At 63.2% G+C, this 45,539-nt stretch carries 38 protein-coding genes and 2 pseudogenes (1 of these 40 cut by a window edge); 24 read left to right on the forward strand and 16 right to left on the reverse strand.

The window, feature by feature from the left end; all coding sequences use genetic code 11:
* From NKG99_RS17860 to amrB, 5 genes are all read left to right on the forward strand, one after another.
* On the forward strand, positions 1–1,207 hold the 3' portion of the coding sequence (locus NKG99_RS17860) for a caspase family protein (RefSeq protein ID WP_352869980.1). The gene continues 998 nt to the left of window position 1, outside the view; the window shows 1,207 of its 2,205 coding nt (coding positions 999–2,205); the start codon falls outside the window, past its left edge; its stop codon occupies positions 1,205–1,207.
* A gap of 104 nt (positions 1,208–1,311) precedes the next feature.
* On the forward strand, positions 1,312–1,713 hold the full coding sequence (locus NKG99_RS17865) for a hypothetical protein (RefSeq protein ID WP_352869982.1): 402 nt from the start codon (positions 1,312–1,314) through the stop codon (positions 1,711–1,713).
* Positions 1,710–2,411 (forward strand): DUF4760 domain-containing protein, encoded by a 702-nt coding sequence (locus NKG99_RS17870; protein ID WP_352869984.1) that lies wholly within the window; start codon positions 1,710–1,712, stop codon positions 2,409–2,411. The genes NKG99_RS17865 and NKG99_RS17870 overlap by 4 nt, the downstream gene beginning before the upstream one ends.
* Before the next feature lie 2 nt (positions 2,412–2,413).
* Positions 2,414–5,440: a hypothetical protein gene (locus NKG99_RS17875; protein WP_352869986.1), complete on the forward strand. Its 3,027-nt coding sequence runs from the start codon at positions 2,414–2,416 to the stop codon at positions 5,438–5,440.
* A 155-nt stretch (positions 5,441–5,595) separates the two neighbouring features.
* A complete protein-coding gene (amrB, locus tag NKG99_RS17880) occupies positions 5,596–7,308 on the forward strand; it encodes an AmmeMemoRadiSam system protein B (protein WP_352869988.1) in 1,713 nt (570 codons plus the stop codon).
* Here the strand turns inward: amrB and NKG99_RS17885 are convergent, their stop codons facing one another.
* Positions 7,309–9,123: an MORN repeat-containing protein gene (locus tag NKG99_RS17885; RefSeq protein WP_352869990.1), complete on the reverse strand. Its 1,815-nt coding sequence runs from the start codon at positions 9,121–9,123 to the stop codon at positions 7,309–7,311.
* 168 nt (positions 9,124–9,291) lie between these two features.
* Positions 9,292–10,386, reverse strand: a complete 1,095-nt coding sequence (locus NKG99_RS17890) for a trypsin-like serine peptidase (RefSeq protein ID WP_352869991.1) — start codon at positions 10,384–10,386, stop codon at positions 9,292–9,294.
* A 347-nt stretch (positions 10,387–10,733) separates the two neighbouring features.
* Here NKG99_RS17890 and NKG99_RS17895 point away from each other — a divergent pair, with 347 nt between their 5' ends.
* The gene (locus NKG99_RS17895; protein WP_352869992.1) at positions 10,734–11,831 is read left to right on the forward strand and encodes a S1 family serine peptidase; all 1,098 of its coding nucleotides are present in this window, start codon (positions 10,734–10,736) and stop codon (positions 11,829–11,831) included.
* A gap of 76 nt (positions 11,832–11,907) precedes the next feature.
* Here the strand turns inward: NKG99_RS17895 and mgrA are convergent, their stop codons facing one another.
* The 7 genes from mgrA to NKG99_RS17930 all read right to left on the reverse strand — a co-directional run bounded on the left by mgrA (position 11,908) and on the right by NKG99_RS17930 (position 19,260).
* Entirely contained in the window at positions 11,908–12,954 is a 1,047-nt protein-coding gene (gene mgrA, locus NKG99_RS17900) for an L-glyceraldehyde 3-phosphate reductase (protein WP_352869994.1), read from the reverse strand.
* Between the two features lie 113 nt (positions 12,955–13,067).
* A complete protein-coding gene (locus NKG99_RS17905; protein WP_352869996.1) occupies positions 13,068–14,210 on the reverse strand; it encodes a Gfo/Idh/MocA family protein in 1,143 nt (380 codons plus the stop codon).
* An 11-nt stretch (positions 14,211–14,221) separates the two neighbouring features.
* Entirely contained in the window at positions 14,222–14,968 is a 747-nt protein-coding gene (locus NKG99_RS17910) for a sugar phosphate isomerase/epimerase family protein (RefSeq protein ID WP_352869998.1), read from the reverse strand.
* Between the two features lie 52 nt (positions 14,969–15,020).
* The gene (locus NKG99_RS17915) at positions 15,021–16,124 is read right to left on the reverse strand and encodes an ABC transporter ATP-binding protein (protein WP_352981542.1); all 1,104 of its coding nucleotides are present in this window, start codon (positions 16,122–16,124) and stop codon (positions 15,021–15,023) included.
* The gene (locus NKG99_RS17920) at positions 16,121–17,056 is read right to left on the reverse strand and encodes a carbohydrate ABC transporter permease (RefSeq protein WP_352870046.1); all 936 of its coding nucleotides are present in this window, start codon (positions 17,054–17,056) and stop codon (positions 16,121–16,123) included. The genes NKG99_RS17915 and NKG99_RS17920 overlap by 4 nt, the downstream gene beginning before the upstream one ends.
* A 2-nt stretch (positions 17,057–17,058) precedes the next feature.
* Positions 17,059–17,946, reverse strand: coding sequence for a carbohydrate ABC transporter permease (locus NKG99_RS17925; RefSeq protein ID WP_352870002.1), 888 nt, complete (start codon positions 17,944–17,946; stop codon positions 17,059–17,061).
* A 75-nt stretch (positions 17,947–18,021) separates the two neighbouring features.
* Entirely contained in the window at positions 18,022–19,260 is a 1,239-nt protein-coding gene (locus NKG99_RS17930) for an ABC transporter substrate-binding protein (protein ID WP_352870004.1), read from the reverse strand.
* Positions 19,261–19,665: 405 nt separating this feature from the next.
* Here NKG99_RS17930 and NKG99_RS17935 point away from each other — a divergent pair, with 405 nt between their 5' ends.
* Positions 19,666–20,721, forward strand: a complete 1,056-nt coding sequence (locus NKG99_RS17935) for a LacI family transcriptional regulator (RefSeq protein WP_352870006.1) — start codon at positions 19,666–19,668, stop codon at positions 20,719–20,721.
* A 22-nt stretch (positions 20,722–20,743) separates the two neighbouring features.
* Here NKG99_RS17935 and gnd read toward each other — a convergent pair whose 3' ends face one another.
* The 6 genes and pseudogenes from gnd to NKG99_RS17965 all read right to left on the reverse strand — a co-directional run bounded on the left by gnd (position 20,744) and on the right by NKG99_RS17965 (position 26,585).
* Positions 20,744–22,171 (reverse strand): NADP-dependent phosphogluconate dehydrogenase, encoded by a 1,428-nt coding sequence (gene gnd, locus NKG99_RS17940; protein WP_352870007.1) that lies wholly within the window; start codon positions 22,169–22,171, stop codon positions 20,744–20,746.
* A 148-nt stretch (positions 22,172–22,319) separates the two neighbouring features.
* Positions 22,320–23,957 (reverse strand): copper resistance CopC/CopD family protein, encoded by a 1,638-nt coding sequence (locus NKG99_RS17945; RefSeq protein WP_352870009.1) that lies wholly within the window; start codon positions 23,955–23,957, stop codon positions 22,320–22,322.
* 53 nt (positions 23,958–24,010) lie between these two features.
* Positions 24,011–24,535, reverse strand: a pseudogene (locus tag NKG99_RS17950) (YcnI family copper-binding membrane protein).
* Between the two features lie 36 nt (positions 24,536–24,571).
* Positions 24,572–25,111, reverse strand: coding sequence for a copper chaperone PCu(A)C (locus NKG99_RS17955; protein ID WP_352870011.1), 540 nt, complete (start codon positions 25,109–25,111; stop codon positions 24,572–24,574).
* Between the two features lie 98 nt (positions 25,112–25,209).
* A complete protein-coding gene (locus NKG99_RS17960; RefSeq protein WP_352870013.1) occupies positions 25,210–25,566 on the reverse strand; it encodes a DUF2946 family protein in 357 nt (118 codons plus the stop codon).
* Positions 25,567–25,682: 116 nt separating this feature from the next.
* Positions 25,683–26,585 (reverse strand): GntR family transcriptional regulator, encoded by a 903-nt coding sequence (locus NKG99_RS17965; RefSeq protein WP_352870015.1) that lies wholly within the window; start codon positions 26,583–26,585, stop codon positions 25,683–25,685.
* Between the two features lie 228 nt (positions 26,586–26,813).
* Here NKG99_RS17965 and NKG99_RS17970 point away from each other — a divergent pair, with 228 nt between their 5' ends.
* The 6 genes from NKG99_RS17970 to NKG99_RS17995 all read left to right on the forward strand — a co-directional run bounded on the left by NKG99_RS17970 (position 26,814) and on the right by NKG99_RS17995 (position 34,476).
* Positions 26,814–28,319 carry a UxaA family hydrolase gene (locus NKG99_RS17970; RefSeq protein WP_352870016.1) on the forward strand — a complete coding sequence of 502 codons (1,506 nt, stop codon included), beginning with the start codon at positions 26,814–26,816 and terminating at the stop codon, positions 28,317–28,319.
* A gap of 62 nt (positions 28,320–28,381) precedes the next feature.
* Complete coding sequence (locus tag NKG99_RS17975; protein ID WP_352870018.1) at positions 28,382–29,380, forward strand: aldo/keto reductase; 999 nt, start codon at positions 28,382–28,384, stop codon at positions 29,378–29,380.
* Positions 29,381–29,706: 326 nt separating this feature from the next.
* The gene (locus NKG99_RS17980; protein ID WP_352870020.1) at positions 29,707–30,699 is read left to right on the forward strand and encodes an ABC transporter substrate-binding protein; all 993 of its coding nucleotides are present in this window, start codon (positions 29,707–29,709) and stop codon (positions 30,697–30,699) included.
* A gap of 169 nt (positions 30,700–30,868) precedes the next feature.
* A complete protein-coding gene (locus NKG99_RS17985; RefSeq protein WP_352870022.1) occupies positions 30,869–32,422 on the forward strand; it encodes a sugar ABC transporter ATP-binding protein in 1,554 nt (517 codons plus the stop codon).
* Complete coding sequence (locus NKG99_RS17990; RefSeq protein ID WP_352870024.1) at positions 32,419–33,384, forward strand: ABC transporter permease; 966 nt, start codon at positions 32,419–32,421, stop codon at positions 33,382–33,384. Before NKG99_RS17985 ends, NKG99_RS17990 begins: the two co-directional genes overlap by 4 nt.
* Before the next feature lie 72 nt (positions 33,385–33,456).
* Positions 33,457–34,476: a zinc-binding alcohol dehydrogenase family protein gene (locus NKG99_RS17995; protein ID WP_352870026.1), complete on the forward strand. Its 1,020-nt coding sequence runs from the start codon at positions 33,457–33,459 to the stop codon at positions 34,474–34,476.
* A gap of 155 nt (positions 34,477–34,631) precedes the next feature.
* Here the strand turns inward: NKG99_RS17995 and phnF are convergent, their stop codons facing one another.
* Positions 34,632–35,381 (reverse strand): phosphonate metabolism transcriptional regulator PhnF, encoded by a 750-nt coding sequence (phnF, locus tag NKG99_RS18000; protein ID WP_352870047.1) that lies wholly within the window; start codon positions 35,379–35,381, stop codon positions 34,632–34,634.
* Between the two features lie 120 nt (positions 35,382–35,501).
* Here phnF and phnG point away from each other — a divergent pair, with 120 nt between their 5' ends.
* The 11 genes and pseudogenes from phnG (at position 35,502) to phnE (NKG99_RS18055) (ending at position 45,291) form a co-directional block, all read left to right on the forward strand.
* Complete coding sequence (phnG, locus tag NKG99_RS18005; protein ID WP_352870028.1) at positions 35,502–35,963, forward strand: phosphonate C-P lyase system protein PhnG; 462 nt, start codon at positions 35,502–35,504, stop codon at positions 35,961–35,963.
* Positions 35,963–36,574 carry a phosphonate C-P lyase system protein PhnH gene (phnH, locus tag NKG99_RS18010; protein WP_352870030.1) on the forward strand — a complete coding sequence of 204 codons (612 nt, stop codon included), beginning with the start codon at positions 35,963–35,965 and terminating at the stop codon, positions 36,572–36,574. Before phnG ends, phnH begins: the two co-directional genes overlap by 1 nt.
* A gap of 1 nt (position 36,575) precedes the next feature.
* Positions 36,576–37,688 carry a carbon-phosphorus lyase complex subunit gene (locus NKG99_RS18015; protein ID WP_352870032.1) on the forward strand — a complete coding sequence of 371 codons (1,113 nt, stop codon included), beginning with the start codon at positions 36,576–36,578 and terminating at the stop codon, positions 37,686–37,688.
* Complete coding sequence (locus tag NKG99_RS18020) at positions 37,685–38,596, forward strand: alpha-D-ribose 1-methylphosphonate 5-phosphate C-P-lyase PhnJ (protein ID WP_352870034.1); 912 nt, start codon at positions 37,685–37,687, stop codon at positions 38,594–38,596. Before NKG99_RS18015 ends, NKG99_RS18020 begins: the two co-directional genes overlap by 4 nt.
* Complete coding sequence (phnK, locus tag NKG99_RS18025; RefSeq protein ID WP_352870035.1) at positions 38,593–39,369, forward strand: phosphonate C-P lyase system protein PhnK; 777 nt, start codon at positions 38,593–38,595, stop codon at positions 39,367–39,369. Before NKG99_RS18020 ends, phnK begins: the two co-directional genes overlap by 4 nt.
* Positions 39,370–39,372: 3 nt before the next feature.
* A complete protein-coding gene (phnL, locus tag NKG99_RS18030) occupies positions 39,373–40,080 on the forward strand; it encodes a phosphonate C-P lyase system protein PhnL (RefSeq protein ID WP_352870037.1) in 708 nt (235 codons plus the stop codon).
* Positions 40,077–40,694, forward strand: a pseudogene (locus tag NKG99_RS18035) (DapH/DapD/GlmU-related protein). The gene phnL and the pseudogene NKG99_RS18035 overlap by 4 nt, the downstream one beginning before the upstream one ends.
* A 275-nt stretch (positions 40,695–40,969) precedes the next feature.
* Positions 40,970–41,827: a phosphonate ABC transporter ATP-binding protein gene (gene phnC / locus NKG99_RS18040; RefSeq protein ID WP_352870039.1), complete on the forward strand. Its 858-nt coding sequence runs from the start codon at positions 40,970–40,972 to the stop codon at positions 41,825–41,827.
* A 172-nt stretch (positions 41,828–41,999) separates the two neighbouring features.
* Positions 42,000–42,908 carry a phosphonate ABC transporter substrate-binding protein gene (gene phnD, locus NKG99_RS18045; protein ID WP_352870041.1) on the forward strand — a complete coding sequence of 303 codons (909 nt, stop codon included), beginning with the start codon at positions 42,000–42,002 and terminating at the stop codon, positions 42,906–42,908.
* 58 nt (positions 42,909–42,966) lie between these two features.
* On the forward strand, positions 42,967–43,923 hold the full coding sequence (gene phnE, locus NKG99_RS18050) for a phosphonate ABC transporter, permease protein PhnE (RefSeq protein WP_352870042.1): 957 nt from the start codon (positions 42,967–42,969) through the stop codon (positions 43,921–43,923).
* Complete coding sequence (gene phnE / locus NKG99_RS18055; RefSeq protein ID WP_352870043.1) at positions 43,924–45,291, forward strand: phosphonate ABC transporter, permease protein PhnE; 1,368 nt, start codon at positions 43,924–43,926, stop codon at positions 45,289–45,291.
* The last annotated feature ends 248 nt before the right edge of the window (positions 45,292–45,539 follow it).

Genomic DNA, 45,539 nt, shown 5'->3' on the forward strand with positions numbered 1-45,539 from the left:
GTTCGAGGGCGAACTGGATGCCCGTGTGTTCGGCACCGACAAGACAGACGCGGTCATGCAGTGGCCCGTCGTCATCAAGGACGGCGAAGCGACGATCGGTGCCGGTCTGCTGCACCGCCTCACTCCCGGCAGCAAGCTCGCCATCCTGCCTTCGGCGCTATCGCCGCTTTCCGACGCGGTCGGATTTTTGGAAGTGCAGTCGGCAAGGAACCTGGAAAGCCGCGTCAAGCCGGTCGAGTTCGACAAGAAGCAGGCACTCAAAGTAGCCGACATTCCGGCCAATGCCTATGCGCGGGTGGCGGAGATCGCCGTCGACTACAAGCTCATCGTTGCGCGGCCGGCCGCCGCCAAGGGATTTGAGAAGGAAACCGCTCTGGTTAATTCGGTTCTCGATGAACTGGCGACGGCCAAGGAGACCGGCTTCAACATCGAGCTGGTCGAGCCCGGCAAGAGCGCTGAGCTCCGCTTCGCGGTGATGCACGAGAATGCCATTGCCGGCGCGGCCGAGGATGCGACCGACAAGCCGGCGCTATGGTTCCTGCCGGCATCGGGCGACGTGACCCTGAAGGACCGCAGCAGGCCGCCTCTGATCATCATCCACATGGATGACCGGCACAAACTGGTCGATGCAACGACCAGGAACCTGCGCACCATCTTCCGCGCCACCGGGCTTTCGCGGCTGGCGGCGGCCTCCGACTACAAGCCCGAGGACGTCGACGTCCAGTTCCAGGTCAAACGCAGTGACAAGGACGGCCTCGAACCCTTGCAGGCTTCCGTGGTGCCGCGCGTTTCACCGGGCGACGAGGTGCATGTCCTGGCCAAGAACGGTTCGGACCTTCTGGTAGACATCAACGTGCTCTATGTCGGCAGCGACTATTCGATCACCCACATCGTTGCCGAGCGCCTCGCCCCTCAGGCCACGCTGGAGGAGGGGCTGCTGGCCTTCACCGACACCAGCTTCGGCATGGAAAGGATGATCGCGGTTCTGACCGAGGCGCCGCCCGAGAGCGAGAAGCAGGACCTGAGTTTCCTGGCGCAGGACGGCGTTGCCTCGGCGACACGCGGTGTGGGCTCCGCCAGCTTCTCCGACATGCTGACCGATCTCGGCATGGCGACGGCAACCCGCTCGGTGATGCGGCTTGCCGACAAAAGTGGGCCGAAGGGCGCGGTGTTGATCTTCCCGATGGAGACGGTGCCGCGCGCCTGAGCGGATACCGGCGCCAAAGCCTCACGCCTCTGTTGCGCCGGCTCTTGCGCGATCGGCGCGATAGGAGAACATTCCCGGCCGCGGCCTTGGCGCATGACGGCCGGATGAAACTGATAGGATCGACTGTGAAGAACTCTGTGTTTTCCTGGCGTGGAACGGTGGCCGGCTTTGCCGGCGGCCTGTTGCTGATCGCCAATGCTTCGGCGGACGAGGCCTGCGGCCTGTGCGTCAAGCAGATCGTCACCAATTCGGAGCTGGCGACGTGTTTTCTCGATCAGTATGACCAGATCGCCAAAAGCGCCGCCGGTGCCATTGTCGTCGATCTCAGCAACTGCGCCTCGCGCGGTGTCGTCGAAGCTTTGCCCTCACCGAACAAGGGAGCGGTGGAGCCCGACTTGCAGTTCATGATTTCGCGCCTGCAGCTGGAATGCCTGAAAACGAAGCTGGAGGCGCCAGGCATCGTGCTGGATCCCTCCGCCACCATCGAACTGGACAGCTGCGGATGAAGAAACCGGCGGGCAACACCAGGCAAACAGCAGCGCCCGCAAAGGCGCCGCCCGCGAAACCGCCTCTGCCGGAAACCACAGAAGGTTTCCCGTGGCCGAGCAGCCATGAGATCAAGAAGGAGAGCAACCCCTTCACCGACCGCGACTGGCGCATGCTGGCCTATGCCTGGTCGGGCATGGCGGTGCGTCTCGCCATCATCTTCACCTTGATGTTCTCGGTCTATCAGTTCCTGGCCAACCAGGAGCAGAAGCGCGTCGAGCAGACCATGTCGCTGGTCGAACTTTGGGAAAACAAGGACTACCAGCAGGCGCAGCGCGCCCTGAAAGATCGTCTGACGGCCCTCAACGCCAAATATGACAATCTGCTCAGCGCCAATCCCTCGCCTACCGAGGAGCAGGTGTTCCGGCAGCGGATCGGCATCGAGGCCATGACCGCCGGTGGTGGCGACATGCCGCTCGCCGATTTCAACGAGAATTTCGACCGGATCGTCTATTTTCTCAATCGCCTGTCCTTCTGCGTCGATGGCGACCTGTGTTCGCGCAAAGTCACCGATGCCTATTTCCACGACTACGCCGTGTCCTTCTGGAGTTATTTTGCCGGCTACATAGACAAGCAGCGCAAGGCGGGTTCACCCACTTTCGCCTCGGCGATCGAGACCTATGTGCGCAATGCGCCGCCTGCGGCCGAAGCCAAATAGCAATGGGAAAATCCAGTCTCCGTATCATGCGCGCCTGCCGCTGGCTGGCTCTGGGCGGAGCATTGATCGGGACTTCGGTTGCCCGTGCTGAGGACGCACTGGATTTCCACCTCGACCTGGACACTGGCGGCCATAGTGCACAGGTCACCGATCTCGCCTTCACACCCGATGGCGAAGACATCGTCTCGGCATCGAACGACAAGACCATCCGCATCTGGGACTGGCAGAGCGGGGCGACGCTGCGCACCATCCGCGGCTATCTCGGCAATGGCAGCGACGGCAAGATCTTCGCGGTCTCGATCTCGCCCGACGGCAAGACGATCGCCGCCGGCGGCTATTTCGGCGCCAGTCTTGGCGACAAGCCGCCCTATGGCGACATCAGGCTGTTCGACTTTGCCACCGGCAAGATCAGGGCTGTGCTCAAGGCCGCCGATTACGCGACCTACGATCTGGCCTTCTCTCCCGATGGCAAGACACTGGCTGCCGGTGGCGCCGACGGCGTCGTCTATCTCTGGCGGCTGGACGACAAATCCGCGATCGGCTGGACACTAGACAAGAAGCTCGACGCCGATTCCTGGCACATCGACAAGCTCGCCTTCGCCGCCGGTGGCACCCGTCTGGCCGCGACGACCACCGACAACGGTATCCGGCTGTGGGACGTCGTGAAGGGGGAGGAGATCGCCTTGCCTGACGAAGCCGAGCCGCTGCGGGACATCAGTGTCATCGCACTGGCCGTGTCGCAGGACGGCAGCCTGTTTGCCACCGGCAGCAAGGACGGGCAGGTGCAGCTCTGGCGCGCGGCCGACGGCACACTGGCACGCGCCATGCCGACGCAGGACTTCCTCATCGGCTCGCTGACCTTTGCCAAGGATGCGCGGCTCATCGCCTCCTGCGGCTACCGCTGCGCCGACATGCACCGCTCCATCGTCTGGAACACCGACACCGGCGAAAAGACGCTCGACTACACCGGCCATGATGGCACGGTCCATGCCAGCACTGCCAGTGCCGGTGGCGCGCTGGTGGCGACCGCCGGCGGCACGCGCAACGCCATCGAGGTCTGGGACCCCGCGACCGGCGAACGCAAGGCGCTGCTGCAGGGCGCGGGCGAACCCGTGACCGCCGTCGGTATCGATGCGGCGAACGAGGTCATCGCCTGGGGCAACGCGAATCCTTGCCCCGAGCGCGTCTCCTGCCCTGAAGAACAAGGCGTGTTGGATAATAGTTTGGACCTGCCCACCGCCGGGCGTTTCTTCGAGGGCCCGCAACCGCTGATCGAGCCGAGCTCGTTCGCCCGTGCCGCGCTGGCCGATGGCCAGTGGTCGCTGCACGCCGCGCCTGGAGGCAAGGACGCACAGGAAAATGCCGTGCTGGAGATCGCCAATGGCGGCAAAATGGTAGGCGGCATCGAGAACGATGCCACCAACGGTTTTGTCCATTCAGCCTACACACTGATCGACAAGGGCCTTGGCCTGATCACCGGCGGCAATGATGGCACGCTGATCGAATACAGAACCGCGACCGCGAAAGTGTCGGGCGAATTCACCGGTCATGCCGGGGAGATCAACGCCATGGTCGCCTCGGAGGAGGCCGGCCTGCTGGTCACCGGCAGTGCCGACCAGACGCTGAAACTGTGGAACCTGAAGACGCACGAGCTGATCGTGTCGATGTTCTTTGCCGGCTCGCAATGGATCGTCTGGATGCCGCAGGGCTACTATTATTCCTCCGACGACGGCGACAAGCTGATCGGCTGGCAGGTCAACGAGGGCCGCGACCATGAAGGTCGCTTTATCCGCGCCGGCCAGTTGAAGAAATATCTCTGGAGCCCGGAAATGGTTCGCCGGGCAATCATCCTGCGCAGCGCCAAACAGGCGGTCGAGGAGATGCGGCCCGGCGTCGACAACGAGTTGCAGAAGCTTTTGCAGCGCAAGCCGCCGGAGTTCGGCATCCGCGTCGCCGAAGACCAGAGCAAGGTCCGCGACGGTTATGTCGCCGTCGAGATATCAGGCGCCAAGGAAGCCGGAACGGATGTCGCCGGCTTTTCGATCCTGTCGAACAGCCGCAATGTCGGCGATGTCACGGCCCACTCGGTGGACGGCGACAGCACCATAGTGGAGATACCGGTCGAGAATGGCGAGAACACCATCCGCGTCACCGGCACCAACGAATATGGTTATCTGACCGAGCGCAGCGTGACGGCGCTGGCGAGAAAGACCGAGAAGGCCGAGGCCAAGGGCAAGCTCTATGTCGCGGTCATTGGCGTCGACAAATATCCGTTCCTGACCGACGCCTGTTCGGGCCGCGCCTGCGACCTTCGCTACCCCGTCGATGACGCCACCGAGTTCCTTAAGGTGATCTCGCAGAAATCGGCACCGCTGTTCTCGTCGATGGAGACGCTGGTGCTGGTCAACCGCGAAGCGCTCGACGAGAGCCCCGACAAGGCCAAGCAAACCTACGCCGTCGCCAGCGCCGACACAATCTTGGAGCCCGACTCCGACACGATCGACGACCAGCTCGCCGATTTCCTCGACAGGCCGGTCGAGCGCGACACCACCATCATCTTCGTCGCGGGCCACGGCATCAATATCGACGAGGACTATTATTTCATCCCGACCGACGGCCGCAAACAGGATGCCGAACGCTGGAAACGCTCTTCGCTTGTCGACTGGTCGGACATCCAGAAATCGGTCGAGCGTGCCAAGGGCATGCGCTTCATGCTGCTCGACACCTGCCATGCCGCCAATGCCTTCAACCCGCGCCTGGAAAAGGACGCGCAGGACGCGCGCATCGTCGTGTTCTCGGCCACCGCCGCCAACAACACCGCCGCCGAACTGCCCGAACTCGGCCACGGCGTCTTCACCTATTCGATCCTCGAAGGCCTGCGCGGCAAAGCCAGGACGTCGGACGGCGGCGTGACACTGTTCGGCCTTGCCGACTATATTTCGCGCGAAGTGGTGCGGCTGACGTCGTCGAAGCAGAAGCCGTTCTACTATGTCGGCGGCGTGGAAAACATCGTGCTCGCCGAGCCATGAGGAAGCGAGGTTCGCGCCCAGGCACCCCCCTCTGTCCTGCCGGACATCTCCCCCGCAAGGGGGGAGATCGGCTGTCATGGCTGCTTACGCTCATCTGCAGGGCTGCAAGAAAACTCGCGAGGCAGAAGCTGCCAATCTCCCCCCTTGCGGGGGAGATGTCCGGTAGGACAGAGGGGGGTGCCTGGGCGCAGACCAGCATCCTGCTGATCTTCGCCATCACTCTCCTGCCCCTCCCCACCTTCGCCGCCCCCATAGTCTGCCCGCCCGGCACCGACAACTTCCCGCCCTTCTACGACGACGCCACTTTGTTCAAGGATGCCATCGCCAACGTTGCCGATGTCCCACCATCCAACCAGCGGCTGACCGGCATCACCGTGCCACATCATCTGCTGGCGGCCGACCTGGTGGCGCTGGGGTTCCGGGCGGCGTCCGGTTTCCGCTACAAACGGATCATCATCCTGTCGCCGGACCATTTTCACAAGACGCACAAGCTCTACGCCACCACGCTGCGCGGCTTCGACACCGTGCTTGGCCCGATCGCGGCCGACACCGATGCCGTACGCCGTCTCGAGACGAACGGCGATATGGTCGAGGAGTCGTGCCTGTTCGACAAGGAGCATGGCGTGCGCGCCATGCTGCCGTTCCTGCATCACTATTTCCCGGAGGCGAGAATCGTGCCCGTGGCAATGTCGGTGAAGGCACGCCGCGGCGACTGGGACCGGCTGGCCGAGGCGCTGAAGCCGATCGTCGACCAGGACACGCTGATCGTCGAATCCACCGACTTCTCGCACTATCTGCCGCAGCACGACGCGCTACGATTCGACCAGCAGTCGCTGAACATGCTGGCCGCCGGGTCGCTCGACGGCATAGCAGCACTTCACCAGCCCGATCATGCCGATTCCGTCGGCGCGCTCTATATTCAGACGAGGCTGCAGCGCGAGCTGTTCGGCGCCCAACCGCTGGTCGTCGCCAACGAAAACTCGCAGGAACACACGTCGGACTATGTCGAGCGGACCACCAGCTATGTCGTTGCGCTGTTCGGCGCCTTCGGCCCCGGCTTCAACAACCCGGCACGGCCAAAGGACAGGATCTATTACCTCGCCGGCGACGTGAATTTCGGCCGCGCCATGAAGAAGATCCTTGTTCGTGACGGCGTTGCCGACCGGATCGTCGGCAGCGTTCTGGCCCTGACCGGATCGCGGCCGCTGATCATCAACCTCGAAGGCGTCATCCTGCCCAACGTGCCGGAAGCGATCGACGACATGACGCTGGCGATGCCGGAGGATCTAGGGGTCGACATGCTGAAGAGGCTGCATGTCGCCGGCGTCGGCCTCGCCAACAATCACGCCTATGATCTCGGCCCGTCAGGCTACGCCGAGACGCTGCGCGCCCTGGATGACGCCGGCATCCCGCATTTCGGCCAGGGCGAGACGCTGGCGCTTGCCGATCTCGACCTTGTCGGCCTGACCGACATCGACACCAACGGTTCGAAGAACACCGACCTGCTCATCCCTGCCCTGCTCGACCGGCTGCTGCACGAGGATGCCGGGCGGCCAGTGGTCGCCTTCGTCCACTGGGGCCGCGAATACAAGACAGCACCATCGGCGCGGGAAGACATGCTTGCCGACCAGATGCGCCTGCGCGGTGTCTCGGCCATCGTCGGCGGTCACCCACATGTATCGAGTGAGGCGATCGTCCCGCTTGCCGGCGGCGATGTGGCGGAGGTCTATTCGCTCGGCAATTTCCTGTTCGATCAGAGCGCCGAGCGCTCGTCCGGTTCTTTGCTGGAACTGCGCGTCTTCGCCCAGGGCACGATCTTCACCCGGCTCATCCCGCTGCCCAACTATTTCGAGATGGGCCGCAAATAGCTAACCGCAGCCGACCATATCGCGCGGCAGATAGCATGCCGCCGGCTCGGTCTTGGTCTCGAACAGCGACTGTTTCGGCCGGAAATAGAAGAAGGTTACCGGCTTGCTCTCGCGCACGCTGCCGTCGGCGAAGTGCGCGGCGATGCTGAAACTATGGATCGACGACATCGACGACCACATCTTCAGCCGCGCCGTGTAGGCGCTGATCTTCTTGTTGCCGCGCACCGGCATGGCAATGGTGTAGTCATGCTTGCCGATCGGGAACTCGATGTTCTGGTAGCGCATCGCTTCCGGCGTGCCGCCGCCGCCATCGCCGCATTCGGCCATCGCTTCCGGCGTCTCCAGGACCGCCATGGTGATGGAGGTGCGGAACGGCTCGCTCTGCTGGTAGAGATGACCCTCGTCATCCGACCAGGAATAGTCGAACTTGCCGATCGCATTCAGCGTCATCGCCTGTTGCATGGTGCCGAGATAATCGGCGACCTCGCCGAACTTGATCTTGTTGGTCAGCTGGCTGCGGCAGACATTGAGACCGTCCACCGAGGGACAGGGAAAGCGCCCCGTCTCCAGGCTGGCCGTATCGACGCCGGCTTCCGAGAGCACGCTCTTGACCGACACGTCGACGCCGTCGCCGAAACTGCCGACGTCCTTTGTGAACCTGCGGCTGGGATCACCGGTCGGATTGCCTTCATCATCGACCGCGGTGAACTGGATCGAGATCTTCATGTCCTTGGCGTCGCCCCAGCCATTGTTGACGATCGAGAAATCCGGCCTGAAGCCGACGCAGCCGAAATGCTCCGATATCGACAGCATCGGCTTGCGATAGGCATCGCTGGCGGCGACCTTCATCTCCAGGCTGTCGAGCTTGACCTTGGACTGGTCCGACGTCTTGAGCTCTACTTCGGCAAAGGCCGGCGAGTCCTCCCAGTCCATGCCTTCATAGACATTGCCGGTGGCGACCTGGCCGGTGCCGTTCCAGCTGTCATTGTACTGATCGGACTGCGGATAGATCGCGATGTCTTCGTCGCGCACCAGATGCTGATACTGCATGTCGGACTGCTGGGTCATGCGCTGGTCGACCGCGACGCCGATCTCGATCTTGTCGGCGTCACCACCGCCGGTCTGTGCCTTGATGAGCCCACCGACCCTGGCATCGGCCAGCACGTCGGGGCGCGAGCCGCCGACCTCCTCGCCCATCGCCCATTGCGACGTGTAGACCGTGCCGCCGGCCAGCCGCGTGCGGCCCTTGCCGTTCTTCAACCCGTCGACGAATGAGCCGGCAAAAATCTCCCCGGTCTTTGACAGCAGCCGCCCCTCGCCATTCGGCACGCCGGCAACGAACCGACCCTCGTAGCGGTTGCCGTCGGCGTCGACATGGATGCCCTTTCCGCTGAGTTCTCCGGCAAGCCAATGCCCGTCGAAAACCTCGCCCGAACGCAGCTCGAGCCGGCCTTGCCCGTCGGGGCGGCCTTCCCTGATGTCACCGAAATAGCTGGAATAGATGGTTTTGGGATCATAGCTTGCCGAGCCGCGCACCCGCCACGCCAGCCTGCCCTTGCCGTTGATGGTGCCGTCTTCGCCAATCGTCCGGTCAGGCGCCTGGCCCGCCGCCGGCTCCCACACGAAGTCGAGGCCCTTTTCCGGATGGAAGTCCCACACCCGGACCGTCCTGCGCAGCACCGAGCGGGTGTCTGCCCGGTAGAGGATCTGCACCCGTTCCGCCCAGGCACCATCAGTGGGTGCGGCGGCCGTATCGGCGAAGGCCGGCGAAAACATCAGCGCGGCCAGCATCGATGCGGCCGCGATCCCGAACATTGCCCCTGCCCGCGCCATCCCAAAACCCCTTTGGATGCCCAACCCCTTGGCCGTTCAAGCGTAGTCGGCGAGTCGGCCTCGTGCAAGAGAAGCAGCACTGCAAGCATCGGTACGAAAAAGGCGGCGGGATTGCCCGCCGCCTTCGTCTTCGCCGCGAATACGCAGCGATTATTTATACAGGCTGTTGATCCACTGGACGTTGGCAGCGTTCAAGCGCACGGCGGTGTTCGCGTCGGGGCTTTCCGCCACGTTGACGCCGGTGATGATGCGCTGCTTGGAGTTGTTGTCATAGGCATAGACCGAGCTGCCGCTCGATCCCGGGAACGTATCGCAGTCATACTGGAAATATTCCGGGGCGATGTTCTCGGCGTGCACTTCGCAGTTTGCCTTCCACATCGTGCCCATCGGCTTGTCACCGGGATAGCCGACGAGGTTGGCGGTGAAGTCGCCGAGATCGTCATAGTTGGCGTAGCCCAACCAGCCGAGGTTGGTGCCGACGTCCTGCTTCAGCGTGACGATGCCGAGATCCCACAGGAGGACCGAACCATAATAGCCCTGGTAGTTGTCGATGAAGCCTTGCAGCACATAGGCGCTTTCAAAGGTGAAGGCGCCGAACGGTGCGTCATCGGCGGTGCTGCCATTGAGACCCGGCACGAACAGATAGTCGGAGAGCCAGTCCTTGTCCTCATGGCTGTAGAGGCAGTGCGCCGCGGTGAGCACCGTGCGCGGACCGATCAGCGTTGCCGAACAGCTGCCAAAGCTGCCCGTCTTCGCCGACTTGGCTTCGAGATAGCCTATTGCAGAGAACGGATAGGTCTTGGTGTTCTTGACCTGCTCGCGATCGTCGGCGCCGAAAACCTGGCGGCCGGCTTCGCCTTCGCCGAGGTCCGGATCCTCGGTCTTCCGCTCAGCCCCGTCTTTTCCATTGGCCGGAGCATTCAGTTCCTTGATGATAAGGTCCCGCAGCGCTTCGCTGGGCTCGATCTTGATTTCCTTGCCATCGGCGGACCGTCCGACGATGCCGTAGGATTTGACAGCCGTTGCCTCGTCGGCAAGCGGCGCGGCGCGGCTGTCTTCGTCGGTTAGCTTCGGCGGCGCGATTGGCTTTGCCCGCCCTGGCTTGTAGTCGCCTGCAGTCACGTCCCGCATGCTTTCGCCATTGCCGGGACTGGCGGAGCCAGGGTCGGCGGCGAAAACCGGGACCGCCCACATTGCAGTGGAAAGCAATGCGGACGCAATAAGTGCGTTTGTCAGTTTTATCATGGTGAGACTCTCCCAAAAGTCAGCAAGGACTGGATCAAGATATAGAAATATTGTCGAGATCGTGGTGAAGCCGAAAAATGAGTTTGGTTACCGGCGCCTGAACCTGCTCATCACCCCATACGGTCTATCGAAGGCCCCGCCAAAGACACCCGCACACATATATTGCCTAAATTAATACAACATTGGAATGACAAATCGCTTTCACGTAGCCCGTGGGGGGCTATAGGGTTTTGATTGGGTTCCGCGCGGGAACGCGATCCGCGAAGCAACGCCTGCTTGCCGGGACTGTTTCGTTGACCACGCACCGGGGCTGGCTCGTTCGGGAACGTTTCTCAGGAGGATTTCAGGTGCATATCATCCATCGGTTCAAGCCGATCGTCGCCGCGTCGTTGCTCGGCATCGCTGCCGCGCTTGCGGCCGCCAACTCCACCCATGCGGACGAAGCTGCCGCCAAGCCCGAAGCGGCGGTTTCGCCGATGAAGCGGGTGACCGATGCAAGAGCGAAGGCCGCCACGGAGAACCCCGACGGCGCCGACCGCGTCTATGGCGGCAACCAGGCCGAAAAGGGCGCCTATCCGTTCCAGGTGGCGCTGCTCACCACCGACAGGCTGGACGAGAACCCGGCCTCGCAGGCCAATGCCCAATTCTGCGGCGGCAGCCTGATCGCACCGCAATGGGTGCTGACGGCGGCACACTGTCTCAACGACGAGGGCCGGCCGATTTCGCCCGGCAGCGTCACCGTGCTGACCGGCGCCACCGACCTCAGCGAGGGTAAACGCCACAAGGTGGTGGAGGTTATCGTCAACGAAGGCTACAGCGAGCAGACCCTCGACAACGACCTCGGCCTGCTCCGGCTTGCCGAACCGGCCGATGCGCCGACCATCAAGGTCACCCATGACTCAACGCCCGATACCGGCAAGACGACGGTCACCGGTTGGGGCAAGATGCAGGATGGCACCTTCCCGACGACGCTGATGGTTGCCGACCTCGACCTGGAGCCGAACACTGCCTGCAACAGCGGCATCAAGGCCATCTATGCGCATGACCTGAAGGCAGCACTTGGCGATTTGTCCCGCCGTATGCGCTATTCGGAAAAAGGCATCGACGCGGCCGCCAATGCGATTGCCGCCGACATGGCCGATCCGCTGACCGGCAACATGATCTGCGCCGGCACCACCAGCGGCGTGCGCGATGCCTGCAACGGCGACAGCGGCGGCCCCCTGTTCATGACCGGCACCGGCGGCCCGGTCCAGGTCGGCGTCGTCAGCTGGGGCGAAGGCCCGGCGGACGGCAGTGCGGCCTGCGGCCACAAGGACGCTTATGGCATCTACACCCGGCTGGCCAATTACACCGGCTGGATCGAGGCGAAGATGAAAACTTCCGCTCCGGCGCCTGCAAAACCTAAGGCGGGACTGGGCACGGCTCAGAAGCCGAAGACGCCCTGAAAACGGCTACCTCGCCTTCACATGAAAAACGGCGGGAGTTCCCGCCGTTTTTGTTTTGCCGGCTTATCGAGCGGGCCTATTTCCTCGGCGGACCTTTGCGCTCGGCCGAAGCCGCCCACAGATTGATGTCGGACTCGCGCGCATAGGTATCGATCTCGGCGAGTTCGGCATCGCTGAAGTCGAGCACCTTAAGTGCGCCGACACAGTCCTCAACCTGCTCCGGCCGGCTGGCGCCGATCAGCGCCGATGTCACTTTGCCCTTGCGCAACACCCAGGCCAGCGCCATCTGCGCCAGCGTCTGCCCGCGCTTGCCGGCGATGGCGTCGAGCGCTTTGATATTGGCGATGGTCTTGTCGTTGATGAAGGCAGTCTTCAGCGACTTGCCCTGGGAAGCGCGGCTGCCGTCGGGGATGCCGCCGAGATACTTGTCGGTCAGCATGCCTTGCGCCAGCGGCGAGAACACGATGGAGCCAACGCCGAGCCCTTCGAGCGTGTCGAGCAGGCCGTCTTCCTCCACCCAGCGATTCAGCATCGAATAGCTCGGCTGGTGGATGACGCAAGGCGTGCCAAGCTGCTTCAAGATATCGGCGGCCTCGCGCGTGCGCTGCGAATTGTAGGACGAGACACCGGCATAGAGCGCCTTGCCCGAGCGCACGGCATGGTCGAGCGCGCCCATCGTTTCTTCCAGCGGCGTATCGGGGTCGAAGCGATGCGAATAGAAGATGTCGACATAATCGAGCCCCATCCGCTTCAGGCTCTGGTCGAGGCTGGCCAGCACATATTTGCGCCCGCCCCATTCGCCGTAAGGGCCGGCCCACATCTCGTAGCCGGCCTTGGTCGAGATGATCAGCTCGTCGCGGTAAGCGGCGAAGTCGGTGCGCAGTATCTCGCCGAAAGCGGTCTCGGCCGAGCCGGGCGGCGGGCCGTAATTGTTAGCCAGGTCGAAATGCGTGATGCCGAGGTCGAAGGCCTTGCGCGCGATCGCCTGCTTCGTCCGGTGCGGCGTGTCATTGCCGAAATTGTGCCATAGCCCCAGCGAGATCGCCGGCAGCTTCAGGCCGGAACGGCCACAGCGATTGTAGATCATTTTTTCATAGCGGTTTTCGGCGGGCGTGTAGGGCATGGGGAAATCCTCAATGGAAGCGAGCCAGGCATCGCGGCATCGCGGCGAGTCGGCTGTGCCCCCCACCCTTACCCTCTCCCCGTCGCAACGGGGAGAGGGTCGAGGTATGCTGCCTATTTCTTCTTCGCCAGAAGCTCCTTGGCTTGCTTGACGCCAAGTGCCGCCGGCCGCTGGCATGTCGTCTGCATGGCGACGAATTTGCCGGTCTCGCCGGAACGCAGCAGGCCGGTCATGACGTCGACGGCATGCAGTGCCAGTTCCATCGAGCAGCGATGCGGCCGGCCTTCCGCGATCGCCACCGCCATGTCGGCGAGGCCTGATGTGCGGTAATTGGCCATCATCCCTTGCGAATGCATTTCATTGGGAACACCGAACGGATGCCGCCATTTCGGCAGCTTCTTGACCGGCTTGGCCGAGTCCGTGAAGCGCACGTCGCCCCCGAAGAAATTCGGATCAGGCACGAACACCGTACCCGCCTCACCATAGAGCTCCATCGGCGCATGGCCGTGGGCCCAGACGTCCCAGCTGGTGTTGAGCGTCACCACGGCACCGTTCTCGAACTCCAGCAGGCCGTGGATGGTCGTCGGCGTATTGACCGGAATCTTTTCGCCAGCGCGCGGCTTTGAACTGATCGTGCGTTCCTTGGCCGGCGTCGTCGCGAAGGCAGCAACCTGTTTTACCGGTCCGATCAGCTGGATCAGATTGGTGATGTAATACGGTCCGATGTCGAGCACCGGACCCGCGCCTGGCTGGAAGAAAAAGTCGGGATTGGGGTGCCAGTGCTCCATGCCATGGCCCATGACGTGGCAGGTGCCGCTCGTGATCTTGCCCAGCTTGCCGGTATCGATCAGGTCGCGGACCAGCTGATGCGCACCGCCCAGGAACGTGTCGGGAGCCGAGCCGATGCGCAGGCCTTTCACCTCGGCGCGTTTCTTCAGGTCGAGCCCTTCCTTGACCGACAGCACGAAAGGCTTTTCCGAATAGACGTGCTTGCCGGCGTCGAGAATCTGCTTCGACACCTCGTAGTGCACCGCCGGAATGGTCAGGTTGACGATGATGTCGATGTCGTCGGCCTTCAGCAGCCCGTCGACGGTCTCGGCGCGCAGCTTGAACTCCTTCGCCCGCGCCTTGGCAGCCTCCATGTTGATGTCGGCGCATGCACGCATCTCGATGCCGCGAAACAGCGGCGCCAGTGAAAAATATGCCTTCGAGATGTTACCGCAGCCGATGACGCCGATCCCAAGTTTCTTTGCCATGCTGATTGCTCCTAATAGGTCTTGACGGCTGCGATGGAGCGGCGGGCGAAGCGCTCGATGTCGTTGGGGTTGTCCTGTTCCATGACGTAGTATTGGGCAGCACTCTTGGCGCGCAGCACCTTTATCAGGCCGGCCCAGTCGATGGTGCCATGGCCGACATCCGACCAGCCATCCTCATCCAGCCCCTCGCCCGGCTTGGCCATGTCCTTGACATGGACGGCGCTGATGCGCTTGCCGTGCTTCTCGATCCAGGGCAGCGGATCATCGCCGCCGCGCACCACCCAGGCGACGTCAATCTCCCAGCCGATATCAGGCGCGGAGGACAGGATGTGATCCTGCGGCACTGAGCCGTCGGCGAGCTTCTTGAACTCGAAATCATGGTTGTGCCAGGCAAAGCCGTAGCCGGCCCTCTTCGCAGCGTCGCCGACCTTGGCCAGCCGCTCGCCGAAGCCGCGCCAGCCGGCCGCATCGGATGGCCGCTGGTCGGGCATCAGGAAAGGACAGATGAGCAGCGTGATGCCGAGTGCGTCGGCGGTTCTGCGCACGCCGTCGAAATCGTTCTCGAGCGCGTCGATCGAGAAATGTCCCGTCGGCATGGCGAGCCCGTTCTTGTCGAGCTCAGCGCGAAAGGCCTTGGGATCATCATAGACGCCACCAAAACCTTCGACTTGGGTGTAGCCGAGCTTGCCGAGCGTGGCGAGCACGCCTTCCCAGGGCTGGAAATTGCGGGCGCTGTAAAGTTGGAATGACCAGTTCATCGTCTCTGTCCGTTTTGCTTGGGATTGTCGCTAGAAGGATGGTTGTCGAGAGCTAGATGCGGTTGCCGGTTGCGGCGTCGAAAAGCGAAGCGCGCATCGGATCGAAGCCGACCGTCACCGCCTCATCGTTGTTAGGCGTGCGTTCCGAGGTCACCCGGACGCTGAAATTCTGATGGGCAAGCTTCAGCCAGACCAGCGTGTCGGAGCCCATCGGTTCGACCACCTCGACATTGGCGGCGGTCGAGAACGGCCAGCCCGTGCCGCTGTTCAGGCTGACATGCTCGGGCCTGATACCGAATACGGCGGGGCCGACGGTTGGAGGACCGGCAAAGTCATAAGTGCCAAGTGGAATCTCGAGTGAGTCGGCCACGAACCGCCAACCGCCGTCAGCGTTTTCAAGGCGGCCGTCGATGAAATTCATCGCGGGCGAGCCGAGGAAGCCGGCGACGAAGCGGTTGACCGGCCTGTTGTAGATGGTCTGCGGCGCATCGAGCTGCTGGATGACACCGCCCTTCATCACCGCGATACGATCGGCCAGCGTCATCGCCTCGATCTGGTCGTGGGTGACGTAGATCATGGTGTTCTGCAACTTGCGATGCAGCAGCTTGATCTCGACGCGCAGCTCGGCGCGCAGCTTGGCATCGAGATTGGACAGCGGCTCGTCGAACAGGAAAACATCGACATCGCGCACCAGCGCCCGTCCGATCGCCACGCGCTGGCGCTGGCCGCCGGAGAGCGCCGCCGGCTTGCGCTGCAGCAGCGGCTCGATCTGCAGGATTTCGGCCGCCCGTGCAATGCGCTTGGCGATCTCGTCTTTCGGCGTGCCGGCGACACGCAGGCCGAAGGACAGGTTCTTCTCCACTGTCATCTGCGGGTAGAGCGCATAGGACTGGAAGACCATGCCGATGCCGCGGTCCTTGGGCTCCTCCCAGGTGACGTTCTTGCCCTTGATGAAGATGCGCCCTTCGGAAACGTCGAGCAGGCCGGCAATGCAGTTGAGCAAGGTCGACTTGCCGCAGCCGGACGGCCCGAGCAGCACGATGAACTCGCCCTCGGCAACATCGAGATTGAGCGTCTCCAAGACGGTCACCACACCGAAATTGAGCGACAGGTCCTGGATAGAAACGCTGGTGCCGTTGGCTGTCATCGCCGTCATCCCTTCACCGCGCCGGCGGCGATGCCCCGCACGAAAAGCTTGCCGGAAATGAAGTAGACGACGAGAGGCACAAGCCCGGTAAGAATGGTGGCGGCCATGTTGACATTGTACTCCTTCACGCCTTGCACCGAGTTGACGATGTTGTTGAGCTGCACCGTCATCGGATAGGTATCGGGGCGGGTGTAGACGACGCCAAACAGGAAGTCGTTCCAGATGCCGGTCACCTGCAGGATGATGGCCACGACGAAGATCGGCAGCGACATCGGCAGCATGATCCGCAGGAAGATGCCCCAGAAGCCTGCGCCGTCGACGCGCGCCGCCCTGAACAGCTCTTCCGGCATCGAGGCAAAATAATTGCGGAATAGCAGCGTCAGGATCGGCATGCCGAAAATGGAATGGACGATCACCAGCCCGCTGAGACTCCCATAAAGGCCGATCTCGCGCAGGATGATGACGATCGGATAGATCATCACCTGGTAAGGAATGAAGGCGCCGACGATCAGGATGACGAAAAACGTGTCAGCGCCCTTGAAGCGCCAGTTGGCCAGCGCGTAACCGTTCACCGAGGCGATGGCGATCGACAGCAGCACCGACGGCACGGTGATGCGCACCGAATTCCAGAAGCCGCGCGAAAGCCCGTCGCAGTTGAGGCCGGTGCAGGCGGTCGCCCACGCCTTGACCCAGGGCTCGAAGGTGATCTCGAGTGGCGGCGAAAAGATGTTGCCGAGCCGGATCTCCGGCATGCCCTTGAGCGAGGTGACGACCATCACATAGAGCGGCAACAGGTAGTAGGCCGCCATGACAAACAAAGTGCCGTAGAGGAAGATGTTACGGCGCGAAATCATGCGGCGGGGCTTCGGGCCGTAGGGGCCGATAGTGTCCTGGCGCGCGCCGGCGGCAACGCTTGTTTCAGCGGCGGTGGTGTTTGCCATGTTCATTTGCGCCGCCCAAATTCGAGATAGGCCCAAGGCACGATGACGATCACCACCGAAAGCAACATCATGGTCGAGGCGGCAAAACCCTGGCCGAGGTTCTGGGCGAAGAACATATAGTCATACACGTACTTGGCGGGCACTTCGGAGGCGATGCCCGGGCCGCCGCTGGTCTGGGCCACGACGAGGTCATAGACCTTCACGATGCCGGAGGCGATGATGACGAGCGTGGTGATGAAGACCGGCCGCATCATCGGGATGACGATGAACAGATAGGTTTTCCACATCGGTATCCCATCCACCCGCGCGGCTTTCCAGATGTCCTCGTCGATGCCACGCAGTCCGGCCAGCATCAGGCACATGATGAGCCCGGTGCCTTGCCACAGTGCCGCGATCGATATGCCGTAGATGACGATGCTGGAATTGTAGAGCGGGTCGAAGCTGAAGCTCTCCCAGCCAAGCCCCCGCACCACATGCTGGATGCCGAAGTCGGGGTTGAGCAGCCACTGCCAGACAAGGCCGGTGACGATGAACGAGAGCGCGAAGGGATAGAGGAAGATGGTCCGGAACGTGTCCTCGAAGCGTATCTTCTGGTCGAGAAGCGCGGCAAGGAGGAAGCCGATTACTAGCGAGAACACCAGTGAGATCGCGCCGTAGATCAACAGATTCTCGATCGAGATCAGCCAGCGCGGCGTCGCCCACAGCCGGTAATATTGGTCAAGCCCGACGAAATGCAGCCGCGGCAAGAGCTTCGAATTGGTGAAGGAGTAGAGCACCGTCCAAACGGTGCCGCCGACGAAAACCACCATCGCGGTTAGGATCATCGGGATCGAGGCGATCTTCGCATTAAGGTTGCGGAACAGCGGGTTGGGGCGTTCGCTTTTGCTCATCTCGTCAGCCGGCTGGGTAAGGACGGTCCGCTCCCGGCCCGGCGGGGCCGGGAGCGAGGTGAGTAGACTCCAACGTCAGTCCGCCGAAGCGATGAGGGCGGCGAAGCGTTTCTGCGCCTCTTCCACGGTCAGGTCCGGCTTGGCGAAAAATTCGGCGAAGAGATCTTCCTTCTGCTTCTGGGTGTCTTGTGAAAGCAGCTGGTCCGTCCATGGGATGACGGCGCCCTTGGCGAGGATTGCGAGGCCTTTCTTCATGCAGTCGTTCGCCGCATTGAGATCGACATCGCCGCGCACCGGCAGCGAACCCTTCTTGAGATTGAAGGCAACCTGCGTCTTGGGATCGAGCAGCGTTTCGGCCAGCACCTCCTGCGCCTTGGACTTGTCGGCATCCTTCAGCAGCGGGAAGTAGAACGCGTCGCCGCCTGTGGCGATGACTTCATTCAGCCCCAAGCCTGGCAGGCACGTATAGTCCTTGCCTGCGGTCTTGCCGGCAACCTGGAACTCACCTTGTGCCCAGTCGCCCATGATCTGGCCGCCGGCCTTGCCGGTGATGACGAGGTTAGTCGCCTGGTTCCAGTCCTGCACATTGGTGTTCTTCGCCATCTTGCGGGCGTCGTCCGCAGCCTTGAAGACCTTGGCTACTTCGGGCCCGGCGGCAAATGTCGCGTCCTTGTCCTTGTAGACCTTGAGGAAGGTGTCCGTGCCACCGACCGCTGCCAGGAGCACGTCGAAGGCGCCGGAGGACTGCCAGGCCTGTCCGCCGACGGCGAGCGGGATGATGCCGGCCTTTTCCAGCGCGGGTGCTGCCGCGACGAATTCATTCCAGTCCTTCGGCAATGGCACACCGGCCTTCTCGAAGGCCTCGTTCGATAGCCACAGCCACTGCCAGGAGTGGATGTTGACCGGCACGCAATAAATCTTGCCGTCGATGGTGCAGCTGTCGAGCAGGCTTTTCGGCCGCACGACTTCCGTCCACTTGCCCTTGGTGGCGACATCGGTGAGGTCGCGCATCAGGCCGGCCTGCACCAACTCTTCCGCCTGCCGGCCATGATTGAACTGGGTGGCCCCCATCGGATCGCCGCCGGTGATGCGGCTGATCATGATCGGCCGCGCCGTGCCGCCGGAGCCGGCGATGGCGCCGTCGACCCAGTGATTGCCGGTAGCGTCGAAAGCCTTCGCGAACTCGGCAACCGCTGCTGCCTCACCGCCTGACGTCCACCAATGGGTGACTTCCAGGTCCGTCGCGGCCGCCGGACCGGCGAACTGCAGTGCGGCTGTCGCGGCCAGCGCAGCGGTCAAAAGTTTATAGCGCATTTCGGTTCCTCCCAGAATCTGAAACGTTACAGATTTTCGATACGGGAATTGCGCGGACTGCGCAACCCCATGAACGAAGCGCGTTCGAGATTTTTTCGAGCTGCGAACAAATTCGTATGAACAGCCGCCCTTATGTGCACTGCAACATCGTCGCTGCAGTGCAAAACACCGAAATGGCGCGTGAAAGCCGACAAAAGGCGATGGCAAGGGCGATTTCTTATTGAATCCCAATGGGTTTCGCAAAAGACCCGTCCACCTCGCCACGAGCGGCCGGCATCTCGACATTGGCAATCTGTAACGTTTCAGTATATTGAGGCTTCGTCGGGCTGGAACGCATATCGGTATGGCAATGGCGGCGATTGCCGACCCGGCCTGCGGCTGCTATGCGCCTGACGGGCGGGACGAATGGACAGACGGCGTACGGAAAAGAACGAGGAAGCGTCGGCGCAGGGGCGACCGACGCTGAAGACGCTTGCCTTCATGACTGGCCTCGGCGTCACCACGGTTTCGCGTGCCCTGAAGGATGCCCCGGAAATCGGCGCCGAAACCAGGCGCCGTGTCCAGCTCGTCGCCAAGCAGATCGGCTACCGGCCGAACCGCGCCGGCGTGCGCCTGCGCACCGGCAGGACCAATGTCATCAGCCTCGTGCTCAATACCGATCGCGAGATCATGAGCTTCGTCTCCGACATCATCTACGGCGTTTCGGAAGTGCTCGCCGAAACGCCCTATCACCTGATCGTCACGCCCTATTCCCGGTCGCAGGATCCGATGGAGCCGATCCGCTATCTGGTCGAGACCGGCTCGGCCGACGGCGTCATCATCTCACGCACCCAGCCCAACGATCCGCGCGCCCGCTATATGCTGGAGCACGGCATGCCCTTTGCTACGCATGGCCGCACCGACATGGGCCTTGTCCACCCCTACCATGACTTCGACAACCATGCGTTCGCGAGTGCAGCCGTGCGCCGGTTGGCGAGCATGGGCCGACGCAGGCTGGCACTTCTGTCGCCGCCGCCCGGGCTGACCTACTACAGCCATACGCTGAACGGTTTTGCCGATGCGCTGAGCGAGGTCGGCGCGAGCGAAATCCCGTTCAACACCGTTTCCATCGATCATACGATCGAGCAGATCAGGATGAGGACGGCTCAGGTGATGCGCCGTGATGTCAGGCCGGACGGCTTCGTCAGCAGCGCCGCCGCGGCGACGCTGGCCATCGTCGCCGGCATCGAGGATGCCGGTCTCAAGCTCGGCCGCGATGTCGATGTCGTATCGAAGCAGTCGTCGGACCTGCTGCACCTGTTCCGAAGGGAGTTGCTGGTCGTCAACGAGAATTTCCGGCTGGCTGGCTCCGAGCTTGCCCGCTCGGTGCTCGGCTTGATTGGCGGCGCCGCACCAGGCTCTTTGCAGAGCCTTGTCGTCGCCGGCGACGTCCAGGCGTTCAGCCCGCCAGTGCTCGTCTAGATGGCTTATTGAACCGGCCTTGCTAGCCAGCCGCTCCGCTGCCCCACGGCCCGTGGAACGCGCCCGCATCGTCGATGCGTTCAAAACCATGCGCGCCGAAGAAGTCGCGCTGCGCCTGGATCAGGTTCGAGGTGCCGCGGCCTTGGCGGTAGCTGTCGAAATAGGCGAGCGCCGAAGACAGCGCCGGCACCGGCGACCCGGCTTCCGATGCCCTTGCCACGATGCGCCGCAGCGACGGGTGTGCCTCCTGCATCAACGAGATAAAGGCCGGCGCCATCAGAAGATTGGTCGAGGCGCCGCCCTTGCTGAAGGCTTCCGCCATGGTGTCGAGCATCTGCGAGCGGATGATGCAGCCGGCGCGCCAGATCCGGGCGATGGTCGGCATCGGCAGGTTCCAGTTGAACTCCTTGGAGGCGCCGCTCATCACCGCAAAACCTTGGGCGTAGGCGGCGATCTTGCCGGCGAACAGCGCCAACTCCAAATCTTTCAGAAAGGTGTCTTTGTCACCGGAAATCTTTGTCACGCCGGCGTTGCCATAGGCCTTTTCCGCCGCCAGCCGCTCGTCCTTGATCGACGACAGAACGCGCGCGGCCACCGCCGCCTCGATCGCCGTCGCCGGAATGCCGAGTTGCTGGGCTTCGATGACCGACCATTTGCCGGTGCCCTTCTGGCCGGCGCGGTCGAGGATGATGTCTACCACCGGCTTGCCGGTCTTCGGATCGTCGGCGGCCAGCACCTTGGCGGTGATCTCGATCAGGTAAGAGTTGAGCCGGCCCTTGTTCCAGTTGGAAAACACCGTACCGATGTCCTTCGGCCCCATACCGAGGCCGTCGCGCAGGATGCCATAGATTTCGGCGATCATCTGCATGTCGGCATATTCGATGCCGTTATGGATGGTCTTGACGAAATGGCCAGCGCCGTCGGTGCCGAGCCACGCCGCGCAGGGTTCGTCCTTGAACTTGGCGGAAATAGCGGTCAGCACCTTCTCGACGCGCTTCCAGGAGTCCTCCGTGCCGCCGACCATGATCGACGGTCCGTGGCGCGCACCCTCCTCGCCGCCGGACACGCCCATGCCGATGAAGGTGAGACCCGAGCCGGAAAGCTCGGAGAAGCGCCGCATCGTGTCGCGGAAATTAGCGTTGCCGGCGTCGATGACGATGTCGTTGGCCGACAGCACGCCGCGCAAGGCGGCGATCTGTTCGTCGACCGGCTTGCCGGCCAGCACCATGATGATGATCGGACGCGGAGGACGGATGGCGGCGGCAAGCTCTTCCAGGCTGAAGCAAGGCACGACCATATCCCTGAGCGCGCCGGCATTTTCGACGAAAGCGTCAGTGCGCGCTTTGGTGCGGTTGAAGACGGCGATGCGATGCCCGTGCTCGGCGATGTTGAGCGCCAGGCTGGAGCCCATCGTGCCAAGGCCGATCAGGCCGATTTCGGCTTTTTCCATCGTTTCTTCCCTGCTTTCGGATCGTTTGTTGAGACCGCGATTTGCGGGCGATGATTGACGGGCCTTGACGCCTGCGTCAACCGCCTCGCCGAATTGTGTTACCCGGATTGTCGGCCGTGCCCGTGTCGAGCTACCTGGCAGTCCAGCATTACGGTCTGATGTCGACAGGTGCCTCGATCTTCACCATCTCGAAGTCCGAGACCAGGATGTCGATGCGCACCGTCCACCGGCCGGGAACCGGGATGACGAGGTTGTCGACACGCCAGCTGCCGTCGCCAGGCTTGGTCGCCGCACGCTTCAGCGGCTCAATGCCGGAATCGGGCTTCGACAGCACCAACGTCACCTCCTTGGCGTCGAGCGGTCCGAAATCGCCGGTCATGATGATCATCGAGGCGGTAACCGGCCCGGCATGGCCGGGCGTGATGCTGAGATCGGCCATCGCTTGCAGTGCATGGACGTGGACCGAGGCCGGTTGCGCCGCGGCGATCGCCAGGGCTCGTGGCGGCGGCGTGAAGCGCCAGCCCGCGGCAACGCCGAAGATCGCCAGCACGATCACCAGTTCGACGCCGATCGAGCGGGAGAGCCTGCGTCGCACTTCCGTTGCTCCGGCCTCGGCCGACGCTGTGAGTTTCCATCGGTTGACGGCGGCGAGCGTGAACAGGAAGACCAGCAGCCCGAGCTTGATCAACAGCAGCCGTCCATAGGCGGTGTTGACCAGCGCCGCCGGTGTCTGAATCTGGATGACCGCAAGAACGATGCCGGCAGCGGCAAACACGGCCACCACGGGCAGGATCAGGCGAGAAAACCGCCGCAGGAATGGCGCGGCCTCCGCCGATTGCACCTTCAGCGCCAGACCGAGCGGGACCAACGCGCCGGCCCAGAAGGCGATGCCGACGCCGTGCAGGAACACCATTGGCCGTGTCAGCCATTGCGGCTCGGCGGCACCGGCATGGCCGCTGGCGGCAAGTGCGACACCCACCCCGGCCAGGCCGGCCAGCGCGAATGGTTTGGCGATGGCGCGGGGGCCGGCCAGCGACAGCATGCCGAGCCCCAGCGCGATCAGTGCGACCAGCACCGTCCAGCCGAAACTGGTGTCGAGCCCGGTCCGCCAGATAACCGGCTGCGCCAGATACGAGAGCGGCGCCCCGAGCGCGTCCAGCCCCTGCAAGCCGAGCGACAAAGGCGCCGCGACCAACCCGCACAGGATTGCGGCCGCAACGAAGCGCTGTCCGGCGCGGGCACCTCGGGCCAGCCAGGCAAGGGCGAAGGCGCCGCCGACGCCGAGGAAAAGGCCGATGTAGAGAAAGACCTTGCCGACCCAGATCGCTGACCGCAACGGCCGGTCGACGGCTTCGGACATCGCCGGCGGCGCACTTGGCGCGCCAACGGAAAACAACAGGGCACCACCAACCGGATGGCCGTCGGCGGAAATGACGCGCCAACTCAGCACATGCGTGCCGGGCGCGAGTGTCCGTGGATTGTCGATTTCGACCGTCTGGTCGCTGAGACGGAAGGCGGTCAGCGGAACCGGCGTGCCGTCGGGCCGCACCAGGGTCAGCACCAGCGGCGAGACCGGCTCGCTGAAGGTCAGCGAGAACTGCGCCGGCCCCTGTTCCAGCACCGCGCCGTCGCCCGGATCGGTCTTGATCAGCGCGGCATGGGCGAAGGCCTGATTTGGCATGGCCATGATGGCAAGAAACACGATCATGGCCAGCAGGCCGACGACAAGCCGGCCGGCGCGATTGCCGGTCATGGAAGCCGTTTGCGGGAAGGACGTCGTGCTCATGTCACCGCCAGGGAGAATAGCGGCGCGCTGGTCTGAGCGCGCCGACCGAAAGATCATTTCTTGGGCAGCAGTTTGATGCCGGGCGCCGGGTTTTCGAGCGCGTCTTCATCCTGGCCGGCCGCCGGGATCTCAATCCAGCGGTCGGCGGCGCCGTCGCATTCCTGCGCCACCGGGAAGTAAAGCTTCTGGCCAATCGGGAGGTCCGCCGTCAGCATCCCGCGAAAGACGAACTCGTCATAGAATTCATCCGGCAGGCTGCCGTCGCTCCAGTCGACTTCCTTGACCCCGTCGGTCACCGCCTGGCCGTAGAGCTGGTAGGATTTGTCGTACTTGCCCTTCTTGGTCCGCAGCGTCCAGCCTGGCTTCGGCATCGGCTTCACCGCTATCACCCCTTCCGGGATCTGCACACGTACGGCGTACGGCGGTCGTCGCCTTGCCGTCGCAACCATGCGGCACGCGCAGGACAGCCTTGTAGGTCGAGCCGACGGCCGCTTCCTGGGTTTCTAGCGGATATGCGCGAAAGCGGCATTTGCCCCGAGCACGAAAAATGCCGCGGCCGCCAAAAGATACTTGTTCATGATGGTCCCTCAGATCTTCAAAATTTGTCTAACGGATCAATTGGCGTGATCATCCATGGCGCCACCACCCATGCCTTCGACGGCGAAATCGACGCTGACGGAGCCGGCCTTCTCGAAGGTCAGCGTGGCGGAAAACTTTTCGCCCTGCTTGGGTTGCCGCTTCAGGCCGACGAACATCAGGTGATAGCCGCCAGGGGCCAACGCCACCTTGCCGCCGGCCGGAATTTCCAGCCCGCCGGCAACCGGCCGCATGGTCATCACGCCGTCCTTGACGCCCATCTCATGCATCTCGGCCTTTTCAGAAACATCGGAGGAAATCGACAGCAGCCGGTCCGGCGCGCTGCCATTGTTGGTGATGGAGAAATAGCCGCCGGCGACCTTGGCGCCCGCCGGCGTTGCGCGCGACCAGGGGTGGCCGATATCGAGATCGCCGACCTTGAACTCATGCGCGAACACGGTCTGGACGCCGACGAACAGCAGCGCAAAAGCCAGCACGGCAATGCCGAGACGCCCTTCGACGCTGCGTAAAATGCTGCCGAGCACAGGACGCGCGGCGATGCGGAAAAAGTGGGACATGGTTGCTCCATGAAGTGATGGTCGCGCCGTTGCCGGTCGCGGACAGTATGATTTTTGGATGGGTACGCCCACGAAAGGTTCCGTTGGGCAAAGCGTGATCACGCCGTCAGCGGCGGCGCGCGCGGGTTCGACGGCGAACGCTCACGCGCGAAGTCGAGATGGATGGCAGCCGGGAAGACAAAGGCGACCGTTTCAAAGGAAAGGCCACCCAGCGCCAGGCCGGCATCGGGCGGCGGCGCAAAGGCCGGCGAAAACATACCGCAGCCGAGCACGCAGCATGCAGGCAGATGAGACGGCGGCGGGTTGCCGCCGGGAAGCTGGGTTGCGCCCTCTCGGGTACAGATGACGTTGCCGAAAGCATCGAGTTGCGATGCATTGGTACCGGCACCGAAGGCGAATGCGCCAAGCGTCGACTGGAGCAACAGCAGGTAGGCCGCGACAAGCGCGACCGACATGCTCCATCGTCTCCTCGATACGCCCAAAGCCCTGCCTCTTCGCAGCAACGCAACATTCCTAGCATGAGGCCGGCGGGTGGAAAATCTCCAAATCGCTGCTGCGGCAACGCGGCATATCAAGGTTTTTGTGTAGACCGGCTTTCCGGGATCGAAGTCAGCAAGGTCTGGCGCGCTGACTTCAGATGCTTGCGGCAAGCGGCGTCGACCTTGCCGAGGTCGCGCGATTTCAGCGCCTCGATATAGGCCAGATGCTCACCGATCGCGACTTCGTTGCGTTCGCGCTCCTGCGCCTTGTTCCACTGGTAGTGGTAGTGGAAGATCATGGCGATGACGTCGTAGAAATCGACAATGAAGCGGTTGCGCGATGCGCGGTGGATGAGCCGGTGGAAGCGCTCGTCAAGCTCGGAGAATTCGTTGAAACGGGTGACGATCTCGCTTGCCAGCCGGCGATGGTCGTCTTCCAGACGCTCGAGATCGCTCCAGACCGCGCTGTCCTGCGGCAGAGCGGCGAAGGCCGCCGCCGAGCGCAGTTCGAACATCTCGCGGATTTCGGTCAGTTCCAGCGCGAAGGCGCGCGTAAACCCCTTAAGTACCCAATGGCTGTTGCGGCGCTTCTCGATCAGGCCGAAGCGGGAGAAGCGGATCAGGAATTCGCGCACGCTGGTGGTGCCGACGCCGATCTCGCGCGCCAGTTCAAGTTCGTTGATCTGCATGCCGGCCTCGGCGCCGCCGGCGAGCAGCCTGCGCATGAACGATCGCTCGATGATCTCGGCCAGCGTGTCGGTTTCTTCCTCGGGGAAGAAATCATCGGGACGCGGTTCGCGCAGCACCGTCTTGGCGCGCTTGTTCCAGGCGATCAGCCCGGTCTCTTCCATGCGCGCAAGGATCGTCCGCACCGTGGTACGGCTGACGCCAAGCAAGGTGCCCAGTTCCGGCTCCGAAGGCAAGCTGCGCGTTTCGTCGAGCAGCCGCAGGCAGCGGTTGTAGGCATCCTTGTAGACGTTGTTGCTCTTCGACATCCTTGACCCGTTGCACGCCGTCGCTTGCGGCGGCCGGTTTGAAGCGCGATATGACGTTCCCGTGACCCTGAAAAGCGAAATCGCTGTCCGGAACACCCAAGGACATGCGGAACTCCCCAGCGAAAAAACAATTGACGCAAAACTGTTTTTTCACGATAAAAGACATTATCTCTAAACAGGCGCGTGTCAATCCGTCCGCGCATCCCAGGATCACCCAGGAAACCGCCCGTGAACGCCTCCAACTGCATCCTCCTGTCCCCCGCCGACAATGTCGCCGTCGCCAACGGCCGCATCGAGATCGGCACCGTGCTGCCGGGCGGCGCCGTCGCCGCCGCTCTGATCGAACCTGGCCACAAGGTGGCGATCAAGCCGATCGCCGCCGGCGAGGCCGTGATCAAATACGCGCAGGCGATCGGCCGCGCGACACAGGATATTGCAGCGGGCGAGCACGTTCATTCGCATAATCTGGTTTTCGAATCCGGCCGCTTGCCGGTCGTGCCGCCGAGCGAGGCCGAGCACGCGACGGAAGCGGACCGCGCCCGCACCTTCATGGGGTATCGCCGCGCCGATGGCCGCGCCGGCACACGCAACTTCATCGGCATCGTCGCCAGCGTCAATTGCTCGGCCACCGTCTGCCATTCGATCGCCGATACCGCCAACCGAACCCTGCTGCCGAAATATCCCGGCATTGACGGCTTCGTGCCCATCGTTCACGGCCAAGGCTGCGGCATGAGCGCCACCGGCGACGGCATGATGGTGCTGCACCGCACGCTTGCCGGTTATGCCCGCCACCCGAATTTCGGCGGCGTGCTGATGGTCGGCCTCGGCTGCGAGGTCAATCAGCTCACCCTCTATGGCCAGAAGGGCGTCGCTGCCGGCAAACGCCATTTCAACATCCAGGACGCAGGCGGTTCGCGCAAATCGGTCGAAAAGGCGATGGGCGTGTTGGCCGAGATTGCCGAGGAAGTCGGCCAGCTGAAGCGTGAGCCGATCCCGGTCAGCGAGATCGTCGTCGGCCTGCAATGCGGCGGCTCCGACGGCATGTCGGGCATTACAGCCAATCCGGCGCTGGGTGCTGCCGTCGACATCCTGGCCGGCGTCGGCGGCATCGGCATCCTCTCCGAGACGACGGAGATCTACGGCGCCGAACATCTGCTCGCCTACCGCGCGGCAACGCCGGAGATCGCGCAGAAGCTCGATGGCTTCGTGAAGTGGTGGGAAGATCACGTCGCCAAGCACGGCGCCTCGATCGACAACAACCCCTCGCCCGGCAACAAGCGCGGCGGCCTCACCACCATCCTGGAGAAGTCGCTCGGCGCGGTCGCCAAGGGCGGCCAGACACCGCTCAACGGCGTCTTCGGCTATGCCGAAAAGGTCACCGGCAGTGGCTTGGTGTTCATGGACACCCCCGGCTACGACCCAGTCTCGGCGACCGGCCAGGTGGCGGGCGGCGCCAACATCATCGTCTTCACCACCGGCCGCGGCTCCTGCTTCGGCTGCCGGCCGACACCGTCGATCAAGGTCGCCACCAACTCGACCATGTACCATCAGATGGAAGAGGACATGGACGTCAACTGCGGCGTCATCGCCTCCGGAGAAAAGACAATCGCCGGCATGGGCCGCGAGATATTCGAACTGATCGTCGAGACGGCTTCCGGCCGCAAGACCAAGAGCGAGGATTTCGGCTATGGCGACAACGAGTTCGTGCCCTGGCACCTAGGTGCGACGCTTTAGTTTCCACTGATATCTGAAGATGGCCAGGCCGGACAATGGTCGGGAACGGGGGAGGTTTTCGCATGAACAAGCGCCGCATCGGTCGCACCGCACTGGAGGTCACCGAGGTCAGCTTTGGCGGCGCAGCGCTCGGCGGCCTCTACCGCGCCTGTCCTCGCGAAGCCGCGATGGAGACGCTGCAAGGCGCCTGGGAAGCCGGCCTGCGCTATTTCGACACCGCACCTTTCTACGGTTTCGGCCTGTCGGAACGACGCTTCGGGGACTTCCTGCGCTATAAGCCGCGCGATTCCTACGTGTTGTCCACCAAGGTCGGCCGCCTGTTCCGCCCGGTGCCGGATGATCATGTTCCCGATCACTCCTATGTCGATCCGCTGCCCTTCGCGCTCGACTATGACTATTCCTATGACGGCATCATGCGCTCGGTCGAGTTCAGCTATGCCCGGCTTGGCCTGAACAAGATCGACATCCTGTTCGTCCACGATATCGGCGCTTACACGCACGGCGTCGAGAAGACCAAGCTGCACTTTCGCGATCTGATGGATGGCGGCCTCAAGGCGCTCGAAGAGCTGAAGCGATCCGGCGTCATTTCCGCCTATGGGCTCGGCGTCAACGAGGTGCGGATCTGTCTCGACGTGATGCGCCGGGCACCGCTCGACTGCATCCTGCTCGCCAGCCGCTATTCCCTGCTCGATCGCAGTGCCGAACCGGAGTTGCTGCCGCTGTGCCGGGCGCAACAAACGTCCTTGGTCATCGGCGGCGTCTTCAACTCCGGCATCCTTGCGACCGGGCCGGTGCAGGGCGCGCATTTCGATTACCGCCCTGCCAGCCATGACGTGCTCGACCGCGTCGGCGCGATGGAAAGGATCGCCGCCGAGGGCGGTTATCCGCTGGCCGCCGCCGCGTTCCAGTTCCCGCTGCGTGAACCAGCGGTCGCCACCGTGCTGACCGGCACCGCCAAGCTGGCAAACCTGACGCGCAACCTCGAACTGCTCGACATCGACGTGCCGGAGGCGGAATACGCCAGATATCGCCCCTATACGCTGGTGCAGGAGCTGGCGTGAAATTCGCATCCACCCAGTGAACAATGCCCAGGGCTCACATTCTTGCGGTCCCAGGAAAGAATGAACATTCCATATTGACGAAGATGTGGAATTAATATTCCATGCATTCGCGGAACGGAAACGGAAGCGCTTGACGACGGCAAGGGAGCGCGATGGATTTGCCTCTGCCAGCCTTCGCGATGACTCGTCAAACACCGCTTGCATCGGCTGGTTCGATGCACTATCAAAACATCGCAACTGTTTTTTATTGATAAAGTTCTGTTTGGGCCACGCCTATCCGGACGGAGCTTCCGTGACGTTCACCGGGCGACTTAGGGAGGAACCACATGAAATTCGTGACCAGCATTCTCAACCGCCGCGCCGTCATGGCGCTGGCAGCAGCTTCGATGCTCGCCGGCGTCATGCATTCGGCGCCGGTTTCGGCGGCGGACGTGACCATTCCGATCATCGTCAAGGACACCACGTCCTTCTATTGGCAGATCGTTCTGGCCGGCGCCCGCAAGGCCGGCAAGGATCTCGGCGTCAATGTGCCGGAGCTCGGCGCCCAGGCTGAAACCGACGTCAACGGCCAGATCTCGATCCTCGAGAACGCCGTCGCCGGCAATCCGGCGGCCGTCGTCATCGCGCCGACCGAAGCCAAGGCGCTCGGCAAGCCGATTGACGAGGCCGCCACCAAGGTCAAGGTCATCGGCATCGACTCCGGCGCCGACTCCAAGGCCTTCACCTCGTTCCTGACCACCGACAATGTCCAGGGCGGCCGCGTCGCTGCTGACGGTCTGGCCGCAGCCATCGGCGAAGCCAATGGCGGCAAGATTGAAGGCAAGGTCGCCTTGATCACCGCACTTCCCGGCGCCGGCTCGCTCGAACAGCGCGCCCAGGGCTTCAAGGAACAGCTCAAGGCAAAATATCCTGGCCTCGAGTTGGTCGCCGACAAATATGCCGACGGCCAGGCCACGACCGGCCTCAACATCGCGACCGACCTGATCACCGCCAATCCGGATCTGAAAGGCATCTTCGCTTCCAACCTGATCATGGCGCAGGGCGTTGGACAGGCGATTGCCGAGAACAACCTTTCCGGCAAGGTCGGGTTGGTCGGCTTCGACAGTGACGAGAAGCTGATCAAGTTCCTCAATGACGGCGTCATCTCGGCTCTCGTCGTGCAGGATCCCTACCGGATGGGCTACGACGGCATCAAGACCGCGCTCGCCGCCTCGAAGGGGGAAAAGGTCGAGGCCAATGTCGACACCGGCGCCAATCTGGTGACCAAGGCCAACATGAAGGACCCGAAGATCGACGCGCTGCTCAATCCGAAGCTCTAAGCCGTCGCATTCAAATCATCTCCGGGGCGCAGGCCCCGGAGACTTCCGCTGCCGGCACAAACGGCTTGGCAATCCACAAGCCTGGGCTAGGCTGTTTTCGGGGCGTATCCTTGCCTCGCCGCGTGCCAATCGTGAGGCCGATCTGGGAGGCCAATCTGGGAGGATTGTCATGACATCGACGGCGCAGGAACTGCATCCGGCACCCGTGCTGGAACCGGGGCGGACCATCCTCGAATTGCGCGGGCTGGAGAAGCGTTATCCCGGCACCCACGCACTGAAGCCGGTCAATCTCGCCTTCAAATCCGGCGAAATCCACGCCATCGTCGGCGAGAACGGCGCCGGCAAATCCACGCTCATCAAGCTTTTGACCGGCGTCATGCCGCGCACCTCCGGAGAGGTCATCTGGGAGGGCCAGCCGGCTGCTCTGGCGACGCCGCATGAGGCCATGGCGCTCGGCATCAACGCCGTGCACCAGGAAGTCGTGCTCTGCCGGCACCTAACCGTCGCCGCCAACATGTTCCTCGGCGAGGAGAATTCCCGCTTCGGCATCCTGCAGCAACGCGCCATGGTCAAGGAAGCGCAGAAGATCATCGACGATCTCGGCTTCGACCTGCCGGCACACGTCACGCTCGGCGACCTGACCATCGGCCAGCAGCAGCTGATCGCCGCCGCCCGCGCCACAGTGCGCGGCACCAAATTCCTGATCTTCGACGAGCCTACCGCCTACCTCACCCGCAAGGAGACTGATCAGCTCTTCACCCTGATCCGTCGGCTGAAGGGCGAGGGCGTGACGATCATCTACATCAGCCACCGTATGGAAGAGGTGTTCGAACTCGCCGACCGTGTCTCGGTACTGCGCGACGGCACGCTGGTCGGCACCCGCAACATCACCGAGACCAACGACGCCGAGCTGGTCAAGATGATGATCAATCGCTCGATCGAGCAGATCTATCACAAGGAACATTTTACGCCCGGCGCGGCGATCCTCCAAGCCACGAACCTCTCCGGCAAGGGGTTCGAAAATGTGTCGATGACGGTCCGCGCCGGCGAGATCGTCGGGCTCTACGGCCTGATCGGCGCCGGGCGCAGCGAGTTCGTCACCACGCTTTACGGCCGCCACCGTAAATCGGCCGGCCAGATTCTCTGGGAAGGCAAGGGGGTTCAGGTCAATTCCGAGCATGACGCGATCAAGCTCGGCATGGCGCTGGCGCCGGAAAGCCGCCGCGACCAGGGCCTCTGCCTCAACCTGCCGGTCGGACTCAATCTCAACCTGCCGATCTACAAGCGCATTTCGAACAACCTGCTGATTTCGAGCGCGCAGGAAAAGACGCAGGCCGATCGCCAGATCGCCGATCTGCGCATCAAGACACCGACGCGCGGCGCGCTGGCGTCCAGCCTGTCGGGCGGCAACCAGCAGAAGATCGTCATCGGCAAATGGCTGGCCCACGGCGCCAAGCTGTTCATCTTCGACGAGCCGACGGTCGGCGTCGATGTCGGAACCAAGGCCGAGATCTACCGTCTGTTCGGTGCGCTGCTGTCGAAGGGCGCAGGCATCATCCTGATCTCGTCCTATCTGCCGGAAGTCTACGAACTCGCCGACACGCTGCATGTGTTCCGGCGCGGCAAACTCGTGGCGACACACGGTTTTCGCGCCGCCAGCCACGAGGACATTCTCACGCAGGCGCTCGCCGAGAAACAAGAAAAGCAGGGAGGACAGATATGAGCACCGAGGCGATTGCTGTCGAAAAGCCGAAGCGCAACTATAACGTCCTGTTTGGGCTGACGCTTTTGGCGCTGCTGGTGCTGCTGTGGATCGTGCTTTCAGTGGCGACGCCGAGCTTCGCCTCCGGCAACAACATCGCCAATCTTTTGCGCCAAGGCTCGATGATCGCCATCATGGCGGTCGGCCAGACCTTCGTCATCATCACCGGCGGCATCGACCTGTCCGTTGGCGCCGTTGTCGGCTTCGCCACCGTGGTCGTCGCCATGATGATCAACGCCGGCTTCCCGATCTGGCTCGCAATTCTGGTGACATTGCTGGTCGGTGTCGCCATCGGCATGTTTCACGGCTTCGGCATAGTCAAGATGGGCCTGCCGCCCTTCATCATCACGCTGGCGACGCTGACCTCGCTGCGCGGCATCGGCCTATTGATGACCAACGGCAATTCGATCAACATCAACAGCGACACCTTCACCGCGTTCTCGCGCAGTTCCTTCATCGGCATCCCCAACCTGTTCTGGATGGTGATCCTGGTCGGCATTCCGGCGTATATCTTCCTGCATCACAGCCGCTGGGGCCGGTACCTGTTTTCGGTCGGCTCCAACGCCGAGGCCTCGCGCCTGTCCGGCGTCAATGTCCAGCGCACCATCTACATGGCCTACACGCTGTCCGGCCTCTGCGCGGCCTTCGTCGGCGTGCTGCTTGCCGCCCGCATCGGCATTGGCAACCCGACCCAGGCCGAAGGTTGGGAGTTGCAGGCGATCGCTTCGTCGGTGATCGGCGGCACCTCGCTGTTCGGTGCCGTCGGCTCGGTTCATGGGCCGCTGCTTGGTGCCTTTATCCTGGCCACCATCAACAACGGCGCCAATCTGCTCAACGTCAACTCGTTCTGGCAGCGCATCATCACCGGCGCGCTTATCATCATCATCGTCTACTTCGACGGGCTGCGCCGTCGCGGCAAGTAGGCCGAACCCAAATCGGTCGCCGGCCCGACATGACTGCCGGGCCGGCGATTTCACTACAGACTGGAATTGCGCATGAAAGCCGTCGTCTGCCGCTCGCCCGGTGACCTTGTCCTGGAAGACCGTCCAGCGCCCGGCGCGCCACCTGCCGGCTGGGCACTGGTGGCCGTCAGCCATGTCGGCATCTGCGGCACCGACTACCATATCTTCGAGGGCAAGCACCCGTTCCTCGCCTATCCCCGCATCATGGGCCATGAAGTGGCGGGAACAATCGTCGAGACCGGTGAAGGTGTCGATCTTGCCGTTGGCGAACCGGTCGTCATCAACCCCTATCTTTCCTGCGGCAAGTGCATCGCCTGCCGGCACGGCAAGCCGAATTGCTGCGTCAGGATCGAGGTGCTCGGCGTGCATCGCGACGGCGCCATGTGCGAACGCATCCTGGTGCCGGCGCAAAATCTCTATCCCACCAATGGCCTGTCGCTGGCGGACGCCGCCGCCGTCGAGTTCCTGGCCATCGGCGCGCATGCCGTGCGGCGTGCACGCGCCGATTCCGGCGCACGCACGCTGGTCATCGGCGCCGGCCCGATTGGGCTCGGCACCGCCATCTTCGCCCGCATCGCCGGTCTCGATGCGACGCTGCTCGACATGAGCAGCGAAAGGCTCGCCTTCGCCGCGAACGAGCTTGGCTTCCAGACCCTCGACGGCTCGCGCGGCGCGGTGCCCGATCTGGTCAAGGAGGCGACATCAGGCGAAGGTTTCGATGTGGTCTTCGATGCCACCGGCAACACCCAGTCCGTGCAGTCGGCCTTCGCCCATGTCGCGCATGGCGGAACATTGGTGCTGGTCAGCGTCGTCAAGGACGACATCAGCTTTTCCGATCCGGAATTCCACAAACGCGAGATGACGCTCATCGGCAGCCGCAACGCGTTGCGCGCCGACTTCGATCACGTCGCCGCCTCGATCCGCAACGGCGCCGTGCCGCTGGCCAAGCTCGTCACCCACCGCACCACGCTGGCCGGCACGCCGCACGATCTCGCCCGCTGGGCGCACGAGAAATCCGGCCTGATCAAGGCCGTGATCGAGGTGGGGTCATAACATGGCAGGCGGTGAACCCGGTCCGAATTGACGACGCCCCGCGCAGATCGAAGCCGGTTCTCAAATGCGCCGACGCTGACAGGTGAGCGCGACCGAACTGGCCTGATATCAGCGTGAGTCAGATAAATCACAGTCTCGTATAAGGTCGGCACTCCCTACAGAGCTGACAATTTGAGTTCGATGCGCTCGGCCGGGAAGCGCGACTCGGAAAACTGGATCGGCTGGCCGTCCGGCGTGACATTGACAGCGACCGTGACCAGCACGATGGCGCCCGGCTGCAGGTCGAGGTCGGCAAGGTCCGCCGCATCGGCATGGCGCGCCGACAGCACGGTCGATTGCCTGAGATAATCGTCGATGCCGAAACGGGCCAGCGACGCGGTGATCGAACCGGTCTCGGCCATGGCGGCATCGATGCCGGCAAAGCGCCTGGCATCGAACCAGCCGGCAGCGCGCGACACCGGCCGCCCATCGGCTTCGCCGCGCGTTTCCAGGCGGATCACGTCGGCCCCCTTGGCGAGCCCCAGCCCCTCGGCAACGCGCTGGCTGGCCGGCTCGACCGAGGAGGCAAGCAGGACGATGTGCCGTTCCGACGTCTGCCCTTGCAGGCCTGTCGAAAAGCGTGTGCGCGCGCCGATCGGATAGGACAGCCGCTTGCGCGACCGCACGAAGGTGCCACGCCCCTGCTCGGCCCGCAGCACCCCTTCCTGCACAAGGGCTGATATGGCGCTGCGCACCGTGTGGCGGTTGACGCCATAGCGCTCGGCCAGTGCCACCTCCGGCGGCAGCGCTGCGTTTTCGGCGAAATCGCCGATGGCGATCGCCTGTAGGATCTTGTCGGCGATCTGCCGCCACAGCGAAACGCCGCTGCGTCGCTCGATGCTGTCCGCTGCCAGCCGCCCGACCATTGATTGCCCCCAGTCTTTTAGCCCTGTCATCCACCCGTCATGGACTCGCGCTAGATAATGGGTATAATTTGTATAGTTGTCTATATCAATAGACAAATTTAGCCACAAGGACTATTGCTCATGCGAGGACAGGAAGCCCGCGACCAGGCCGAGCGTAAGGCCGCCATGGCAACACTGGCGCAATCCAGCGGCGATGACATCGTGCGGCTCTGGAACGAGGCCGGACTGCCTTCGGAAGCAGAACTGCTGCGCGGCCCCGAAACCGGCCTGGTCACCGTGCGCGGCCGCATCGGCGGTGGCGGCGCGCCCTTCAATGTCGGCGAGGCGACCGTCACCCGCGCCACCGTCCGGCTGCCGTCCGGGCAGGTCGGCCATTGCTATGCGCTTGGCCGCGACAAGCAGAAGACAAGGCTTGCGGCCATCGCCGACGCATTGTGGCAGGACCCGGCCCGCCGCAACGAGGTCGAAACCAGGCTGATTGCCCCTCTCAGGTCGGCCCTGACCACCGCCCATGAAAAACGCCGCGCCGAGACGGCGGCAACGAAGGTGGATTTCTTCACCATGGTTCGCGGAGAAGACTGATGGACATCGCAGCGCAATCGATAGACGGCGGTTTCGCCGATCCGGTCTTCAACGCACAGACCGTGTTCCGCGCCGTCATGGACGCAATGGCGCGGCCGGGCAGCGTGCAGCCGCTGCCGGTCTTAGCCCGCCCGCCGGCGCCGCTATCGGCAACCGCCGGCGCCATCGCGCTAGCGCTTTGCGACAACGACACCCCGCTCTGGCTCGATCCGGCTTTGCAGGCTTCCACTGCCATCAAATCCTGGCTCGGTTTCCACACCGGCGCGCCGCTGGCCAACACACCGGCCGATGCGCATTTCGCGTTTGTTGCAACGCCAGCCGAGATGATGGCGCTCGACGGCTTTTCGCAAGGCACCCAGGACTATCCCGACCGCTCGGCCACGCTGATCCTGCAGATCAGCGATCTCGTCTCCGGCACGCCGCTGTTGCTCGAAGGGCCCGGCATCGAAACCAGCGCCACGATCGCGCCGGCACAGATGCCGCGCCATTTCGTCGAACAGTGGAAGCAGAATATCAAGCGCTTTCCGCGCGGCGTCGACATCATCCTCGCCACATCGGACGGCATTGCCTGCCTGCCGCGCACCACACGCATCAAGACGATGGAGGCGTAATATGTATGTCGCGGTAAAAGGCGGCGAGGCCGCAATCGCCAACGCCCACAGCCTGCTTGCCGACCGCCGCCGTGGCGACCGTTCGGTGCCGGCCCTTCGCCTCGACCAGATCGTCGAGCAACTGGCGCTCGGCGTCGACCGGGTGATGAGCGAAGGCTCGCTCTATGACCGCGAACTGGCGGCACTCGCCATCGTCCAGGCGCGCGGCGACATGATCGAAGCGATCTTCCTGGTGCGCGCCTATCGCACCACGCTGCCGCGCTTTGGCTACTCCAAGGCGATCGACACCGCCAACATGCTGGTCGAGCGGCGCGTGTCGGCGACCTACAAGGACCTGCCCGGCGGCCAGCTGCTCGGCCCGACCTTCGACTATACCCACCGGCTGCTCGATCCCGAGCTTGCCACCGGAGGTGACGTCGCCGAACCGCTGCAGCGCGAGACGGAAGCGCAAGCCATGCCGCGCGTCTCGGCGATCCTCGCCCGCGAGGGCCTGATCGAGCCGGATGGAGAGATGCCGCAGGATCACGTCCCCGGCGACATCACCCGCGAGCCGCTGGAATTCCCGATGGCCCGCGACATCCGCCTGCAGGCGCTGTCGCGCGGCGATGAGGGATTCCTTCTGGCGCTCGGCTATTCCACCCAGCGCGGCTATGCCCGCAACCATCCCTTTGTCGGCGAGATCCGCATCGGCGAGGTCGAGCTGGAGCTCGACGTGCCCGAACTGCCCTTCGCGGTGCCGCTCGGCATTGTCCGCGTTACCGAATGCCAGATGGTCAACCAGTTCAAGGGGTCGGCCAAGGCGCCGCCGCAATTCACCCGCGGCTACGGCCTCGTCTTTGGCCAGAGCGAGCGCAAGGCGATGGCGATGGCGCTGTGCGACCGCGCTCTTCGTGCGACAGAACTCGGCGAGGATGTCGTCGCGGCCGCCCAGGACGAGGAGTTCGTCATCTCGCATTCCGACAACGTCCAGGCGACCGGCTTCGTCGAACATCTGAAGCTGCCGCACTATGTCGACTTCCAGGCCGAGCTCGACCTCGTGCGCCGCATGCGCGCCGAATACGACGCCCGCGAAAACCCGGCGAAGGTCGAAGAGAAGCGGGAGGCCGCGGAATGACCGCTCAACCGACAGACATCGCCACCTACAACTTCGCCTATCTCGACGAACAGACCAAAAGGATGATCCGCCGGGCGATCCTCAAGGGCATTGCCATTCCCGGATATCAGGTGCCGTTCGCCTCGCGCGAAATGCCGATGCCCTATGGCTGGGGCACCGGCGGTGTCCAGGTCACCGCCTCGATCATCGGCCCCGACGATGTGCTGAAGGTCATCGACCAGGGCGCCGACGACACCACCAATGCGGTGTCGATCCGTGCCTTCTTCAAGAAGGTCGCCAATGTCGCGGTGACGACCGAGACGGCGAAGGCGACCATCATCCAGACCCGCCACCGCATCCCGGAACATCCGCTCACCGCGGGCCAGGTGCTTGTCTACCAGGTGCCGATCCCCGAACCCCTGCGCTTCCTCGAACCGCGCGAGACCGAAACGCGCAAGATGCATGCGCTGGAGGAATATGGCCTGATGCATGTCAAGCTCTACGAGGACATCGCAAAGCACGGCCGTATCGCCACCACCTATGCCTACCCGGTCAAGGTCGAGGGCCGCTACGTGATGGACCCGTCGCCGACGCCGAAATTCGACAATCCCAAGATGCACCGCTCGCCGGCACTGCAGCTGTTCGGCGCCGGCCGCGAAAAGCGCATCTATGCGGTGCCGCCCTTCACCGCTGTGGTCAGCCTCGACTTCGAGGATCATCCGTTCGAAGTGCAGACCTTCGACCAGCCCTGCGCGCTGTGCGCGGCCGAGAATGTCTATCTCGACGAGGTCATCCTCGACGATCACGGCGGCCACATGTTCGTCTGCTCCGATACCGATCACTGTGAGAAGCGGCGGGCGGACGGCCATCGCGGCCATCTTGCCCCTGAAACCCATCTTGCCCCAGGGAATATGGAGCCGGCGCAATGACCGACGAACCGCTGCTGCGCGTCTCGGCGCTCTCCAAATTCTACGGCTCGCGTGTCGGCTGCGACAACGTCTCCTTCGATCTGTGGCCGGGCGAAGTCCTGGCTGTCGTCGGCGAGTCCGGCTCCGGCAAGACGACATTGCTCAACTGCCTGTCGACACGGCTGCTGCCGAGCTCCGGCACCGCCAGCTATCGCATGCGTGGTGGCCAGTTCCGCGAGCTCTACCGCATGAGCGAGGCCGAGCGCCGCTTCCTGATGCGCACCGACTGGGGTTTCGTCCACCAGAACCCCGCCGACGGCCTGCGCATGACGGTGTCGGCGGGCGCCAATGTCGGCGAGCGGCTGATGGCTGTCGGCGACCGCCACTACGGCAAGATCCGGGCCACCGCCGTCGACTGGCTGTCGCGCGTCGAGATCGACGAGGACCGCATCGACGACGAGCCGCGCGCCTTTTCCGGTGGCATGCGCCAGCGCCTGCAGATCGCCCGCAACCTCGTTACCGGGCCACGGCTGGTGTTCATGGATGAGCCGACAGGCGGCCTCGACGTCTCGGTGCAGGCACGCCTGCTCGATTTGTTGCGCGGTCTGGTCACCGATCTTGGTCTGGCGGCCATCGTCGTCACCCACGACCTCGCCGTGGCACGGCTCTTGTCGCAGCGCATGATGGTGATGAAGGACGGCCGCGTCGTCGAAAGCGGTCTCACCGACCGCGTGCTCGACGATCCGCGCGCGCCCTACACCCAGTTGCTCGTTTCCTCGATCTTGCAGGTGTAAATCATGCCAACGCCGCTTGTTGTCTCAGACGTCGCCAAGAGCTTCACCATGCATCTGCGCGACGGCATCAAACTGCCCGTCGTCGCCGGTGTCTCGTTCTCGATCAGGGCCGGCGAATGCACCGTGCTCGGCGGCCCGTCCGGCGCCGGCAAGAGCTCGATCCTGAAGATGCTCTACGGCAACTATGCCGTTGACGAAGGCCAGATCATCGTCAGCCATGATGACGGGCTGATCGACCTTGCCACCGCCAGCCCGCGCACCGTGCTTGCCATACGCCGGCAAACGATCGGCTATGTCAGTCAGTTCCTGCGCACCGTGCCGCGGGTCTCGGCGCTCGATGTCGTCGCCGAACCGCTGGTCGAGCGTGGCGAGGACCGCGAGATTGCCCGCGGCAAGGCACGCGCTTTGCTGGCGCAGCTCAACCTGCCGGAGAAACTCTGGGCATTGCCGCCTGCGACCTTCTCCGGCGGCGAGCAGCAGCGCGTCAACATCGCACGCGGCTTCATCACCGAGCACCCGATCCTGCTGCTCGACGAACCGACCGCTTCGCTCGATGCCAGGAACCGCGACGTGGTGATCGAACTCATCGCCGCCAAGAAGGCGGCGGGTGTCGCCCTGCTCGGCATCTTCCATGACCACGACGTGCGCGAGGCGGTTGCCGACCGCATCATCGACGTCACCGCTTTCGCTCCCGGAAAAATCGCCGCATGACCAAGAAGCTCTCGGAAGCGCCGCTGGTCCACCCGACGGCGGACGTGCAGAACTCGACCCTCGGCCGCTGGACCGAGATCGCCGACCGCAGCCGGGTTTCTGAGAGCGAACTCGGCGACTATTCCTACATGATGCAGGACTGCGCCGTCTGGTGCGCCACGATCGGCAAGTTTTCCAACATCGCGGCAAGCGTACGCATCAACGCCACCAACCACCCGACCTGGCGGCCGACGCTACACCATTTCACATATCGCGCCTCGGATTATTAGGACGACGCCGAGCACGAGAGCGAGTTCTTCGCCCAGCGCCGCTCCAGGCGCGTCACCATCGGCCATGACACCTGGCTCGGCCATGGCTCGACCATCTTGCCCGGCGTCACCGTCGGCGATGGCGCCGCGGTCGGCGCCGGCGCCGTCGTCTCGAAGGATGTCGCCCCCTACACCATCGTCGCAGGCGTGCCGGCCAAGCCGATCCGAGAGCGCTTCGACCGCCGCACGGCCGAACGCTACCAGGCGCTTGCCTGGTGGGACTGGGACCATGCCAGGCTACGTGCCTGCCTAGAGGATTTTCGGGAATTGTCCGCCGAGGCGTTTTTGGAAAAATACGAAGGATAGTTCTTCACATCATCGTCATGGCAGCCGCATGGGAGGACCTGTTCGATGACTCTCTCAAGCTCTTCGAGCAGCAGGCTCCCGTGATCGAAAGCAAGGCTCCGGCCTTCTGCAACTTCAGGGACATGAAGCGCCTCGAGGGACTGCTGGTCCTGGGCCGACCGTAACTCCACACCTGTGGAGCGTAACAAAACTGACATCACCGCGACACGGCAGGTTCATGTGGCTGCGTTAGGCGAGAGCCTGACGATCAATATGATCCGGACTGGAACCTGCCCATGCCAGCAATTTCTGCCACGCTCGAAATCCGCGGTGTCACCCGACGATTTGGCAAGAACACTGCCGTCAACGACATCAACATCGCGATCCCGCAGGGTCAGATGGTTGGCATTATCGGCCGTTCGGGCGCCGGCAAATCAACCCTTCTTCGCATGATCAACCGTCTCATCGATCCCAGCCAGGGGTCGATTTTTTTTGACGGCGCCGAGGTCTCCCAGTTGCGCGGCTCGCCGCTGCGGCGCTGGCAGCGCGACTGCGCCATGATCTTCCAGCAGTTCAACCTGGTACCACGCCTCGACGTGCTGACCAATGTGCTGCTCGGCAAGCTGAACCACCGTTCGACCATCACCAACCTGTTCGGCATGTTCTCCCGCGCCGAATGCGCCGAGGCGGTCGCGGCACTCGAGCGGCTCGACATCGCCCGCACCGCGCTGCAGCCCGCCGGCACCTTGTCGGGCGGGCAGCAGCAGCGCGTCGCCATCGCCCGGGCCATGATGCAGCAGCCCAGGGTTATCCTCGCCGACGAGCCGATCGCCTCGCTCGATCCTCTCAACGCCAAGGTGGTGATGGATTCGCTGCAGGACATCAATTTGCGCGAAGGCATCACCGTCGTCACCAATCTGCATACGCTGGATACCGCCCGCACCTACTGCAACCGCATCATCGGCATGGCCGCCGGCAAGGTCGTCTTCGACGGCCCACCGGAAGAGCTCAACCGCGAGGCCGTGCGCCTCGTCTATGGCGCCGACAGCAATGGCCAGGAAATCTCAGAGGCCATCACCTCGACCAGCGTTGCCTTCAGCCGAAAGATCGCCGCATCCGCCGGACCGCTCGAACCCGCATTTCCGGGATATTGAGTCCATGATCCCGAAAAGTGGAATCCGGTTTTCTCGGACAAACGGGAACCCGTTTTGTCCGGAGATCATGGACAAACAAGAGAGCGGTCGGGATCGCCAGCCCACGTCAAGGGCAGAGTCAAACTCAAGAACGCTGCCGGCGCGGGGCCGGAACCTACAGGAGAGATATCAGATGTTCAGGAAGATGGTTTTTGGCGCCGTTTCGGTGCTCGCCATGGCGACCAGCATGGCCCACGCGGCCGATATGAAGGAATTTCGCGTCGGCATTCTCGGCGGCGAAAACGAAACCGACCGGCTGCGCAACTACCAGTGCCTCGCCGACCATTTGAAGACCGAATTCGGCTTCGAAAAGGTCTCGCTGTTCCCCGCCGCCGACTATGACGGCGTCATCCAGGGCCTGCTCGGCGGCACGCTCGACTTCGCCGAACTCGGCGCTTCCGGCTACGCCAGCGTAGTTCTCAAGGATCCGAAGGCGGTCACCCCGATCCTCACCACCCAGCAGACCGACGGCGCCACCGGCTACTATTCGATCGGCCTGGCGCTGAAATCCTCCGGCATCACCGACATCAAGTCGGCCAAGGGCAAGAAGCTCGGCTACGCCGATCCGGATTCGACCTCCGGCTATCTGATCCCGCTGACCCAGATCCCGAAGGACACCGGCGCTTCGAACGAAACCTTCTTCGCCTCGACCCAGTTCAACGGCGGTCACGAGAACAACGTGCTAGCCGTGCGCGACGGCAAGGTCGACGTGGCGGTGGATGATTCCTCCGGCATCGGCGACTTCAAGGACGGCTACACCTCCGGCACCTTCCACAAGGAAGTCGCCAAGGGCGCCGTCGACCCCAACGACTTCGTCGAAGTCTGGCGCTCGGGCCTGATCCCGAACGGCCCGCTGGTCGTGCGCACCGCGCTCGGCGACGACATGACCGCCAAGCTCGCCGACTTCTTCACGCAGTTGCCCAAGAAGGACAAGGCTTGCTTCGAAGGCGTCGAAGGCGGCGATTTTACCGGCTACGTCCCAGTGAAGGCAGACTTCTACAACGTCATCGTCGAAGCTCGTAAGGCAGCCATCGGCGGCTAACGGCAAAAATCAGGAAAGGCGGCGTCGAGAAAACGCCGCCCTTCTTGCATGTCCGATCATGACCCTTTCCGTGACAGCCCCTTCCGGCACCACTCACCAGATGGCCGACGCCTGGCGTCGCCAGACGTCCTTGCGCCGGCTCTACACCGCCATCGGTGTCGGCTTGCTCATTGTCGCGCTCGGCGGCACCATGTGGTTCGCCGACGAGGCCAATGCCGGGCATTTCTTCGACCGGCTGCCGCATTTGCTGGATTTCCTGAGCTGGCTCGTCCCCAAGGACTGGAACGATGTCTGGCGGGCGATGTTCGACATCGCTTCTCCGCATGACACCGGCACCCAGGAATTCAACTTTCCGCTTGGCCGCGCCTATGTCTGGGGCAGCTTCTACATCCCCGAATATTTCGAATTGATGCTGACCACGCTCAACGTGGCGCTGGTCTCGACCTTCATCGGCTTCATCTTTGCCGTGCCGTTTTCCTTCATCGCGGCGCGCAACCTGACGCCGCATCCGGTGCTGCGGCTGATCGTCAAGCGCTTCATGGAATTGCTGCGCGCCTTTCCCGAGATCGTCATCGCCGGCCTGTTCGCGGCCATCGTGTCGATCGGACCGATCGCCGCCATCATCGCCATCGGCCTGCATTCGATCGGCGCCCTGGGCAAGCTGTTCTACGAGATCAACGAGAACATCGACATGCGCGCCGAGGAAGGCTTGAGGGCGGTCGGCGCCAACTGGTTCGAGCGGGTGCGCTTTGCCGGCCTGCCGCAGGTGCTGCCCAACTTCATGTCCTACACGCTGCTGCGTGTTGAGATAAACGTCCGCATTTCCACCATCATGGGCGCGGTCGGCGGCGGCGGCATCGGTGAGGAACTGAAGCTGTCGATATCGCGCGGCTTCGGCGCCAAGACGATAGCCCTGGTGCTGCTCCTGTTCACGACGATCTTCATCGTCGACCAGTTCTCCGCCTGGTTGCGCCGCAAGCTAATCGGCGAGCAGGCTTTTGCTGTGAGTCCCTGAATGACGACGATGACCGCCGATGAAATCCAGTCGATCGAGGAGCGCTTTCCGCAGGTGTTCAAGCGGCCGTTCCAGAAACGCTTCGGGCCGCTGCTGTTGCTCGGCGGGATCTTTTTCTACCTTCTCTACGCACTGTGGTTCTTCAATCTGCCGCAGGTGATGCGGGAATCGCACTGGGAGCGCCTGCCGTTGTTCCTGACCCAGTGGATCAGCTACGACGTGCAGCCGATCTTCCGCCTCGATGAGCCGCAGATCACCGCCAAATACCCACGCTTCTCGGTGCTCGGCCCGAATCCAAATCCGGACTGGGTCAAGACCAATCCGAATGGTTCGGTGACGATCCTGATCGACGGCACCACCAAGTCGATCACCTTCAACAAGACTCAAGCGACGATAATTGCCAACGGTGAGACCGTTGCGGTCGGGCTAGGCACCGGCAAGCCGCTGATCTCCGGACCGGTTCCCGGCTGGATCACGGCGCATGAGGACGAGGTCGTCGCCGACATGGGCTTTGCCGGCGAGGCCCGCGTCGCCGTTGATCGCGTCAGGGTACGCAAGCGCTTTCTCGGCTGGCCGAATTTCATCTTCGACACGCGATCGCCCTTTTTCGGCAAGTCGCCAGGCGAAGTCGCTTCGCTGATCGTCTCAGGGCCCGAACTCAAACCCGGCATCTCCAACCTGGCGCTGGCCGGCGACAACATCTGGAACAACGCCCAGTGGCAGCATGGCGATGTCTGGACCAAGCTCGTGCAGACCATCGTCATGGCCTTTCTCGGCACCTTGCTTGGCGGCATCGTCGCCTTCCCGCTCGCCTTCTTCGCCGCCCGCAACATCACACCCAGCCGGCTGGTCAACCAGGTGCTCAAGCGCTTCTTCGACTTCATGCGTTCCATCGACATGCTGATCTGGGCGCTGTTCTTCACCCGTGCCTTCGGGCCGGGACCACTGGCGGGCAGTGCGGCTATCTTCTTCACCGAGATCGGCACGCTCGGCAAAACCTATTCCGAGGCGCTGGAGAACATCGACGACAAGCCGCGCGAGGGCATCATCTCGACCGGCGCCAACGGCCTTCTGGTGCAGCGCTACGGCGTGCTGCCGGAAGTGGTGCCGGTGTTCATCAGCCAGACGCTCTACCAGTGGGAATCCAACACCCGCGGCGCGACCATCATCGGCGCCGTCGGAGCCGGCGGCATCGGCCTGAAGCTATGGGAAGCGATGCGCACCAACTCCAACTGGGCCAACGTCTTCTACATGGTGCTGCTGACCCTGGTCGTAGTGTTCGTCTTCGACAACATTTCCAATTTCCTGCGCCGCCGGCTGAGCCAGACCATCCACGACTACAACAGGATCCAGGCCGAGCAGGGGTGATCAGCGGCTGCCGTCTCATGAGAAGTCGGCGGGACAGCACCCCCCTCTGTCCTGCCGGACATCTCCCCCGCAAGGGGGGAGATCAGATGTCCGTCGGCCTTCGCTAGTCTCCAGCGTTGGAAGGAAGGCGCCGACAGCGGAACTGCCAATCTCCCCCCTTGCGGGCAGGGCTGTCCGGGGAAATCTATTCATATATGAAGGCCATCTGATTGAGGGAGGATCGGTCTCTTGGTCGGCTCGGATTGACC

It is taken from the genome of Mesorhizobium sp. M1409 (assembly GCF_040317535.1).
Taxonomy (GTDB): domain Bacteria; phylum Pseudomonadota; class Alphaproteobacteria; order Rhizobiales; family Rhizobiaceae; genus Mesorhizobium.

What these genes read in the sequence shown, in the direction of transcription:
- NKG99_RS17905 (WP_352869996.1), bottom strand. Translation starts at nt 14,210, where the DNA reads ATGGCAAAGAAACTTGGGATCGGCGTCATCGGCTGCGGTAACATCTCG.
- phnE (WP_352870043.1), top strand. Translation starts at nt 43,924, where the DNA reads ATGACGACGATGACCGCCGATGAAATCCAGTCGATCGAGGAGCGCTTT.
- mgrA (WP_352869994.1), bottom strand. Translation starts at nt 12,954, where the DNA reads ATGCCCTACACGCCCGCCGAAAACCGCTATGAAAAAATGATCTACAAT.
- amrB (WP_352869988.1), top strand. Translation starts at nt 5,596, where the DNA reads ATGTCCGGTAGGACAGAGGGGGGTGCCTGGGCGCAGACCAGCATCCTG.
- phnC (WP_352870039.1), top strand. Translation starts at nt 40,970, where the DNA reads ATGCCAGCAATTTCTGCCACGCTCGAAATCCGCGGTGTCACCCGACGA.
- NKG99_RS17945 (WP_352870009.1), bottom strand. Translation starts at nt 23,957, where the DNA reads ATGAGCACGACGTCCTTCCCGCAAACGGCTTCCATGACCGGCAATCGC.
- phnG (WP_352870028.1), top strand. Translation starts at nt 35,502, where the DNA reads ATGCGAGGACAGGAAGCCCGCGACCAGGCCGAGCGTAAGGCCGCCATG.
- phnF (WP_352870047.1), bottom strand. Translation starts at nt 35,381, where the DNA reads ATGGTCGGGCGGCTGGCAGCGGACAGCATCGAGCGACGCAGCGGCGTT.
- phnD (WP_352870041.1), top strand. Translation starts at nt 42,000, where the DNA reads ATGTTCAGGAAGATGGTTTTTGGCGCCGTTTCGGTGCTCGCCATGGCG.
- NKG99_RS17925 (WP_352870002.1), bottom strand. Translation starts at nt 17,946, where the DNA reads ATGAGCAAAAGCGAACGCCCCAACCCGCTGTTCCGCAACCTTAATGCG.
- NKG99_RS17865 (WP_352869982.1), top strand. Translation starts at nt 1,312, where the DNA reads ATGAAACTGATAGGATCGACTGTGAAGAACTCTGTGTTTTCCTGGCGT.
- NKG99_RS17875 (WP_352869986.1), top strand. Translation starts at nt 2,414, where the DNA reads ATGGGAAAATCCAGTCTCCGTATCATGCGCGCCTGCCGCTGGCTGGCT.
- NKG99_RS17930 (WP_352870004.1), bottom strand. Translation starts at nt 19,260, where the DNA reads ATGCGCTATAAACTTTTGACCGCTGCGCTGGCCGCGACAGCCGCACTG.
- NKG99_RS17960 (WP_352870013.1), bottom strand. Translation starts at nt 25,566, where the DNA reads ATGTCGGTCGCGCTTGTCGCGGCCTACCTGCTGTTGCTCCAGTCGACG.
- phnE (WP_352870042.1), top strand. Translation starts at nt 42,967, where the DNA reads ATGACCCTTTCCGTGACAGCCCCTTCCGGCACCACTCACCAGATGGCC.
- NKG99_RS17975 (WP_352870018.1), top strand. Translation starts at nt 28,382, where the DNA reads ATGAACAAGCGCCGCATCGGTCGCACCGCACTGGAGGTCACCGAGGTC.
- NKG99_RS18020 (WP_352870034.1), top strand. Translation starts at nt 37,685, where the DNA reads ATGACCGCTCAACCGACAGACATCGCCACCTACAACTTCGCCTATCTC.
- NKG99_RS17890 (WP_352869991.1), bottom strand. Translation starts at nt 10,386, where the DNA reads ATGATAAAACTGACAAACGCACTTATTGCGTCCGCATTGCTTTCCACT.
- NKG99_RS17990 (WP_352870024.1), top strand. Translation starts at nt 32,419, where the DNA reads ATGAGCACCGAGGCGATTGCTGTCGAAAAGCCGAAGCGCAACTATAAC.
- NKG99_RS18015 (WP_352870032.1), top strand. Translation starts at nt 36,576, where the DNA reads ATGTATGTCGCGGTAAAAGGCGGCGAGGCCGCAATCGCCAACGCCCAC.
- phnK (WP_352870035.1), top strand. Translation starts at nt 38,593, where the DNA reads ATGACCGACGAACCGCTGCTGCGCGTCTCGGCGCTCTCCAAATTCTAC.
- NKG99_RS17995 (WP_352870026.1), top strand. Translation starts at nt 33,457, where the DNA reads ATGAAAGCCGTCGTCTGCCGCTCGCCCGGTGACCTTGTCCTGGAAGAC.
- NKG99_RS17935 (WP_352870006.1), top strand. Translation starts at nt 19,666, where the DNA reads ATGGACAGACGGCGTACGGAAAAGAACGAGGAAGCGTCGGCGCAGGGG.
- gnd (WP_352870007.1), bottom strand. Translation starts at nt 22,171, where the DNA reads ATGGAAAAAGCCGAAATCGGCCTGATCGGCCTTGGCACGATGGGCTCC.
- NKG99_RS17870 (WP_352869984.1), top strand. Translation starts at nt 1,710, where the DNA reads ATGAAGAAACCGGCGGGCAACACCAGGCAAACAGCAGCGCCCGCAAAG.
- NKG99_RS17955 (WP_352870011.1), bottom strand. Translation starts at nt 25,111, where the DNA reads ATGTCCCACTTTTTCCGCATCGCCGCGCGTCCTGTGCTCGGCAGCATT.
- NKG99_RS17985 (WP_352870022.1), top strand. Translation starts at nt 30,869, where the DNA reads ATGACATCGACGGCGCAGGAACTGCATCCGGCACCCGTGCTGGAACCG.
- NKG99_RS17915 (WP_352981542.1), bottom strand. Translation starts at nt 16,124, where the DNA reads ATGACGGCGATGACAGCCAACGGCACCAGCGTTTCTATCCAGGACCTG.
- NKG99_RS17920 (WP_352870046.1), bottom strand. Translation starts at nt 17,056, where the DNA reads ATGGCAAACACCACCGCCGCTGAAACAAGCGTTGCCGCCGGCGCGCGC.
- NKG99_RS17910 (WP_352869998.1), bottom strand. Translation starts at nt 14,968, where the DNA reads ATGAACTGGTCATTCCAACTTTACAGCGCCCGCAATTTCCAGCCCTGG.
- phnL (WP_352870037.1), top strand. Translation starts at nt 39,373, where the DNA reads ATGCCAACGCCGCTTGTTGTCTCAGACGTCGCCAAGAGCTTCACCATG.
- phnH (WP_352870030.1), top strand. Translation starts at nt 35,963, where the DNA reads ATGGACATCGCAGCGCAATCGATAGACGGCGGTTTCGCCGATCCGGTC.
- NKG99_RS17980 (WP_352870020.1), top strand. Translation starts at nt 29,707, where the DNA reads ATGAAATTCGTGACCAGCATTCTCAACCGCCGCGCCGTCATGGCGCTG.
- NKG99_RS17965 (WP_352870015.1), bottom strand. Translation starts at nt 26,585, where the DNA reads ATGTCGAAGAGCAACAACGTCTACAAGGATGCCTACAACCGCTGCCTG.
- NKG99_RS17885 (WP_352869990.1), bottom strand. Translation starts at nt 9,123, where the DNA reads ATGTTCGGGATCGCGGCCGCATCGATGCTGGCCGCGCTGATGTTTTCG.